General features: G+C 31.9%; 55 protein-coding genes and 1 pseudogene (2 of these 56 cut by a window edge). 37 read left to right on the top strand and 19 right to left on the bottom strand.

Features of this window, described 5'->3' with window-relative positions:
* On the bottom strand, positions 1 to 489 hold the 5' portion of the coding sequence (locus tag KA856_RS11375) for a DUF1129 family protein (RefSeq protein ID WP_210138746.1). Its footprint begins 195 nt before the window's first position; the window shows 489 of its 684 coding nt (coding positions 1-489); the start codon lies at positions 487 to 489; its stop codon lies off the left edge, out of view.
* Positions 490 to 587: 98 nt separating this feature from the next.
* On the opposite strand from KA856_RS11375, the gene KA856_RS11370 reads away from it, so the two are divergent.
* The 4 genes from KA856_RS11370 to KA856_RS11355 all read left to right on the top strand — a co-directional run bounded on the left by KA856_RS11370 (position 588) and on the right by KA856_RS11355 (position 2,512).
* Positions 588 to 1,049, top strand: coding sequence for a GNAT family N-acetyltransferase (locus tag KA856_RS11370; RefSeq protein WP_210138700.1), 462 nt, complete (start codon positions 588 to 590; stop codon positions 1,047 to 1,049).
* 53 nt (positions 1,050 to 1,102) lie between these two features.
* A complete protein-coding gene (locus KA856_RS11365) occupies positions 1,103 to 1,315 on the top strand; it encodes an SA0632 family lipoprotein (RefSeq protein ID WP_107505178.1) in 213 nt (70 codons plus the stop codon).
* Between the two features lie 251 nt (positions 1,316 to 1,566).
* Positions 1,567 to 1,863, top strand: coding sequence for a hypothetical protein (locus KA856_RS11360; RefSeq protein WP_046207354.1), 297 nt, complete (start codon positions 1,567 to 1,569; stop codon positions 1,861 to 1,863).
* Positions 1,864 to 1,957: 94 nt separating this feature from the next.
* Positions 1,958 to 2,512 carry a GNAT family N-acetyltransferase gene (locus KA856_RS11355; protein WP_019468188.1) on the top strand — a complete coding sequence of 185 codons (555 nt, stop codon included), beginning with the start codon at positions 1,958 to 1,960 and terminating at the stop codon, positions 2,510 to 2,512.
* 202 nt (positions 2,513 to 2,714) lie between these two features.
* Here KA856_RS11355 and KA856_RS11350 read toward each other — a convergent pair whose 3' ends face one another.
* A complete protein-coding gene (locus KA856_RS11350; protein WP_107386408.1) occupies positions 2,715 to 4,142 on the bottom strand; it encodes an aminotransferase-like domain-containing protein in 1,428 nt (475 codons plus the stop codon).
* A 311-nt stretch (positions 4,143 to 4,453) separates the two neighbouring features.
* On the opposite strand from KA856_RS11350, the gene KA856_RS11345 reads away from it, so the two are divergent.
* Complete coding sequence (locus KA856_RS11345; protein WP_107384437.1) at positions 4,454 to 5,071, top strand: LysE/ArgO family amino acid transporter; 618 nt, start codon at positions 4,454 to 4,456, stop codon at positions 5,069 to 5,071.
* 57 nt (positions 5,072 to 5,128) lie between these two features.
* On the opposite strand, the gene KA856_RS11340 is transcribed toward KA856_RS11345, so the two are convergent.
* From KA856_RS11340 to KA856_RS11325, 4 genes are all read right to left on the bottom strand, one after another.
* Positions 5,129 to 5,695, bottom strand: coding sequence for an LOG family protein (locus KA856_RS11340; RefSeq protein ID WP_107384438.1), 567 nt, complete (start codon positions 5,693 to 5,695; stop codon positions 5,129 to 5,131).
* Between the two features lie 3 nt (positions 5,696 to 5,698).
* A complete protein-coding gene (locus KA856_RS11335; RefSeq protein ID WP_210138699.1) occupies positions 5,699 to 6,163 on the bottom strand; it encodes a YaiI/YqxD family protein in 465 nt (154 codons plus the stop codon).
* Positions 6,164 to 6,168: 5 nt separating this feature from the next.
* Positions 6,169 to 6,870: a hypothetical protein gene (locus tag KA856_RS11330; protein WP_107386406.1), complete on the bottom strand. Its 702-nt coding sequence runs from the start codon at positions 6,868 to 6,870 to the stop codon at positions 6,169 to 6,171.
* A gap of 159 nt (positions 6,871 to 7,029) precedes the next feature.
* Positions 7,030 to 7,905, bottom strand: a complete 876-nt coding sequence (locus KA856_RS11325; RefSeq protein ID WP_107360223.1) for an undecaprenyl-diphosphate phosphatase — start codon at positions 7,903 to 7,905, stop codon at positions 7,030 to 7,032.
* 387 nt (positions 7,906 to 8,292) lie between these two features.
* Between KA856_RS11325 and KA856_RS11320 the strand changes: the two genes are divergently transcribed.
* Complete coding sequence (locus KA856_RS11320) at positions 8,293 to 9,918, top strand: ABC transporter ATP-binding protein/permease (protein ID WP_210138698.1); 1,626 nt, start codon at positions 8,293 to 8,295, stop codon at positions 9,916 to 9,918.
* On the top strand, positions 9,915 to 11,591 hold the full coding sequence (gene cydC, locus KA856_RS11315; protein ID WP_210138745.1) for a thiol reductant ABC exporter subunit CydC: 1,677 nt from the start codon (positions 9,915 to 9,917) through the stop codon (positions 11,589 to 11,591). The genes KA856_RS11320 and cydC overlap by 4 nt, the downstream gene beginning before the upstream one ends.
* 412 nt (positions 11,592 to 12,003) lie before the next feature.
* On the opposite strand, the gene mgrA is transcribed toward cydC, so the two are convergent.
* Entirely contained in the window at positions 12,004 to 12,447 is a 444-nt protein-coding gene (gene mgrA / locus KA856_RS11310) for a global transcriptional regulator MgrA (protein ID WP_046207364.1), read from the bottom strand.
* Positions 12,448 to 12,672: 225 nt separating this feature from the next.
* On the opposite strand from mgrA, the gene KA856_RS11305 reads away from it, so the two are divergent.
* The 5 genes from KA856_RS11305 to mdh all read left to right on the top strand — a co-directional run bounded on the left by KA856_RS11305 (position 12,673) and on the right by mdh (position 16,626).
* On the top strand, positions 12,673 to 13,599 hold the full coding sequence (locus KA856_RS11305) for a CobW family GTP-binding protein (RefSeq protein WP_210138697.1): 927 nt from the start codon (positions 12,673 to 12,675) through the stop codon (positions 13,597 to 13,599).
* Positions 13,600 to 13,637: 38 nt separating this feature from the next.
* The gene (locus KA856_RS11300) at positions 13,638 to 14,546 is read left to right on the top strand and encodes an aldo/keto reductase (protein WP_210138696.1); all 909 of its coding nucleotides are present in this window, start codon (positions 13,638 to 13,640) and stop codon (positions 14,544 to 14,546) included.
* Positions 14,547 to 14,572: 26 nt separating this feature from the next.
* Positions 14,573 to 14,872, top strand: a complete 300-nt coding sequence (locus KA856_RS11295) for a hypothetical protein (protein ID WP_210138695.1) — start codon at positions 14,573 to 14,575, stop codon at positions 14,870 to 14,872.
* Between the two features lie 40 nt (positions 14,873 to 14,912).
* Positions 14,913 to 15,524 carry a DedA family protein gene (locus KA856_RS11290; RefSeq protein ID WP_210138694.1) on the top strand — a complete coding sequence of 204 codons (612 nt, stop codon included), beginning with the start codon at positions 14,913 to 14,915 and terminating at the stop codon, positions 15,522 to 15,524.
* Positions 15,525 to 15,687: 163 nt separating this feature from the next.
* Positions 15,688 to 16,626, top strand: coding sequence for a malate dehydrogenase (mdh, locus tag KA856_RS11285; RefSeq protein ID WP_107384447.1), 939 nt, complete (start codon positions 15,688 to 15,690; stop codon positions 16,624 to 16,626).
* A gap of 72 nt (positions 16,627 to 16,698) precedes the next feature.
* Here the strand turns inward: mdh and KA856_RS13935 are convergent, their stop codons facing one another.
* The 3 genes from KA856_RS13935 to KA856_RS11275 form a co-directional block, all read right to left on the bottom strand.
* The gene (locus KA856_RS13935) at positions 16,699 to 16,974 is read right to left on the bottom strand and encodes a hypothetical protein (RefSeq protein WP_245336575.1); all 276 of its coding nucleotides are present in this window, start codon (positions 16,972 to 16,974) and stop codon (positions 16,699 to 16,701) included.
* Complete coding sequence (locus KA856_RS11280) at positions 16,971 to 17,546, bottom strand: DUF1361 domain-containing protein (RefSeq protein WP_046467659.1); 576 nt, start codon at positions 17,544 to 17,546, stop codon at positions 16,971 to 16,973. Before KA856_RS11280 ends, KA856_RS13935 begins: the two co-directional genes overlap by 4 nt.
* A gap of 817 nt (positions 17,547 to 18,363) precedes the next feature.
* Positions 18,364 to 18,783 (bottom strand): PPC domain-containing DNA-binding protein, encoded by a 420-nt coding sequence (locus KA856_RS11275; protein WP_210138693.1) that lies wholly within the window; start codon positions 18,781 to 18,783, stop codon positions 18,364 to 18,366.
* Positions 18,784 to 18,990: 207 nt separating this feature from the next.
* On the opposite strand from KA856_RS11275, the gene norA reads away from it, so the two are divergent.
* The 11 genes from norA to KA856_RS11220 all read left to right on the top strand — a co-directional run bounded on the left by norA (position 18,991) and on the right by KA856_RS11220 (position 33,037).
* The gene (gene norA, locus KA856_RS11270) at positions 18,991 to 20,151 is read left to right on the top strand and encodes a multidrug efflux MFS transporter NorA (RefSeq protein ID WP_107384469.1); all 1,161 of its coding nucleotides are present in this window, start codon (positions 18,991 to 18,993) and stop codon (positions 20,149 to 20,151) included.
* A 454-nt stretch (positions 20,152 to 20,605) separates the two neighbouring features.
* Positions 20,606 to 21,352, top strand: coding sequence for a hypothetical protein (locus tag KA856_RS11265; RefSeq protein ID WP_107386259.1), 747 nt, complete (start codon positions 20,606 to 20,608; stop codon positions 21,350 to 21,352).
* Positions 21,353 to 21,515: 163 nt separating this feature from the next.
* The gene (galU, locus tag KA856_RS11260; RefSeq protein WP_107384467.1) at positions 21,516 to 22,385 is read left to right on the top strand and encodes a UTP--glucose-1-phosphate uridylyltransferase GalU; all 870 of its coding nucleotides are present in this window, start codon (positions 21,516 to 21,518) and stop codon (positions 22,383 to 22,385) included.
* Positions 22,386 to 22,446: 61 nt separating this feature from the next.
* On the top strand, positions 22,447 to 22,926 hold the full coding sequence (ybaK, locus tag KA856_RS11255) for a Cys-tRNA(Pro) deacylase (protein ID WP_210138692.1): 480 nt from the start codon (positions 22,447 to 22,449) through the stop codon (positions 22,924 to 22,926).
* A 786-nt stretch (positions 22,927 to 23,712) separates the two neighbouring features.
* The gene (locus KA856_RS11250; protein ID WP_107384464.1) at positions 23,713 to 24,471 is read left to right on the top strand and encodes a DeoR/GlpR family DNA-binding transcription regulator; all 759 of its coding nucleotides are present in this window, start codon (positions 23,713 to 23,715) and stop codon (positions 24,469 to 24,471) included.
* Positions 24,468 to 25,391 (top strand): 1-phosphofructokinase, encoded by a 924-nt coding sequence (gene pfkB / locus KA856_RS11245; RefSeq protein WP_107521396.1) that lies wholly within the window; start codon positions 24,468 to 24,470, stop codon positions 25,389 to 25,391. The genes KA856_RS11250 and pfkB overlap by 4 nt, the downstream gene beginning before the upstream one ends.
* A 1-nt stretch (position 25,392) precedes the next feature.
* On the top strand, positions 25,393 to 27,330 hold the full coding sequence (locus KA856_RS11240; protein WP_210138691.1) for a PTS fructose transporter subunit IIABC: 1,938 nt from the start codon (positions 25,393 to 25,395) through the stop codon (positions 27,328 to 27,330).
* A gap of 168 nt (positions 27,331 to 27,498) precedes the next feature.
* Positions 27,499 to 28,659 (top strand): N-acetylglucosamine-6-phosphate deacetylase, encoded by a 1,161-nt coding sequence (nagA, locus tag KA856_RS11235; protein ID WP_107384461.1) that lies wholly within the window; start codon positions 27,499 to 27,501, stop codon positions 28,657 to 28,659.
* 298 nt (positions 28,660 to 28,957) lie between these two features.
* Positions 28,958 to 30,310 (top strand): hemolysin family protein, encoded by a 1,353-nt coding sequence (locus KA856_RS11230; protein WP_210138690.1) that lies wholly within the window; start codon positions 28,958 to 28,960, stop codon positions 30,308 to 30,310.
* 254 nt (positions 30,311 to 30,564) lie between these two features.
* Positions 30,565 to 31,404 (top strand): aldo/keto reductase, encoded by an 840-nt coding sequence (locus KA856_RS11225; protein WP_210138689.1) that lies wholly within the window; start codon positions 30,565 to 30,567, stop codon positions 31,402 to 31,404.
* Between the two features lie 532 nt (positions 31,405 to 31,936).
* The gene (locus KA856_RS11220) at positions 31,937 to 33,037 is read left to right on the top strand and encodes a glycosyltransferase family 2 protein (protein ID WP_210138688.1); all 1,101 of its coding nucleotides are present in this window, start codon (positions 31,937 to 31,939) and stop codon (positions 33,035 to 33,037) included.
* Between the two features lie 543 nt (positions 33,038 to 33,580).
* Here KA856_RS11220 and KA856_RS11215 read toward each other — a convergent pair.
* The 5 genes and pseudogenes from KA856_RS11215 to queC all read right to left on the bottom strand — a co-directional run bounded on the left by KA856_RS11215 (position 33,581) and on the right by queC (position 36,552).
* Positions 33,581 to 33,835, bottom strand: a complete 255-nt coding sequence (locus KA856_RS11215; protein WP_107384458.1) for a GlsB/YeaQ/YmgE family stress response membrane protein — start codon at positions 33,833 to 33,835, stop codon at positions 33,581 to 33,583.
* 63 nt (positions 33,836 to 33,898) lie between these two features.
* On the bottom strand, positions 33,899 to 34,492 hold the full coding sequence (locus KA856_RS11210) for a hypothetical protein (RefSeq protein ID WP_107504984.1): 594 nt from the start codon (positions 34,490 to 34,492) through the stop codon (positions 33,899 to 33,901).
* Between the two features lie 242 nt (positions 34,493 to 34,734).
* Entirely contained in the window at positions 34,735 to 35,451 is a 717-nt protein-coding gene (gene queE, locus KA856_RS11205) for a 7-carboxy-7-deazaguanine synthase QueE (RefSeq protein ID WP_107386256.1), read from the bottom strand.
* Positions 35,444 to 35,879 (bottom strand): annotated as a pseudogene (gene queD, locus KA856_RS11200) (6-carboxytetrahydropterin synthase QueD). Before queD ends, queE begins: the two are co-directional and overlap by 8 nt.
* A 1-nt stretch (position 35,880) precedes the next feature.
* Positions 35,881 to 36,552, bottom strand: a complete 672-nt coding sequence (gene queC / locus KA856_RS11195; protein WP_107384454.1) for a 7-cyano-7-deazaguanine synthase QueC — start codon at positions 36,550 to 36,552, stop codon at positions 35,881 to 35,883.
* A gap of 250 nt (positions 36,553 to 36,802) precedes the next feature.
* On the opposite strand from queC, the gene KA856_RS11190 reads away from it, so the two are divergent.
* From KA856_RS11190 to KA856_RS14065, 8 genes are all read left to right on the top strand, one after another.
* The gene (locus tag KA856_RS11190) at positions 36,803 to 37,396 is read left to right on the top strand and encodes an anthranilate synthase component II (RefSeq protein ID WP_210138687.1); all 594 of its coding nucleotides are present in this window, start codon (positions 36,803 to 36,805) and stop codon (positions 37,394 to 37,396) included.
* Positions 37,380 to 38,519: a chorismate-binding protein gene (locus KA856_RS11185; protein ID WP_210138686.1), complete on the top strand. Its 1,140-nt coding sequence runs from the start codon at positions 37,380 to 37,382 to the stop codon at positions 38,517 to 38,519. Before KA856_RS11190 ends, KA856_RS11185 begins: the two co-directional genes overlap by 17 nt.
* Complete coding sequence (locus tag KA856_RS11180; protein ID WP_210138685.1) at positions 38,519 to 39,127, top strand: aminotransferase class IV; 609 nt, start codon at positions 38,519 to 38,521, stop codon at positions 39,125 to 39,127. Before KA856_RS11185 ends, KA856_RS11180 begins: the two co-directional genes overlap by 1 nt.
* Before the next feature lie 198 nt (positions 39,128 to 39,325).
* Complete coding sequence (locus KA856_RS11175) at positions 39,326 to 39,529, top strand: hypothetical protein (protein ID WP_245336574.1); 204 nt, start codon at positions 39,326 to 39,328, stop codon at positions 39,527 to 39,529.
* Between the two features lie 32 nt (positions 39,530 to 39,561).
* Positions 39,562 to 40,269 carry a 5-oxoprolinase subunit PxpB gene (pxpB, locus tag KA856_RS11170; protein WP_119517615.1) on the top strand — a complete coding sequence of 236 codons (708 nt, stop codon included), beginning with the start codon at positions 39,562 to 39,564 and terminating at the stop codon, positions 40,267 to 40,269.
* A complete protein-coding gene (locus tag KA856_RS11165; RefSeq protein ID WP_210138684.1) occupies positions 40,257 to 41,261 on the top strand; it encodes a 5-oxoprolinase subunit C family protein in 1,005 nt (334 codons plus the stop codon). Before pxpB ends, KA856_RS11165 begins: the two co-directional genes overlap by 13 nt.
* Before the next feature lie 975 nt (positions 41,262 to 42,236).
* Positions 42,237 to 44,177 (top strand): polyglycerol-phosphate lipoteichoic acid synthase LtaS, encoded by a 1,941-nt coding sequence (gene ltaS / locus KA856_RS11160; RefSeq protein ID WP_107384927.1) that lies wholly within the window; start codon positions 42,237 to 42,239, stop codon positions 44,175 to 44,177.
* 181 nt (positions 44,178 to 44,358) lie between these two features.
* On the top strand, positions 44,359 to 44,541 hold the full coding sequence (locus tag KA856_RS14065) for a hypothetical protein (protein WP_348634522.1): 183 nt from the start codon (positions 44,359 to 44,361) through the stop codon (positions 44,539 to 44,541).
* A gap of 128 nt (positions 44,542 to 44,669) precedes the next feature.
* Here the strand turns inward: KA856_RS14065 and KA856_RS11155 are convergent, their stop codons facing one another.
* Entirely contained in the window at positions 44,670 to 45,488 is an 819-nt protein-coding gene (locus tag KA856_RS11155) for a ZIP family metal transporter (protein WP_107384929.1), read from the bottom strand.
* A gap of 112 nt (positions 45,489 to 45,600) precedes the next feature.
* Between KA856_RS11155 and KA856_RS11150 the strand changes: the two genes are divergently transcribed.
* The 6 genes from KA856_RS11150 (at position 45,601) to KA856_RS11125 (ending at position 54,059) form a co-directional block, all read left to right on the top strand.
* Entirely contained in the window at positions 45,601 to 47,481 is a 1,881-nt protein-coding gene (locus tag KA856_RS11150) for an ABC-F family ATP-binding cassette domain-containing protein (protein ID WP_210138683.1), read from the top strand.
* Positions 47,482 to 47,494: 13 nt separating this feature from the next.
* Entirely contained in the window at positions 47,495 to 49,273 is a 1,779-nt protein-coding gene (gene recQ / locus KA856_RS11145) for a DNA helicase RecQ (protein ID WP_107384931.1), read from the top strand.
* A 287-nt stretch (positions 49,274 to 49,560) separates the two neighbouring features.
* The gene (locus tag KA856_RS11140) at positions 49,561 to 50,523 is read left to right on the top strand and encodes an ABC transporter ATP-binding protein (protein ID WP_107384932.1); all 963 of its coding nucleotides are present in this window, start codon (positions 49,561 to 49,563) and stop codon (positions 50,521 to 50,523) included.
* A complete protein-coding gene (locus KA856_RS11135) occupies positions 50,520 to 52,034 on the top strand; it encodes an ABC transporter permease/substrate-binding protein (RefSeq protein ID WP_107384933.1) in 1,515 nt (504 codons plus the stop codon). Before KA856_RS11140 ends, KA856_RS11135 begins: the two co-directional genes overlap by 4 nt.
* A 190-nt stretch (positions 52,035 to 52,224) precedes the next feature.
* Entirely contained in the window at positions 52,225 to 53,280 is a 1,056-nt protein-coding gene (gene hisC, locus KA856_RS11130) for a histidinol-phosphate transaminase (RefSeq protein ID WP_107384934.1), read from the top strand.
* A gap of 230 nt (positions 53,281 to 53,510) precedes the next feature.
* A complete protein-coding gene (locus KA856_RS11125; protein WP_107505188.1) occupies positions 53,511 to 54,059 on the top strand; it encodes a 5' nucleotidase, NT5C type in 549 nt (182 codons plus the stop codon).
* A gap of 211 nt (positions 54,060 to 54,270) precedes the next feature.
* On the opposite strand, the gene KA856_RS11120 is transcribed toward KA856_RS11125, so the two are convergent.
* From KA856_RS11120 to KA856_RS11110, 3 genes are all read right to left on the bottom strand, one after another.
* Entirely contained in the window at positions 54,271 to 55,212 is a 942-nt protein-coding gene (locus KA856_RS11120) for a diacylglycerol/lipid kinase family protein (protein ID WP_107505189.1), read from the bottom strand.
* 216 nt (positions 55,213 to 55,428) lie between these two features.
* The gene (locus KA856_RS11115; protein WP_107505190.1) at positions 55,429 to 56,937 is read right to left on the bottom strand and encodes a peptide MFS transporter; all 1,509 of its coding nucleotides are present in this window, start codon (positions 56,935 to 56,937) and stop codon (positions 55,429 to 55,431) included.
* A gap of 261 nt (positions 56,938 to 57,198) precedes the next feature.
* A protein-coding gene (locus tag KA856_RS11110) for a peptide MFS transporter (RefSeq protein ID WP_107505191.1) crosses the window boundary here: on the bottom strand, positions 57,199 to 57,671 show its final stretch. The gene runs 1,042 nt beyond the window's last position; the window shows 473 of its 1,515 coding nt (coding positions 1,043-1,515); the start codon falls outside the window, past its right edge; its stop codon occupies positions 57,199 to 57,201.

Raw genomic sequence — 57,671 nt, 5'->3', positions numbered from 1 at the left:
AAGCCAAGATAAATGTGATGTACTAAAACAGCGTATTTGTACTGTTTTAAATAACATCCAAATAAAGAAAAAAATGATAGCAATACCTACGATTAATGTGAGCGGAAAAGTATATAGATATAGTCGTTTTGCACCAATAAAAAATCCTGCAAATCCTTTGAGAAAACAAAAAATACCCACAAACAGCAAAATATGACGCATAATATACTTGAAAATATTTCTTATTGTTTCATTTGGTAAACGTCTAAGTTCTCTTTTTGCATGAGCTTTTGGATCATGATCAAAGAATTCCATTGCTAATGCACCATCTTTGTCTGCTTCCAACAACTGATTTAAAACACGATTTAACATTTTTTCAGAATCATGCGGATTAACACTCAAATCTGCTCTAACGTAAGTCATATAATTTTCGAAAGTATCTCGATCTGTATTATTTAAACGTAATGCTTTTACATTGTTTTCACGCATTAATTTATCGGTAGATTTCATCGGCATTTGGCATTCCTTCTTACATATAAAATATATTGATAATGCTAATTATGACTAATATAGTATTATAAATCAATAACACTTTCAAAGGAGTAATAATGGAATATTTAAAACAAACGCAACAACAGTATTTAAATGAAATTGCAGAAATTCATGAACAACAACTTAATGAACAATATGAGCAATATCAAAACACTACTATCTCTGTTGCATTGCGCAAAGAAATGATTGAAAATGGATTAATGGCCAACACAGATGTTGTGATTATCGAAACACAACAACAACAAATGATTGCTTTTATCTGGGCAAGATATTTAAAACAATACCAAAAAGTCATTATTGAAATGATGTATGTTTCAGAAGATTATCGAAATCAAGGTATTGCGAAAGTATTAAAAAAAGAAGTGGAAATATGGGCGCATGCCAAAGGTGCTTTAGAAATCGAAAGCACAGTAGTCAACCACAATAACGCAATGAAAGATTTGAATTTTAAACTTGGATATCATATAAGTACAGTAACTATGAATAAAAGATTAATAATAAATAATGAAGATATTTAAAAATAATGATAAAATTATATTATTATTATGAAATTAACAAAAGGAGTTCTTACATGAAAAAATGTTTAGCACTCATACTTGCGTCCACTGTGTTACTTACAGCCTGTGGAAAAAATGATGAAAAAGCAACGTTAGAGAAAGATATTGATAAATTAGAAAAGCAAAATAAAGATTTGAAAAAACAAAAAGAAGATTTAGAAAAACAAAAAGATAAACTCCAAGATAAGTCAAAAAATTTAGAAAAAGATGTTAACGCTGAAACATAGGCTTCTAAATTTATTTCTTTACAAAATGATTTTATGCAATATTTCCCAGGAAATTATTGTACTATCGTTTTACAAATTGTTATAATGGGTATCATTAATGTAATGAACATAAAAAGTTTCAAAAAATAGATTTGAAATTATAAGTCAGTTGTCTAGCAATACTTTTATATCAAGCGTGACTTTATAATGAATCATTTATTATACACAGTTTTTAAATAATCATTTTTCATTAGGAGAAAGAGGGAATAACGATGCATGAAAAAGATTTTGTATTACTAGAAGGGCGTTCAATTACGCTTCCAGAGTTAGGTAGAGAAATTGAAAGTATAACTGGTAGAGAAATCAAAGATTCAACGGGTGAAATTAAACGTGTTATTGCACATTTACCAAACTTTGAATCCGATACTGATACATTTGTAGCTACTTACAAATTAAATCATAAAAATGATTTTATAGATGCAACATTTACCGCACCAAAAAGTGAACGTGGTCGGTTAAAAGAAGTGGCTGTAAATGTTGAATTGATTAGTTATATTTCAAGAGCATAAGCAAAGCTTAATCCATGTGATAGCGCGGTATGAGAATAATCATAACGCGTTATTTTCTATAGAAATTTAATTTCCAGTTTAGAGGTGTAACAGTATGACAGTTTATATAGAAACTGAGCGTTTAAGGTTACGGGACTGGCAAGCAGAAGATTTACTTCCATTTCAACAGATGAATGCGAATCATCAAGTCCGTAGATATTTCCCGAGTTTACTAAGCTATCGACGTTCAGAACATGATATGAAAAAGATGAATGACATTATTATAAATCATGGTATAGGACTTTTTGCTGTTGAATTAAAAGAAACAAATGGATGGCTTGGTTTTATTGGATTGAACTATGTACCTAAAGACAGCAAATATACGTTTGATGAGCTACCATTCTATGAAATTGGCTGGCGTTTAATCCCTGAAGTATGGGGGAATGGTTTCGCAACTGAAGGTGCAGAAGCGGTACTCCAATATGCAAAACAGCATGGTATTAATGACGTATATGCATTTACTTCAGAAAATAATGCACCTTCACGTAAGGTTATGGAAAAAATAGGTATGGAATTATATGATTTCTTTGAATATCCAGAATTAAGCAAATACCATCCGCTTAAAAGACATGTTAGGTATTATAAAGATCTGACAAAACAAGCAAAATAAAATATTAAATAATGTAGTGAGACATAAATCTCATTCTTATAAAAAAGACTAATCCATATGAAAATGGATTAGTCTTTTGTTTATTACGATTTTGACCGTGCATGCTTGCCTGGGGATATGGCTCGAGCCAGTAGTCTCTCACTCATATCATTTCCCTAGGCGTCCGCACGGTACAAATTCACAATGAATAACCATGTTTTAATTATATTTTCTTTTGTGTTTGATTTTTAATGAGGTGACTCAATTTTTGTAATGCAACATCAATATCTTCAATATTTATATAAGAATATGAAAACCTTATGTGATATTGAGCGTTTTTATCATAAATTTCACCGGGGTGAATTAAAATTTGATTTTGAATCGCTAAATCGAATAGTGTCTTCATGTTTACTGGCACATTCAATTTGAACCAAATATAATAAGAACCTTTAGGTATAGACCACGTACCTAATTCTTGAAAATGTTGATTTAAGGATTTTATAAATTTATTACGTCTCTCTAAAAGCGCTTGTTTTAAATATTTTAAATGTTGTTCATGGTATATGGGATTATTTAACCACTCAGTTGCGATAAATTGTGATAGTGAACTGGCACCATAATCATTTTGCATTTTTAAATCAGCTAAATGCATAACAACGGAAGGTTTACCTATAATCCATCCTACTCTTAAACCGGGGCTCACTGTTTTGGATAAACTACTCATATATAAAATATTATCGTTCTCTTCCAATGATTTTAAAGGTCGAGGGCGAAGACCTTCGAACCACAAGTCGCCGTATACATCATCTTCAACAATAGGGATACCTGCTTGTTGGCATTGTTGAATTAATTTATATTTTTCTGCTTGGGTATATGAATGTTGTGTGGGGTTATGTAAAGTCGGTATACAATAAAAGATACTATTTTTATATAACGTTTTTGCATTAAAAATAGTATTTATTTGTTGTTTTATTTTAGAAATCGGTAAAAAGTTAAGGTCTGCTCGAATATTATGCCATGTATGTACAGAATTTATATATGAAGGTGTTTCTATAATAATCTTTGAATTTGGTATGAGTAAACCGTCAGCGATTAGTTTTAATCCCTGCAATGCACCTGAAGTGATACAAATGTTTTCTTCATTACACGTAATCCCCAATTTTTTAACATGATTTACAATCGCTTTTCTTAAATTCAAATTACCTAAAGGGTGTTCATAATTGGTTTTTAGAGCAGTTGTCGTTTGTTTTGAAAATATATCTCGAAATTGCTTGTTTGGGATTAAATGTGGACTAAGTTCACCAGTACTTAACCGTATTATGTGCGCATCGAATTCTAATTCGTTAATTCGTTGTATAAAGTATTGGTTATTCTTTGAAGCGCTATTTTTAATATAGTCATGCCAATTCATATTATGGTTGATATATGTATTCCAATTGCTTTTTGAAACGTATAACCCTTTACGTGCTTTGCTTTCTAATACTCCATAACTTTGTAGTATTTCTAAAGACTGAATAATAGTTGAACGATTGACACGATATTGAGTAGCCAAATTCCTCTGAGAAGGTAATTTCATACCTGCTTCTAAATCACCAGTTTTAATCTTTGAAAGTATATCATCAATAATTTCTTTGTATTTTGGCGTGAACATGTTAAATCTCCTTTAAATGATTGGTTGGCTTTTTAATTTATAACTGGTTGGTAAAAATCAATTGAATATATTGTATCATGATTATATACAGAATCACGCTCCGTATTTATATTTGAATATTTAATGCGTATTATTTTGTAGAAGATTAATTCATTCAGTCGAAAGCATCAGTATAATGTGTGAATTAAAGCGAAATGATGGTTAGTAGTAATTGATTGTGAATGGCTAAATATACCTGCTAGTTAAGTTCGAGAGAAGGGGAAACTGGTATGGTTTAATGATGATTTTGTTATTCAGAAAGAGGAGATAATATGTTTCAACCAATGATTCATGGTTTGTTTTTAGCTTTAGGTTTAATTTTACCTTTAGGTGCACAAAATGTATTTGTATTTAATCAAGGAGCAAACCAAAAACAATTCATTAAGACAATTCCAGTGATCATAGCAGCAGGGCTATGTGATACATTATTAATTGTATTAGCTGTATTAGGTGTGTCAGTTATATTACTGTCACTACCAATGTTACAAATTGTAATTTATTGTATTGGTTTTATTTTTCTTATTTATATGGCTTGGTCATTATGGAAAGAGAAACCTCAAGCGCTTGATCGTTATCAATCAATGTCTGCGCGAAAGCAAATTGGTTTTGCTTTGTCTGTTTCATTACTGAACCCTCATGCAATTATGGATACCATTGGTGTTATAGGTACGAACGCAGCAATATATGAAGGTACAGATAAAATGTTTTTTACCATAACTACAATCATTGTTTCTTGGTTTTGGTTTATATTTTTGGCTATTGCTGGCAAAGTCGTAGGTAATATTGATAAAACTGGAAAATATATCTTAATATTAAATAAATTTTCAGCAATGATTATTGTGATAGTTGCATGTATCATATTAAAACAATTATTAGTAATACTATTTTAAACATAAGAAAAGCAGAGATAATTGCATCGTAATGCATACATATCTCTGCTTTTAAAGTTAATCGTAACTTCTAACACCTAAAGGCTTATAGTTATGAATCGTTTCGAACAGCTCTTCAGGATTGTTACATAGTGGTGCAAGTGATTGATATTTTTTATCGATAAATCCCTCATGAATCATATGATCAATCAATGTTTGTAAAGGCTCGAAAAAACTGTTGATATTATAGATAGCGATTGGCTTTTCATGAATACCAATTTGTGACCAACTATACATTTCAAAAAATTCTTCTAAAGAGCCAGCGCCTCCTGGGGCCATGACAAATGCATCTGCTAATTCTGCCATTTTGTTTTTTCTTTCATGCATAGAATCAACTAATATGAGTTCACTTAGTCTAGTACTAGTAATTTCTCGTTCGTTTAACATATTGGGCATAACACCAATGGCACTACCGCCATGATCTAATACACCATCTTGAATTGCTCCCATAATACCAACAGAACCAGCACCAAATACCAGTTCATAATTATGTTTAGCCATATAAGTGCCTAACTGATAAGCTTCTTTCATGTAGGATGCGTCTTTACCTTTACTTGCACCACAATAAACAGCAATTTTTTTCATACTCTATTCCTCCGTAAATAATGACAAATCATTAATTATAGACAAAAAATTTTGTTCAAATATCGCAATGTCATCTGCTGTAAAAGCAGAAGGACCTTTAGTACGCCCGCTACTTTTTCGGAATTGTGCACTAGCATGTCGTTGTTCTAACAAGGTGTTGATATTATTTTGATTGAACACAAACCCTTTATGGTGCATAACAACTTTAGCTTTATTTAATAATAAACTCGCAAGTCCATAATCTTGTGTTATTACAATATCTTCTGATTGAGTGATTTTAACTATTTTATAATCGACCGCATCTGGGCCGTCATCAACATAAATGATATTGACGTGATCAGGTTGTACTTTTGAAGAAAAATGACTAAAGCTTCGAACGACGGTAACAAAGATGCTTGTCCCTTTCGTCAATTCAACAACAGAATTGGTAACAGGACAAGCATCTCCATCAATGATGACTTGAGTCATAATAATTATTTACCTTTTTCTTCATTGTTTTGTTTAACAATGCTTTTAGCAACATAATTTTTGTACTTTTTGAATTCCGCTAAACGATCTTTTTTATTTTTATCGCGAGCTTTGTCTTCTTCTTTATGACGTTTATCTATATTTTTTTGTAATTTCTTATTGAATTTATTTATTTCTTTGCGATTTTCTTTTTCAAGTTTTTCGCCTTTTTGTTCTGTTTCTTTGTCTAGTTTTCCTGGAGTCATGCCAACTTTTTCCATGTGTTTGTTAGATTTTTTCATAGATTGAATACGTTGTTTTTCATTTTCTTGACGTTTCTTATCTTCTTCATTGTGGCGTTTGTCTATATTTTTCTGTAATTTCTTATTCATTTTCTCTGCTTCTTTACGATTTTCTTTTTCAAGTTTTTCGCCTTTTTTCTCAATATAAGCAGGATCGTGCTCTTTAGCAATACGTTTTAGTTCGCGTTTTTGATCTATATTATGTTTTTTATCAATAACATAATCTTTTGCGTTTGAAGATTTATCTACTACTGTATCTTTAATTTGAACAGATTTGTTTGCTACGGTTTTTGAAGCTTTAGCAGTTGCATCACTGGCTTTTTTAACATCTGGATGATCTTTAATACGTTTACGTTCAACGATTAACGGTACTAAAAACACAGGCGCTACTGTGATGATTGTTTTAATTAATTGCTTTTTGTCCATACTCGTTGCCTCCAATAATTTTATACTATCTACTTATTACCCCATAATACATCATAATAAACGGTAAATACACGTTCTTTCATGGATTTATTGCTGTAATTTTAGAAATGAAATTTAAGAAGAGGCTGGACAAATTATTTGTCTCAGCCTCTAACCATTTTACTGTCCACTGATTCCCTGGCCTATACCAAAGCCGAAGTAAAGGATTGCGATTATAATAACTAACACAATTCTATAAATGGCAAATGGAATCAATTTTATTTTACTAATTAAGAATAAGAATGTTTTAATGGCAATTAAACCAACGATAAATGCTGTGATAAACCCTAGGAAGTAAAAACCAATGTGGTTTAAATGAATATATTCAAAGTTTTTTACTAGTGATAAACCACTTGCTGCTAACATCACAGGAACTGCCATAATAAATGTGAAGTCAGAAGCAGATTTATGGTTCATTTTCATAAGTACACCTGTTGAAATTGTAGAACCAGATCTACTGAAACCAGGCCACATAGCGATAGCTTGAGATAAACCAATTACAAAAGCTTGGAAATAATTAATTTGATCTACTGTTTGTGGATTCGTAACTTTTTTACTGTATATATCTGCAATAATCATATATATTGCCCCGATAAATAATCCAATCATGACTGTTGGGACACTAAATAAATATTTTTCAATAACATCGTCAAACATTAAACCAAGGATACCGGCTGGAATCATACCCACAATGATGTGGAGTAAGTTTAAGCGTTTTGGTTTTTGACCGATACCATCGATGGGCTCAGATCTATATTTACCTATATGTAACATTTCAAAATAACGTTCACGGAATACCCAGGCTCCTGCGAACACAGAACCGAGCTGAATCACAATTTTAAAGGTGAATGCAGATTCAGAGCCTAAAAATTGAGTTGATTTTAACCACATATCATCTACAAGAATCATATGACCAGTAGAAGATACAGGTGCAAACTCAGTTAATCCTTCGACAATTCCTAGAATGATTCCTTTTATCAATTCAAGCAATATCATAATTAACCTACTTTCATAATATGGATTATAGTTTATTCATTTTCATTTTATAATAATAGCACATTAAAATTATAAAGTGCCATAGATAAATAAGATTTTGGACTAAAGACTGAGGAAAAAGGTACTTACTTCAGTTAATGGAGGCGAAAAGTACATCATTATAAATTTCCATTAGAACGGCAAAATATTTTTTGGGAAACTTTATTTATAATTTAATAAGTTTATAATGATGAAAAGTTTACTGTTTATGTTTAAAATTTAATAATTCAATCGTTTAATTATAATTATGGCAAAAATATGAATTAAGTAAATAAAAATGTATTAATTTTTGAGCCAATTCATTTCATTTTAATACAATCCATATATAATATGAACCAGGTGATATTTGTGAAAAGATTAACAAGTTTAGCGATGAAGTATAAAATTTATCCAATATTAATGTTTGTAATCAGTACAGTATTAGCGATTACTGTAGTCATTCAGAACGTTGCTATAGCAGAAATTTTAAATGCAATGTTACGCAATACACATCAAGATTTGTTAATTTTACTACTAGTGACATTAATTATTTTATTAGCAAGAGCGACATTTAATACAATAAATCAAATGATAGGTAATCGTATGTCTGCTCGCGTTAAATATGACTTACGACGTCAATTGATTTTGAATAAATCGTCAGAACCCATTGGTGTTCAAATAAATACACTAACTGAAAATATAGATGGCATAGTACCATTTTTTAATAGTTACTTTCCTCAGGTTTTTAAGTCAATGATGATACCGCTATTTATCATAATTGCAATGTGCTTCATACATTTGAACACTGCTTTAATTATGATTGTAACTGCACCATTTATACCAATGTTTTATATCATTTTTGGGTTGAAAACACGTGATGAGTCAAAAGATAAAATGACCTATTTAAATCAATTTAGTCAGCAGTTTTTAAACAAAATAAAAGGGCTGATTACGCTCAAATTATTTAATAAAACTGAGGCTACAGAACAGTCTTTATATGAAGAAAGTACAACATTTCGAAATTTAACGATGCGTATTTTAAGAAGCGCCTTTTTATCGGGATTGATGTTGGAGTTTATCAGTATGCTAGGTATTGGCCTTGTTGCTTTAGAAGCGGGTCTAGGATTGATATTGTTTGATAGTATAGATTTTAAAACGGCAGCTATAGCAATCATATTAGCCCCTGAATTTTATAATGCTATTAAAGATTTAGGTCAATCTTTTCATACTGGAAAGCAAAGTGAAGGATCAAGTGATGTTGTCTTCGATTTATTAGATCGACAAGATCGATATGTAAAATCACAAGTGCAAACGAATAGTTATCAAAAGCCATTAATACAACTTGAGCATGTGTATTATAAATATGACGACACACAACATCATGCTTTGGAAGATATCAATCTTAGTATTTATGATGGAGAACATATTGCATTAATTGGAAAAAGTGGGGCTGGAAAGTCTACTTTAGCCCAAGTTATAGCACAACATTTTAAACCGCAATATGGCTCTGTGATCTATAAACAACAATTAAAAATTGGTTTTTTAAGTCAGCATCCATATATTTTTAACGCATCTATTAGAGATAATATGACCATATTCCAAAAAATTGACGAAGATAAAATTTTAGAAGCGCTTGACGATGTTAACTTAAAACAGGTTGTCAATGCTTTAGAAAATGGTATTGATACTTGGATTGGTGAAGGTGGAGAGATGCTCTCTGGAGGACAGATGCGAAGAATTGAACTGTCACGTTTGTTATTATTACAACCTGATGTATTGATATTTGATGAACCTGCAACGGGATTGGATGTACAAACAGAACATGTCATTCAATCTGTGATAAACAAAAAGTTTAAAAATACGACTATCATCACCATCGCACATAGAGAAAATACCATAAAAAATGCAGATAGACGTATAAAGATTAATGAGGGTTCTGTTGAGTCTATAAAAGTAATCAAGCAAAATGCGTATAAAGGTGGTGACTTGTGTTGAGACCACATATTCAATTTAAGTTAGATAAAGATTTAATTTTATCTATCATTGTAGGTATATTAGGCAGTTTAACTGCATTAAGCATGTTTTTCTTAAGTGGTTATATGGTAACGCAAAGTGCTTTAGGTGCACCATTATTTGCTTTAATGGTTTTAATTGTTTCTGTTAAAATGTTTGGATTTATACGTGCTGTTGCAAGATATATCGAACGATTATTATCTCACAAAGCAACATTTACTATGTTGAGAAATGTGAGGGTGCAATTTTTCAAAAATATTATACCTGTCGTACCAGACGTGTATAGAAAATTTAAATCCAGTGATTTACTTGGCCGTATGGTTGGTAGTGTGGAAGCACTACAAAATATTTATTTAAGAGTTTATTATCCACCAGTAGTCATTGGCTTAACGGCGTTGATTGCAATGGTTGTGACTTTTTATTTCTCATTTGTTCATGCAATTATCATCTTTATTAGTATGTTGATAACATTGGTTTTAATTCCTTGGTTAAGCGCGAAAAAGGCACAATTATTAAAAAGGGATGTTAATCGTATACAAGACCAATTTTTAAATCAATTTTACGATTATAAAGAAGGGCATCAAGAACTTGCACGATTTGACCAAACAGAATATTATCAGCATCAGGTTTTAGAACAATTGAATGCGTATGAACAAGCACAAGCAAAAGAACAACGCTTTTTATCGTTGTATGAATATAGCTTAAATCTGGTTTCAATGATTGCTTTATTTGCAACTTTATATTTGGGTGTCACACAAGTGCAAAATCAACAGCTAGATGTTGTTTACTTAACAAGTATTGTTTTGATGATGTTAACATTATTTGAACAAGCAATTCCTATGAGTAATGTGGCTTATTATAAAGCGGATACGGATGAAGCTTTAAACAATATCAATGAAGTTATTGCACACCCAATTCAACAAGGCAATCAACCACTATCATTGGATAATGCTGTACATCAACCATTAGTAGAAGTTCAAAATGTTGATTTTAAATATTGGAATCAATCGAATTACACTTTAAAAAAAGTACAGCTGAGTGTGCAAGAAGGTGAACATGTTGCAATTATTGGTCCTTCTGGTTCAGGTAAGAGTACCTTATTACAATTAATGTTAGGTCTCTATCAAAGTGAAGATGGTATGGTTTTAATAAATAATCAAGATATTACAAGTATTTTAGATTTAGATAAATACAGTTCGATTAATGCTCTATTACAGTCACAACAATTATTTGATGGTACAGTACGTGATAATTTATTCACTGATCAAGAAGATGCAGTAATCGAAGATGTTTTTGATACACTAGGTTTATCACACATTGATTTAGATAGACACATCACACTTTCAGGTAATACACTATCTGGTGGTGAAATTCAAAGAATTGGTATTGCTAGATTATTATTAAAAGAGGCTCCGATTTGGGTGCTTGATGAACCTACTACAGCGTTAGATATTTATCATACGAATCTTGTGATGGATGAAATTCACAAACAATCTCAAACATTAATCGTTGCAACACATGATTTACGATTACTACCCAAATTTGATAAAATCATGGTTATGGTTGACGGGGAAATAATAGAATATGGAGATTACCAATCGTTACTATCAAACAAAGGCTATTTATATCAAATGGTCATGTTAAATCAAGCGTGATTTTTTAATAAAAGATAGCAATATAAGTACTTGATTTGTAAGTGGAAAATGTTAAAAATTTAATATGAAGCTCTTACAAATGAACGAATCACTGAAGTATTTGTGCAGAAATGTGTAATTACTTCAGTGATTTATTAATAGTATTTAAAAAAGGGGTGGGATAGAAATCTAATTTTATTAAAAGATTCCTCGTTCCACCCTCGTAAGAATGACTAGCATTGAAAAAAGTATAAAATGATTACCTGAGCAGTCGCTCATGCATAAGCCCCACTAACCCAACAAGTTGGGAAGTGGGGCTTTACAATAAGAAAGAGTCTAGGACAATTCAATGCTGTCCCAGACTCTAGCTTTAAATTAATATATTTAATTAATCAATTTCATATAGTTTTACTTTAACATTAGAAATTTAGCATTATTTTGCTTTTTCTTCAGTAAAGGCATTAATTACTTTTGAAAGTAATCGATTTAGTTCTTTGTTTTCTTCTGCGCTAAGTGAAGATGCAACTGCCACATCTTGGCATGCTGTATCCAATTCAGGTCGAATTGCTTCACTTTTATCTGTTAAGTGGATAAACACTTCACGTTGATCTACTTCAGAACGTTCACGTTTAATTAAATCAACTTGCTCCATTCTTTTTAGTAATGGAGATACAGTACCTGTATCAAGTGCTAATTCAGTTACGACTTTTTTCACGTTAACAGGTGAATCAGCCCATAAGATTGTTAAAACTAAAAACTGTGGATATGTTAATTTGTATTTTTTAAAGACATTGTTAGAGTAGTAGCGATTTACTTGTCTTTGAGCATTATACAAACTGAAACATAATTGATCCTTTAAATTAAGTGGTTCAGACATAAAGTTCTCCTCCAGACATTCTATCCGTTTTGTTCTTTCTGTTTCGGATTTGAATCCGTCTATTGTTGTGTTACACTTCCTCAAGCATACTTTCACACTGTGCCATGCTAAAATAAAGTATGTATAAAGTTTAGAAGAAAGTCAACATTTTATCAAGTGAAAGGTTAATTATAAGAATAATTAAGGTTTTACGCAAACATTTTTATTTATGAAATGAGTGAGTATATGAAAAATATTAACAATCAGAAAACCAAAATTACGATTATTACAGGATTTCTAGGAAGTGGTAAAACAACTTTCCTCAGTAAATATATAAAATATTTACAAAAAAGCAATGAAAATCCGGGCGTAATCGTAAATGAATACGGTAATTTAGATATAGATAGCTATGCTATTAGCAATGATATTGAGGTTGTGTCAATATTAAATGGTTGCATATGTTGTGATATGCAACTAGATTTAATAAAACAATTAAAACATTTTCTAAGCAAAAGTGCAATGCGCCATATAATAATTGAGGCGACAGGTTTAGCACATCCAATTGAAATTATTGCGGCATGTCAGGATCCTGAAATCATTGAACAAGTCGACCAACCTACAGTTATAGGATTGGTGGATGGGCCTCGCTTCTTAAATCGTTTTCAATATACCAACCATACAATTCAATTGATGGAAGAACAATTATCTGTGTGTCATGACATAGTGATGAACAAAATGGACCTCATTGATAATCATGCACATGATATTGATGAAGCAATTCACAAAATTAATCCAACAGCATCTAAATATTTTACTACATATGCAGATATGGATATGAATCAAATTAGTGCGGTTGCAAATGGAAATCAAATGAAAATAAATTCCCATGTACATCATCATGGTATAAATCGTATACATTATCATTTTTCTGGACCGATTAATAGACAATTATTTTATCAATTTATTTTACGGTTACCAGATAATGTTCTAAGATTAAAGGGATATGTGAAATTTAAAGATGTACCCGAAGATATTTATGAATTTCAATATGCTTTTGGGTTGCCAGATTATCAAACGATTGATAAAGAAGTGTCCTTGACGATAGTTATTATTGGTGAGCAATTAGATGTAAATAAACTACGAAATCAATTAGATATGCTACAATTTACCTAATTTAAATTAATGTAATGAAGAAGGGGGTTTGATTCACTATGGAAAGAGTGAAGATTAACCAACATGTATCCTTTTCAAATGTAATACAAGGATTTTGGAGAGCAAGAGATTGGAATTGGACACCACAACAGTTAAATCGCTATATTAATGAACTAGTTGAACGTGGTATTACTACGATGGATCACGCAGATATATACGGTGATTATAGTTGTGAAGGAATTTTTGGAGAAGCGCTTAAATTATCACCTAATCTACGTGAACATCTTGAAATTGTTTCTAAATGTGGCATCGTATTGCCATCAGACCATTTAGCGGCAGCAGATGGACATCGATACGATCATAGTAAAAAACATATCACAGAAACTGTGGAACGTTCTCTCAAACAATTACAAGTAGAACAACTAGATTCATTACTGATTCATAGGCCATCACCATTGATGGATCCACATGAAATCACAGAAGCTGTTAAATCTTTAGTTAAAGAAGGAAAAATCAAATCGTTTGGAGTATCAAATTTCAACAAATCGCAGTATGATTTATTAAGTAAATGTTTAGTTTGTGATAAATTACATATTACTTTAAATCAATTAGAAGTTTCTCCTTATACGTTAGATGCAATTGAAGATGGAACCATTAACTATATGTACAAAGATGATGTTAAAATAATGTCATGGAGTCCATTGGCTGGAGGAAAACTGTTTGATCTTGAAGATGAAAAAACAGCAAGAATTACTGCGATTATATCTCCATTGGCACAAAAGTATAATGTTACGACAACTGCAATTATTATGTCTTGGTTAAAGAAACATCCAGCTTCAATCATGCCAGTGTTAGGCACGCAAAAGATTAATCGTATTGATGAAGCATTACAAGGTATGGCAATAACGTTAACTGACCAAGAGTGGTTTGATATTTATACAGCTTCCTTAGGTCATGATATTCCTTAGATTTTAATTTAGAAGGAGCGTAGAACATGAGTAATCAAAGTGAACAATACCTTAGAAATCAGTTTAGATTTCAACGCAATTTTATTAATTTTCCTTTTTTGGGTTTTGCAATAGTAATTGCTTTATTAAACATAATATATCCTGATATTAATTTAATGATGACATTATTTGGCCTGTTCTTTTTTTACAATGGTGCGATATTGTTTGTTGCGTTTATTAAACATTATAAACGCGTTATGGTATTAGCAATCATCTTAACCTTATTATCATTAGCACTATTTGGAATGACGATGTATTTATATACTAAATCAAATAATTTACTATAATGTTCAATATTATTTGATTTAAATAATTAGGAGGGCATACATGGAGCAATGGATCACTCACTTTATGGAACAATATGGTTATTGGGGAATTGCTTTTCTAATATTTTTCGAGAATATCTTTCCACCTATACCATCTGAAATCATCTTAACCTTTGGTGGTTTTATGACTACACACTCTAACTTGAATTTTATTGGTGTAACACTAACATCAACTGTGGGATCTGTTGTTGGAGCGATTGTCCTTTATGGCATTGGTGCTTGGATAGGAGAGCGAAATTTATATAAAGTTGTAGATCGTTATGGAAAAATCATACGAGTAAAAAGAAGTGATTTAGATAAAACACTGCAATGGTTTGAACAATACGGTTATTGGACGATATTTTTCTGTCGATTTGTACCGCTTTTAAGAAGTTTAATTTCAATTCCAGCCGGTTTAACACGTATGAACATGCCTTTGTTTTTATTATTTACAACAATTGGTACATTGATTTGGAATATCGTTTTAATTTATTTAGGACAAACAGTTGGTAGCAATTGGCATGTTATCGTGAACTATATGGATATTTACTCTAAAATTATTTATATCGTACTTATTATTCTAGCTGTTTTTATTATTTGGAAGTGGTTGAAACGCCAACGAAAACATAAGTGAAAGTGATGATAGTTAAACGAACTAACTCAATAAATTGAGAAGTGATTTAAGGATTACCTGAGCTAAAGCTCATGCATTAGTCCCACTAACTCAATAAATTGAGAAGTGGGACTAAAAAATACTGAGACAATTCATTTGTCTAGCATTATAAGGGGATGACATTATGACAAAACAAAAGATTTCTATTATAGGTGCTGGTAATACAGGATCTACCTTAGCTTTTATTATCGCTAAACATGAATTAGCGGATGTTGTATTGATTGATCAACCTAAAAATGAAGGACAGGTTAAAGGTAAAGCACTGGATATATTACAAAGTAGTCCAATTTATGGATTCGATGTAAATGTTTCAGGATCAGTAGATTATTCTGATACAAAAAATTCAGATATTGTTGTAATTACTGCAGGGGTACCACGTAAGCCTGGAATGAGCAGAGACGATTTGGTTAAAATAAATGAACAAGTAATGGAAGAAGTTACAAAAGAAATTGTTAAATACTCCCCAGAATGTAAAATAGTAGTGCTTACCAATCCAGTTGATGCAATGACTTATACAGTCTTGAAAGCATCAGGTTTTTCTAAAAAACGTGTTATTGGACAGTCAGGTATATTAGATACTGCAAGATATCAAACATTTATAGCAGAAGCTTTAGGTATCTCTATTAAAGATGTTAAAGGGTTAGTTCTAGGTGGTCATGGAGATACGATGCTTCCATTAGTAAATGCTACAAATGTTAATGGTGTTCCATTGACTAAATTATTAGATGAAACTACTATTAGCCAAATTATTGAACGCACTCGAAAAGGTGGTGCTGAAATAGTGGAATTACTAGGTACAGGTTCTGCTTATTATGCGCCAGCTTCGGCAGTATATAGTATGTTGGAAGCAATTTTGAAAGATCAACAACGTTTATTACCTGCCATCGCATATTTAGAAGATGAATACGGTTTTTCTGATATTTGCTTAGGTGTGCCTACAATATTAGGCGGAAATGGTATAGAACGCATTTTAGAGCTTACACTTTCGGATGAAGAATTAAAGCAATTACAAATTTCAGCAAATGCTGTTCAACAAGTGAAACAATCACTTAAAAATAAATAATTTAATATTTTAAAAAATAAAACCCACAGTAGTGTGTACTGTGGGTTTTTTATTATTTATTTTAGTTTGTGATTACATTCTGAAAATACAGATATATACCGCAACGTATTCAAAAAAAGTTAAAATATACATATATTTTAATCTTATCTTTGTTTTAATAGAAACATACCAATTAGGATATTTTCGTTCATAATAAAATAATTGTAAATAAAATAAACCGATACCTAATGGTAAACACATAAGCAAGATGCTTTTTGTGTATGAAAATCCTACGTCATGAAGTAAATGTCCAATAATTAATTGAAATATGATGAGTACAATAAGTAAAATTAAGATATTAAAAGTCATTTTGTACGTTGTACTCCTTTCGCAAATGTATAAATTAAAATTTGAAGTAATACCAATAATATGACAAATAGGAAAGCATCAAAATCTAAATGATTGATAACTTCTCTATAAATTCGAAGTGGTTCATTGATAATATAAACAGAATGCAAACGTAAGAACCGTCCAATATAAATACCTAAGCCATTTAAAAACATCATAATGAGTATAATGGTTCTATTTAACCAACGGTGAGTTGTAAAGTTTTCCATTTCTACAAACATCAAAATTAATAAATATAAAGCTAATAAGACGCCAGCAACTAAAAATGTAAAATACACCCATTCAACGATGATTAAACCTTGATAAAAATTAAAAGTAAATTGATTTAAATGTATTAAATCCGTAACCATATATAGCGTATTGGGCACCATGCATAAAAATATAAGCACAAAAACGATAAATAATGGCCATTCATATTTATATTTCGGTTTAAATAAATTTAATAGTAAGCATAATTCGAATGGAACATATGCTAGAAAGAGATTAAGCGTCATAAATTGATAAAATTGATTAAAGAAAATTGATATGATCATTAAAATTAAAAATATTGTTCTAGCAATGTAACGAGGGGCGATACTTACACCTACTTTCTTTTTGGATTTATATTTGTGTTAAGCACACAAGCTCATATAATTATTTTTATAGAGTATAACTATAGCTGAAGTTTAAAAAACAACTTTACCTGAAATGGAATTTTTATATAATCTTGTCTATGAAGTATTAGATATTGTTTTGTACATGATAATAAGTATTAATTTTAAACAACAAATAAAAATCCCCTTAAAAAGCTTATTGCCAAGGGAACATAAACGTAAAATTACGAACGTGATTTTTTATAATACAATTTATAGACAGAAATTTCAATTATAAACACTAGTCAAAATGAATGAAAACGTTTTATAGACAAAAACAAGTTAAACATAAATATTTATTTTCAAATAAGGGATAATCCATAAAATTTGGATTATCGTGTAAGACTTTTGCCAGTTGTCAATTAGTATAGTTCGATTCAATAGTTATTTACATAATCAATCCTTGAGCGTCAACACGTTTCAAAATTGTAAAAAAGATACATGTTAATACAAAAAACAAATGGAGCATGGTAGTCGGCGATATTACAAAAATTTCATAAACGTATAAAAACGTTAATTTCTATATAATTTCAATAGAAATTAACGTTTATCCTTTAGGCAGAGATATTAATATACATGATGGTTGATTAGTATAGATTACTGTTTTTAATCCTTACTTATAAAAAATCATATTTAAATTGATATATTTTTATAAGTTAAATACAGTTAAAGTATTATTCGAATAATGTTAAAACCTTGTTGGGTGGGCGCCAATGAATTACAAATCTAATAGATTTAGGCCAATATCGGCATTGTGTTTACGATTTATATCTAAGTTTGTCATTGTAATGACGATTTCTGCAGTAGCTGAAACAACTGCTTTTGTTAAATGACCACTTAATGTTTCATATTGATTAGTACCAAAAGTTGCATGTAAATGTGCAAATGGCTTTTCATCAATATGAGAAATATTACCTAAAAGGCTAATTAATTCTAAAGGTTCTTTAATTTCTTTTTTTTCATAGGTTTTAGTATCTAAATTATAGAAATTTAATTCTACGTTATCACAAGCGCCGATACCACTGACTGTTCCAAATTTACCATTTTGCTCAAGAGCAAGATCCGTTACAGCTTCAACAATGTCTTCACCTTGTTCTAAAACTAATACGATTGTATTGCCATCTACTTGATATACCATTTGAAAACCTCCATTCAAATTAATGCATTTAATATCATTATACAATTAATTATTTATGAGATGTATAATAGTGTTTGAAAATGTAAGTTTTTCTATTGTTTTTCTGTAGGAAAATGTTATAGAATGTTCTAATATTGTGCATTCCTCTTAATTAAAGATACAAAACAAGATGATGAAAAAAGTGTATAAAAGAATGGAGTGAGAAACGTGAATAAACAATTTTATATTTTATATTTTAATATCTTTTTAGTCTTTTTAGGTATAGGTCTAGTTGTACCAGTACTACCAGTATATTTAAAAGATTTAGGTTTAAAAGGTAGTGATTTAGGAATTCTTGTTGCGGTCTTTGCACTCGCACAAATGATTATTTCACCATTTGGTGGTACGCTTGCAGATAAATTAGGTAAAAAATTAATTATTTGTATTGGACTTGCTCTTTTTGCAATTTCAGAATTCTTGTTTGCCGCAAGTCACACGTTTTCTCTACTAATCATTTCTAGAATATTAGGTGGTTTTAGTGCTGGAATGGTCATGCCTGGTGTTACTGGGATGATTGCGGATATTTCTATAGGAAAAGATAAAGCAAAGAATTTTGGTTACATGTCGGCGATCATTAATTCAGGCTTTATTTTAGGACCTGGTTTAGGAGGTTTGCTGGCGGAAGTATCGCATAGATTGCCGTTCTATGTGGCTGGTACAAGTGGTGTCGTGGCACTTATATTATCTATTACATTAATTAAGAATCCGAAAAATGAAACGCAAGATGGTTTTACACAATATCAACCTGAATTATTGGCTAAAATAAATTGGAAAGTGTTCCTCACTCCAGTCATTTTAACGCTAGTGCTTGCATTTGGTTTGTCTGCGTTCGAAACATTATTCCCTTTATATACAGCCGATAAAGCACATTATTCACCTATAGATATCTCCTTTGCAATTACCGGTGGCGGTATTTTTGGTGCGATATTCCAAGTGTTTTTCTTTGATAAGTTTATGAAATACTTTGAAGAGCTTACTTTTATTACGTATGCATTACTTTATTCAGCGATTATTTTACTTGCATTGACGTTTATGCATAGTTACTGGTCAATTATGATTATTAGTTTTATAGTATTTATTGGTTTTGATATGATTCGTCCAGCAATTACCAATTATTTTTCTAATATAGCTGGAAATCGTCAAGGATTTGCTGGTGGGTTAAATTCGACTTTTACCAGCATGGGGAATTTCATAGGCCCATTAGTAGCGGGTACATTATACGATATTAATTTTGAATTTCCACTGTATATGGCGATATTAGTGATGTTTATTGGTATGATCGTAATATTTTTTGAAAAAACAATTAGAAATCGTCTAAAAAAATCATAAATTTAATAAAAGACGCAGCCATTTTGCTATGGTTATTACTAAATGTTTATGAATGGCATGTAAAAATGAAAATGAATAATTATTTTATAAAAGACAAATTAGCTAATGTTATAGGAGTAAGAGATGAAATTAGAACTACCATTTTAATTTCGTCTCTTACTTTTTTATTAAGCAAATTAAACATGGCAATTTTTAAACATACGTTCATTAGCAAGATTGCTAAATATGTATGAAGTAACAGGATGTAATGGTTAATGAATTAAGTGATATAAGAATTGTCAGAATTTGTACATTAGAATTTCAAATATGACACGAATGTTAAATAAAGTTGCACACATAATATTCATGTTACAGAAATTACAATTGTTTTAAATTGTGGTCTATATAAATTTTTTGTTAAATATTTGTGATAATATGTTGTTATTATTAAAGAGAGATGATTAAGGGGATAAAGTTGAAGAATTTACTATTATCAATATTGGCTTTCCTATTAACATGTTGTTTCATATTTTTATTAGTGTTAGTTACGAACCAACAAGTGCTTGCAAAAGTACATGAAACAATATCGAGTTATTCCGATACAAATAATGTTGCCCAATCCAAAGCAGGGGAAGAAAAAGCAGATTTTGATTCAAATGTGCCGGATGACACAAGACATGACGTGCCAAAAGAAAAGCCATATAATGCAAAAAACCACGAACCTATAGCAAAATTAGCAACACATGATTTGAATGATAAAGAGGCTGGCGAAATCAATTTGCCTCAATTTTCAGAAGCGCTAAATAAAGCGCAAAAAATGGTTGATAGTGATAACCATTCTGAAAATGAATATAATGACTATGGTATTGATAGTACATGTGAGGGGACATATTACTATATTTTCACTTTCAAGAATAAGCAACATCCCGAAACATATTATAGAGTAACTGTAGATCAAAATAATAAAGCAAGGATATTTGATGATGCTTATAAAGTGCAAAATCACCAAGACCAAGACAAACCGAGAATATCACCACATGAGTCAGAAGTAATAGCTCAAAAATATGCAAAAGATGCACTAGGAAACAATGCAACCTTGAAGCAAGTACATGCTTCAAAGCAAGGTATGTTTTATACATTTTATGATGCGACCGCTAAAAAAGAATATAAAGTTATTGTGAATAAACTGGGTGATGTCATACGTCAACCTGCACTAAAATAGGAAAATGAAAACATTCAACTTTTAGATTCTATTGAAGTTGGATGTTTTTTATTGTCATAAAAAGTATAAAGTTAAATGTATCGATGTTATTATTATATTAAGTTTAAACTGATTTATACTTTGATGAATATTTAATTAATAAAAATTGAAAAGGATGAATGTTTTGAAAAAAATAAAAAAAGCAATTATACCTGCAGCAGGATTAGGTACAAGATTTCTTCCGGCAACAAAAGCTATGCCAAAAGAAATGTTGCCGATTTTAGATAAGCCAACGATTCAATACATTGTAGAGGAAGCAGCTCGTGCTGGTATTGAGGATATTATAATTGTAACCGGTAAACACAAGCGAGCAATTGAAGATCATTTTGATAATCAAAAAGAATTAGAAATGATTTTAGAAGAAAAAGGAAAAACGGATCTATTAGAAAAAGTGAATTATTCTACAGAACTTGCTAATATTTTTTATGTAAGACAAAAAGAACAAAAAGGGTTAGGACATGCGATTTATTCAGCACGTCAATTTATTGGCAATGAACCTTTTGCGGTACTATTGGGTGATGATATTGTGGAGTCAACACAACCAGCCATTAAACAATTGATAGATACATATGAAGAAACTGGTAAATCTGTAATCGGTGTCCAAGAAGTAAATGAAAATGATACACATCGTTACGGCATCATTGATCCGTTAGGTAAAAGTGGGCGTCAATATGAAGTGAATCAATTTGTGGAAAAACCGAAACAAGGAACGGCACCTTCAAATTTAGCGATTATGGGGCGTTATGTGTTAACACCTGATATCTTTGAATATTTAGCAAACCAAGGTAAAGGCGCCGGTGGAGAGATTCAACTGACAGATGCTATTGAAAGAATGAATAAAGAAAGTCAAGTCTATGCCTACGACTTTGAAGGTGAGCGTTATGATGTCGGTGAAAAATTAGGTTTTGTAAAAACTACAATAGAATTCGCTTTAAAAGATCAAGAAATGAATGAAGCATTAACGAAATTCATTAAACAACTCAAGCTAGATTGATGATTTGGGATAAAATTATTTTGATATGCATAAAACATTTTTAATCATATGAGGTATCGAAATGAAACAAAAGAAAACAAATGCTATGCGCATGTTAGATCGTCAAAAGATAAAATACAATGTCAATACGTATGAAATCTCGGATGAACATATGGACGGCACTGAAGTAGCACACAAAGTTGGCATAGAAGATAAATACGTATATAAAACACTTGTTTTAGAAAATAGTCATCACCATCATTTTGTGTTTATTATTCCAGTAAGTGATACATTAGATATGAAAGCGGCAGCTAACGCCATAAATGAAAAGAAACTACAATTAATGCCTTTAGATGAACTTAAAAACGTAACAGGTTATATTAGGGGCGGTTGTTCACCGATTGGAATGAAAAAACAATTTCAAACTATTGTCGATCAGCAAGCAACTTGTATAGATTCTCTTTATATTAGTGGCGGAGAACGTGGGGTACAGATTGAAATGACAGTTGATGACTTGATTAAAATAACTAATGCAAAAGTGTTGAACGTCACTCATCAATAACAATATAATAAGATAATTAAAATCACGAAGTGGTCATGATACCATTTCGTGATTATTTAATGAGCAGTAAGCAATCATATACTTTTATGAAATCGCGAGCGTTAATGATTTGAAATTTTATTCGAATTTTTCGCTCTTTTTTTTATGCGTTTTTTAAATTGATGTTCTACGATTGTTAAAAACATAACGCTCAATGTAAAAAATGTGAGAACCATAGTTAAAACAAGCATAGAATCTATTGGAGATATAAGTAAAATTAACAACACGATAAAGTTACTAATATAAGCATATGTATAGAGTAAAATCATGGTCATTTGTATATATTTGTTCGTCGTTTGACTAAGAAATTGTAACAGGTTAACCCCCATTTGAAAAAACAAAAGGATATACATAATCAACGTTTGAAAAAATACAAAGTCAGTTTTGAATTTTTCGCTTATATATATGTTGAGTATCATTAAAATAGCAAAGATCATTGCGATACTGATTCTTTTTTCCCATTTTACTATAGATGATGGTTGCATAACTTCAAGACACACTCCTTGTAAGAAATAAGTGTAATGAAAAAAGGTTGTATATTACATGATTATTGTAACGTAATGAGATGTATTATCAAGATGTTCAAATGTGGTTATTAATACATAAATAAAAATCATAAATAATTGAGAAAAAGGAGGAATAACAAATTTTATTGGCTTAATATGATTGTTTTTGATTGTTTTTGACAAAAAATGATTGAAATAAGAAAGCGTAACCATTATAATGAAAATGAAATGAGGTGGAGGGATGATTACTGAAAAACGGCAGGAACTCATATTGACTGAATTGTCAAAAAAAGATTTTTTGACGTTACAGGAATTGATAGATCGAACAGGATGTAGTGCATCTACAATTCGCCGAGATTTATCCAAATTACAAAAAGTTGGGAAATTGAAAAGAGTGCATGGCGGCGCAATGTTAAACGACTCATCTATCTTAGAACCTAATTTAGCAGATAAACGCGGTACAAATTTAAAAGAAAAGCAAGAAATCGCACGGTTAGCAGCGCTGGAAATAGAAGATAATGAATGTGTTTTTATAGATGCTGGCTCGACTACACTTGAGATGATCCCTTACATCAGTGCACAAAATATTGTTGTTGTAACGAGTGGTTTGACTCATGTCGAAGAGCTAATTAAACAGGGTATTCGAACATTTATTTTAGGTGGAGAAATCAAATCGACAACATATGCGACAGTAGGTGCTAGCGCGCTTGAAACGTTGAAAAGCTATCGTTTTGATAAGGTATTCCTTGGTATGAATGGTATAGACATAAAATATGGTTTAACTACACCTGATGAGCAAGAAGCGATTATTAAAAAATACGCTATACATTTAGGGACAAACGCTTATATTTTAGCTGATCATGATAAATACGACAAGGTATATTTTGCACATGTGCCTGTAGAAACACAAGTTAGCATTGTTACTTCTAAAAAAGTAAAAGAGAGTGACATATTTAAGAAATATACTGAACATTATACATTTATTGGAGGTACACGATGATTTATACGGTAACTTTTAATCCCTCTATTGATTACATCATGTTTGCTGATGATTTTGAATTAAATGGATTAAACAGAGCGACAGAAACTTTTAAATTTGCTGGAGGTAAGGGTATCAATGTTTCAAGAGTGTTGCAAACATTGAACGTACCTTCAACAGCCTTAGGATTTGCAGGTGGATTTCCGGGTCAATTTATAGATGATACTTTAAAAAAAGCAGGTATTCAAACTGATTTTATAGAGATAGATGAAGATACACGGATTAATGTAAAACTAAAAACTGGTGATGAAACAGAAATAAATGCACCAGGTCCAAATATTTCTCAAACACAATTTGAAAATCTACTCAGACAACTTAAACAAACTTCAAAAAAAGATATAGTAGTCGTGGCAGGAAGTATACCGAAAAGCGTCCCTAAAGATGCGTATGAGCAAATTGCAAAAATCACAAACCAAACAGGAGCTCGATTAGTCGTAGATGCTGAAAAAGATTTAGTGGAATCCGTATTAAAATACAATCCACTATTTATTAAACCGAACAAACATGAATTAGAAGTTATGTTTGATACAGCAATCAATTCGGATGAAGATGTTATCCATTACGCACAAGAAATTATGAAACAAGGAGCATCATCTGTGATTGTGTCACTTGGTGGCGAGGGTGCAGTTTATGTTGATCATAAACATAGTTTGAAGGCGTCAGTACCTCTTGGTCAAGTTGTCAATACAGTTGGTTCAGGTGATAGCACTGTTGCAGGCATGATAGCTGGACTTGAAACAGGTTTGACGATTGAAAACGCGTTTAAACAAGCAGTTTCTGCGGGAACAGCAACTGCTTTTAACGATGATTTAGCTTCATACAAAGCAATTGAAGATATTAAAGAACAAGTGACAATTACGACTCTAAAGGGGAGTGAATGAGATGAGAATTACAGAGTTATTAACTCAAGAGACAATAGCTATGGATCTTTCATCAACTGATAAGAATGGTGTCATAGACGAATTAGTGAATCAACTGGATAAAGCAAAGAAATTAAACGATGTATCAGTTTTTAAAGAAGCTATTTATAACCGTGAAGCGCAAAGTACGACTGGTATTGGAGAAGGTATTGCGATACCACATGCTAAAGTAGCAGCGGTAGATACGCCTGCCATCGCTTTTGGTAAATCTAAAGCGGGCGTAGATTATCAAAGTTTAGATATGCAACCGGCACATTTGTTCTTTATGATTGCGGCTCCAGAAGGTGGCGCACAAACACATTTAGATGCATTAGCAAAACTATCAGGTATTTTAATGGATGATAAAGTACGAGAAGATTTACTAAATGCAACGTCTCCTCAATCTGTGTTACAAATCATTGATAAAGCTGATGATGAAGCTACAGAAGAAGTAGAAGAAGATACTGAAAGCTCTGTTGCACCAGCTGACACAAATGAACCCTATATATTAGCAGTTACAGCTTGTCCAACGGGTATAGCACATACTTATATGGCTCGAGATGCTTTGAAAAAACAAGCTGAAAAAATGGGCGTTAAAATAAAAGTAGAAACAAATGGATCTGGCGGTATAAAAAATCATCTCACGAATGAAGATATCGAACGTGCTACTGGTGTTATTGTAGCGGCAGATGTACATGTTGAAACAGCGCGTTTTAATGGCAAGAATGTTGTTGAAGTACCGGTAGCTGATGGTATTAAACGCCCAGAAGAATTAATTAATATTGCTCAAGATACTTCTCGTAAACCGTTTGTAGCGAGTGCTGATTCAAGTAAAGTACAATCAGAAAGTAATGAAAAACAAGGTGTGGGCAAGACAATTTATAAACATTTGATGAACGGTGTTTCTAATATGCTACCACTTGTTATAGCTGGTGGTATTTTAATGGCTATCGTGTTCTTATTTGGTGCAAACTCGTTTGATCCAAAAAATTCAGATTACAACGCATTCGCAGAACAATTGTGGAATATAGGTAACAAGAGTGCCTTTATGTTAATTATTCCTATACTTGCTGGTTATATAGCACGTAGTATAGCGGATAAACCAGGTTTCGCAGCTGGTTTAGTTGGTGGTTTGTTAGCTAGTACAGGTGATTCAGGCTTTATCGGCGGCATACTTGCAGGTTTCTTAGCAGGTTATTTAACATTAGGCATCAAGAAATTAACAAATGGTATGCCACAATCTCTAGAAGGTTTAAAACCAACTTTAATTTTCCCAGTATTCTCTGTATCTATAACAGGTTTACTGATGATTTATGTTTTAAATCCTCCAGCATCTTGGTTAAATAATTTATTGCTGAATGGATTACAAAGTTTATCAGGTACTAACATTATGCTATTGGGTCTTGTTATTGGTGCGATGATGGCTATTGATATGGGAGGTCCATTTAATAAAGCAGCTTATGTATTCGCTGTAGCTGCATTGACAGAAGGTAATGCAGCACCAATTACAGCAGCGATGATTGGCGGTATGGTGCCACCGATTGCTATTGCAACAGCAATGTTACTGTTCCGTAAAAAATTCACTAAAGAACAAAAAGGTTCTATTGTTCCAAACTATGTGATGGGGCTATCCTTTATTACTGAAGGAGCAATTCCATTTGCCGCAGCTGACCCTATTCGTGTAATCCCGTCTATGATGGTGGGTTCAGGTGTAGCAGGTGCAATTGCATTAGGTTTAGGATCATCCATTCAAGCACCACATGGTGGTATTATTGTTATATTAGGAACAGACTTTAGTCACGTATTGCAATCATTGATAGCAATCATTATTGGAGCTATCATAGCAGCAGTTATTTATGGTATGTTAAAACCAAAATTAACTAAAGAAGAGATACAAAATTCAGAAGCGATGAATGATTAAAATTACAGAGATTCATAAAGAAAAGCCAGAAGAAACTCATGATTGAGTGAAACTTCTGGTTTTTTTTATTTGCTTTTGAATATAATATAAGCGTTGAATTTGGTAAAATAAATTACAAGTGATGCAAGAAAATTTTAACCTAAAATAATTGAAAAGAAGGTAATATAAATGGTTGAATATGTAATTGAAAATGGACGAATATATACTGAAACTGAAACCATTGATTGCGGTTATATCATCATTAAATCTGGTAAAATTGCTGGTTTAGGTGTAGGAAAGTATGAAGGTGATTTACAAACGATAGATGCACAAGGGCATCATATTCTACCTGGTTTTATTGATATTCATATGCATGGTGGTTACGGGGAAGATGCAATGGATGCATCGATGACGGGCTTAAAACATTTGTCAGAGTCATTGTTATCTGAAGGTACAACGAGTTATTTAGCAACTACAATGACACAATCAGATGAGAATATTACAAATGCGCTCAAAAATATAGCTGCATATCAAACACAACAAGATACGTTAAATACAGCTGAAATTGTGGGTATCCATTTAGAAGGTCCGTTTATTTCTGAACATAAAGTAGGCGCGCAAAATCCTGGTTATGTCCAACGGCCTTCAGTGGAAAAATTAAAATACTTCCAAAATATAGCGAACAATCACATCAAAGTTATCACATTTGCACCTGAAGTCGATGGCGCTAAAGAAACATTGGCAGCTTTTAAAGATCAAATTATATTTTCAATTGGACATACAGTTGCGACATTTGATGAGAGCAATGAAGCGGTGGAAAACGGCGCCAAACACGTAACGCATTTATATAATGCTGGTACACCTTTTGAACATAGAGAACCAGGACTATTCGGTGCGGCATGGGTTAATGATAAATTGAACACTGAAGTTATTGTCGATGGGATTCACTCACATCCTGCTGCTGTAAATATCGCATATAAACAAAAAGGAAATGAACATTTCTATTTAATTACAGATGCTATGCGAGCAAAAGGCATGCCAGATGGAGAATATGATTTAGGTGGCCAAAATGTCATCGTAAAAGACTCAGAAGCACGTTTAGTTTCAGGAGCATTAGCAGGAAGTATTTTAAAAATGAATACTGGTTTGCATAATCTTCTTAAATTTACAGGTGATTCATTGGATAATCTATGGCGTGTCACTAGTTTGAATCAGGCAATTGCTTTAAACATTGACGATAAAAAAGGTAGCTTAAAAGCGGGTAAAGATGCAGATATTGTCATCGTGAACGATGATATTGAAGTTCAAACAACTATCAAAAATGGTGAAATACATCAATTTCTTAAGTAATCATTATTTTAGAATAAATAAATATTATTTAGGACAAATGATGTAAAATTTAGAAAGTTGACGCGAAGGTAATTTTGCGTTTAAATGGTACATTAGGTGAATATAAATTTTAATATGTATAAATTACTTTCGAAACAACTATTATGATAAAATAAAAGAAATGCGTATTTTTAGGGAGGTGTTACAATGGGAAGGATTTAGCATATAATACAAACTTTAACAATTATATAATATTTTATAAGCAGTCACCTATTGTGACACAAAATTTGGAGGTGAATCCCTAGAAATAGGGAACTAATTGGAAACAGTGACCATAATAAATTTAGTAATATTCTTTTTTTTAATAGCATTAACTACAGTCTTCGTAGGATCAGAATTCGCATTAGTTAAAGTGCGTACTACTAGGATTGAACAACTTGCAACAGAAGGCAACGGTAGTGCACGTGTTGTTAAAAAGATGATTAAAAACTTAGACTATTACTTATCAGCATGTCAATTGGGTATTACCGTGACATCTTTAGGATTAGGTTGGTTAGGTGAACCAACATTTAACAAGTTGCTACACCCATTATTTGAATTAATCCATTTACCTGAAACACTAACGACAACTTTTTCATTTATAGTAGCGTTTATCATTGTGACATATTTGCATGTTGTCTTGGGTGAATTAGCACCGAAAACGCTTGCTATCCAATATACCGAAAAATTGGCACTAGTTTATGCTAGACCGCTATATTATTTCGGATTTATAATGAAGCCATTAATTTGGTTAATGAATGGTTCAGCAAGAATGATTATTCGTATGTTTGGTGTGGATCCTGATGCAAATAATGATGCTATGTCAGAAGAAGAAATAAAAATTATAATAAATAATAGTTATAATGGCGGAGAAATCAATCAAACAGAATTAGCATATATGCAAAATATCTTTTCTTTTGATGAAAGACATGCTAAGGATATCATGGTACCGCGTACACAAATGGTTACACTAAATGAGCCATTTAATGTAGATGAATTATTAGAAACAATTAAAGAACATCAATTCACACGTTATCCAATTACAGAAGATGGCGATAAAGACCATGTAAAAGGGTTTATTAACGTAAAAGAATTTTTAACAGAGTATGCTTCTGGTAAACCGATGAAAGCAAGTAACTACATCCATGATTTGCCAATGATTTCCGAAACTACTAGAATCAGTGATGCGCTTATCAGAATGCAGCGCGAACATGTTCACATTAGTTTAATTATTGATGAGTATGGTGGTACTGCAGGTATTTTAACCATGGAAGATATATTAGAAGAAATTGTCGGTGAAATTCGTGATGAGTTTGACGATGATGAAGTCAATGATGTTCTCAGACTAAGCGATAATAAATACCAAATTAACGGTAGGGTGTTATTAGATGATTTAAACGATCAATTTGGTATTGAATTTGAGGATTCTGAAGATATAGATACAATTGGTGGTTGGTTACAAGCACATAATACCAACTTACAACCAAATGATTATGTAGATACACAATATGATCGTTGGGTAATATCGGAAGTGGATAATCATCAAATTATCAATGTTATCTTAGAGTTTGAATATCATGAAACACGTCCAACTCCAGAAGAAGATGAAGACGAAGAAAGTAATGATAATTAAGCTGCGAGTGATGATAATTCAGTGTTGTTTGAGGTTTTACATAGTAGTTATCATTTGTTAGCAAAATATCAACATATATTTTGCACCATACGCATACAACATGTATCATAAAAATAAGTAGGTATTGCAAAAACTGGGACATCAATCAATGTCCCAGTTTTTTTATAATCATCTTAATAGCAAAATTATGTGAATAGGTTTTTTATTTAAAGGATGAAAATATATATTATACTAATAAAGAGGAGGATAAATTTATGATAGAAGATACATATTATTTAAATAATGGTTATCCTATGCCGAAAATTGGTTTGGGTGTTTACAAAATCACTGATGAGGAAATGGAAAAAGCTATATTTAGCGCTTTAGATATCGGTTACCGTGCTTTTGATACAGCTTACTTTTATAAAAATGAAATTGCATTAGGCAATGCTTTGAAAAAATCTGATGTGCCTCGTTCTGAATTGTTTATTACTTCAAAGATATGGAATGATTATCAAGGATATAATAAAACAATTGAATTTTTCACAAAATCTATAGAGAATTTAGGTACTGATTATTTAGATTTATTTTTAATACATTGGCCATGTGAAGAAGATGGACTTTTTATTGAAACATATAGAGCGATGGAAAAATTATACAAAGAAGGTCGAATACGTGCAATTGGTGTATGTAACTTTAAGCAACATCATTTAGAAAAATTGATGGCTGAGACAGAAATTACGCCTGCAGTAAATCAGGTGGAGGTACATCCTTATTTCAATCAGCATGAATTACAAGATTTTTGTGATAAGCATGATATCGCCGTGACAGCTTGGATGCCACTCATGCGAAACCAAGGTTTACTTGAACATCCTATCATTGTTGATATTGCCGAACGTTATAGTAAAACACCTGCGCAAATCGTGTTGCGTTGGCATTTAGCACATAACCGTTTGATTATACCTAAATCTAAAACGCCAAAACGTATTAAAGAAAATTATGAAATTTTTGATTTTAATTTAGAATTAACAGACATTGCTGAAATCGATAATCTAAATCGAGATGCACGTCAAGGTAAAGATCCTGATCAAGTGCGTATAGGTGATTTGAAATAATTTATTTAAAGTAGCAAGTTTAAATCGTTTTATCAGCATGTGTTGCTGAATAATAATTACAAAATTAATAAGTGGCAATTATAATCAATGGTCTATTTTCTGTAACATATTCCTAAAAGGTTGTAAGCCGATTATTTTATATCGTGTAAGATAGAGAATCGTTTTAATGACACTTAATTCTCTATCTTATTTTTTTAATTTTACTAATATTAGGTTTTGTTTCCATTTCTGACAAATAGTTGATAAACTAGATGGACAAAGTTACAACTTTTTACAAAAAAGATATAGAGCAATATTTATGTATATATATAATCTGTTTTATTAGAAAAATTTGAAAATTGTATTTTAGATTTTATTTATTATACAAATCATTGATGTTCTCTGTTTTAGCAATTTTTTTAAAAGCGTGTAAGTTTTATAATTGAATATTAAGGAAATATAAAAATTATGTAAATCTAAATGAAAAGAATGGCGAAATAACTGTAAATATTGGTAAAGTGAAATTGAAGTAATTGAAATGAAGGTGTTTATTATGCAGATAAGAGTTATAGTGCCATGTTATAACGAAGGTGAAGTAATATTAAAAACATACCATAGGTTAACTGAAATACTAGAAAAAGATAGTCTTAACCGTCACTATAACTATGATTTACTATTTGTAGATGATGGTAGCCATGATAAAACGATTAATTATATTCAAGAAATGGCAGCTCATGATGAACATGTGAAATATATTTCGTTCAGTAGGAATTTCGGTAAAGAATCAGCGATGATAGCCGGTTTCCAACACAGTGTGGAATGTGATGCTGTTGTGATGATTGATGCTGATTTACAGCACCCGCCAGAGCTTATACCACAGATGATTGATAGTTATTTGGATGGCTATGATCAAGTCGTCGCAAAACGTGATAGAACAGGTGAAAAACGTTCGAGAAAATTTTTAACTAAATGTTATTATAAAATGATTAATCACTTTGTTGAGGATATTAAATTAGAAGATGGCGTTGGAGATTTTAGGTTGCTTAGTCAACGCGCACTACAATCACTAACATCGTTAAATGAATATAATCGTTTTTCAAAAGGATTGTATGAATGGATAGGTTATAATACTAAGGTTTTCACTTATGAAAACGTTGAAAGAGAAGAAGGTACATCTAAATGGTCATTTGGTAAATTATTAAACTATGGAATAGATGGCTTGATTTCATTTAATAATAAGCCGTTACGGGCTATGATTTATTTAGGACTTATCGTATTTTTTGTGAGTCTACTTTATATTGTATTTAGTTTTGGTAATATTATGATTAATGGTGTGAAAACACCAGGGTACTTTTCAACAATTGCAGCTATTTTATTACTTGGAGGTATCCAACTTATTTCAATAGGTATTGTAGGCGAATATATCGGTAGGATATATTATGAAGTAAAACAGCGCCCAAAATATATTGTTCAAGTATCTAATTTGAAACCAATACACAAAACAACAGGACTGGGCTCTGAAATAGAAATGTCTGAATATCCAGAAGAAACAGAAGAAAATAATGAAAACAGAATAAATAGAGAAGAGCATTTTTATGTACCGTCACATAAGGTGGAAACTGAAAAAAATAAGACGCTCGTTAAACACAGGTAATTCTAGCTCTCAGTCTATGCTAAAAGCGTAGGTTGAGGGCTTTGTGTATAAACAGAATGATTATCACGATTTTGACCTTACATGCTTGGAGATATGATTTGAGGCTGTAGTCTTTCACGCATATCAATCTCAATTAGCACATTACAAAATTGTATAAGAACCAAATTAGTTAAATACTCTTAAAAGCAAAAATAAAAATGTTATAGTCAAAGAAATTTTGATACAGAAGTAATGTTTAGTTTTATAAAGGTTGTTTTAGATTTTAGGTTATTGTTGAGCCCGTACACACAAAGTTAAAATAACAACTAAAGATTATACGAATGACATTTTGCGAAAGATAGATCATAAACCCTCAAGATAATAACACTTTAAAAAACAAAAAACGCCAATTTCTATAGTATGTTAATAGAAATTGACGTTTATTTTTGTTTTAGATTTTAGTATTCCTGAGTGCTTTCACTATATAGTCATCTTCTGTCGATATAGAAACTATGACATTAAGTTTCAGGAATTTCTTTTAAAACTAAAAATTTAACAAACCAATTATTTTTTACGTAATTTACCCAAAATAAATGATAAAAGGGCAACAAGAATAATTGTTCCAAGTAGTGCAGGGAAGATAGCGATACCGCCTAAGTGCCAACCCCAATCACCTAATATCCATGAACCTAGTGCAGAACCTACGATACCAGCAATAATATTACCTAAAATACCTCCTGGGATATCTTTACCGACGATACCACCAGCAATCCAGCCAATCAAACCGCCGACAATTAACATAATAATAAATCCAAACATAAGTATACCTCCTTTTTAAATATCATCATCAATTACTACATACCACAAAATATAATTTGCTAATCATTTTTTTGAAAAAAATATATTCTGCCATAATAAAAAAAGTAAGAATAATAAATGTACAATAATAAAGGCATACCAATAAGGTGTTAATAAAGGCATGATTGTAAAAGATAATACAATAATAATTTGCCCAATCACTACTGGTTTTCGAATACGATTCAAGATTTTAATTTGTTCTTTTTCATGTGTTTGGAATGTACTATAGAACAATAAAGTTGCACCTATGAGAAAAATAGCTGGAGCTAAATACGGAATGGACATATAGTAAGAATCTTTACTTGTATCGAATGAAAGGATTAAAGACGTACTCATGATAATCGTTAAAATAAAACCAATAAATTTTTGATCAGTTATCACATATGTTTTTGTTTTTTTATTGAGATACAATTGCAATAATGTCCAAATAATCAATTGGGTGCAAGTGTAGAATGTTATGTAATCGTATTTACCAACAAAGACTAAATTGATGATACTGTTAATAGTTATTGATAAAAGTATAGAGCTAAACTTAAGTTGTTTGAAATTCTGACGATATAAATCAATACCGAGTATGATTACTACCGCAGCTATATTTATGATTATATTTATTAGCATGTTGCTCTCCTAACCTAGATACTTCACTGCAACATTATATCAATTAAGTTAGATTTAATCATTTAATAACAGTTGATGTTTTAAAAAATTATAAGTCATTATCCGACATATTGTAAAAATGTTATTATTTTTAATAATTATATTTACAGTGACAATCATTGCTATATTTAATGTACAAAAGAAAAACCGGTTTATTGTATAGACAAAGAGCATTATACAACGAACCGGTTGATTTACTCAATTTAAACACCTTTTTTATTACTCCAAAGTAAAGTGTGTAATTGAGGTAATACATATACATTATTCATGTCACTACTATCCATAACACGATTAACAAGGGCTTCATATAGTGAAAGTAACTTTTCTGTATGAGATTCGACATATTCTCCATCTAGATATGGATTCCCAACTTGTAAATAAAATGGCACATTAGGATATCTATGATGAATCATTTTTGCGAATTCAAAGTCATCGTCATCAAAAATAACTACTTTGAGATTGAGTGTTTCTGGCTTACATTTAGCAATGACATCATCTAATATAGGTAAATTTGGTTTCATCATTGAACTAGGTGGTTTTGGACTAATTGTTAAATCATCAATTTGTGTCATCCATGGCTGGAATTTGCTTCCTTGGGTTTCTAAAGCGCTTTGTATACCTTTTTCTTCGAATAAATCGACTAAGGCTTGAATACCTTTTATTAAAGCTGGATTACCTCCTGAAATTGTTACGTGGTTAAATGATTCACCTGCAATGTCATATAATTTCTCATAAATCTCTGTTGCATCCATCATGCGTATTTCTTCTTTAGCACTGCCATCCCATGTAAAACTGGAGTCACACCAACTACAACGGTAATCACATCCGGCTGTACGTACAAACATGGTTTTACGACCGATTACACGGCCTTCACCTTGTATCGTTGGACCAAAAATTTCAAGCACAGGTATTTTACTCATCATTTAGCTCCTTTGGTCGATATATGACATAACTTGTTGGCGTTTCTCTAACATAAACTTGTAAGCATTGTGGTTTGTTTGGTCTTTGATCTAATGAGGATTGGACCATCTCATATATCGTTTGTGCAACAATTTCAGTCGATGGACTTTTACCTTCAAATTGAGGTAACTCATTCAATAATTGGTGGTCGAATTGTCCGTGAACGAGTTGCTTCAATTCACTAAAATTCACTAAAATTCACTAAAAATCCATTATGGTCTACGGTATCTCCACCGATTGTTAAGTTGACAAAATAAGTATGTCCATGCGTACGCATGCATTTTCCAGCGTCTTCACTTGGGATATAATGCGCAGCTGAAAAATTAAAATCCTTATTAAGTTCAAATTGGTAATTGTGGTTCACACTCGGATAATTTTGTTGGAACATATTAATTCGCTCCTTTTTCTTTTAAATAAGCATTAAGACCACGTGCGCGTAATTTACAGGCAGGGCATTCGCCGCAACCTTCACCAATAATACCGTTATAACAAGTTAACGTTCGATTTCTAACATAGTCTAATACACCGAGCTCATCACTCAATGCCCATGTTTGTTTCTTATCAAGCCACATTAACGGTGTATGAATAACGAAATCTTTATCCATAGAGAGCGAAAGTGTAACGTTCATTGACTTTATAAAGTTATCTCGACAATCAGGGTAACCAGAAAAGTCTGTTTCACATACGCCTGTGATAATATGTTTTGTATTTGTTTGATAAGCTAGGGCGCCAGCAAATGATAAGAACAACAAGTTACGTGCAGGTACAAAAGTGTTTGGCATGCCGTCTTCATCTTCATCTATATCGATGTCATGTTGTGTGAGTGCATTAGGAGTGAGTTGAGATAATAGTGACATATCAAGTACATGGTGTTCGACTGCTTGCTCCTTGGCGATTTGTTTTGCAACTTGAATTTCTGTATCGTGCCTTTGTCCATATTCAAAAGTTACTAAGACTACTTCATCAAAATGTTTTTTTGCCCAAAATAAACAGGTTGTACTGTCTTGGCCCCCGCTAAAAACGACGATGGCTTTATTATTGTTTAATGGCTGTTGTGTCATTATAGTTTACACTCCTTAAAATATCGTGCTAGCTTTGCCATATAAAACTTATGACGCCATAAAAAAACGCCTATCTCTATAAAAAGATAGACGTCGTTCAAGTGTCTAGTTTTTTATAGAGGGTGTCAGCTAGAAACCTCTGTTATATTTATACCGTGACTAGAATAATACATTTAAGCTGTAAAATCAAGTTGAGATTTGGGATAATGACTATATTAGAACAATATATAATTATAATTGAGGTGATTCAATGCTACTTGTAATCGATAATAAAGACTCATTTACCTATAATATCGTGGACTATCTCAAACAATGTTATTCAGAGGCAATCACAGTGATTGATGTGGACGAAATTAATATAGAAAAGCTGATCAATATGAAACCGTCAGCAATTGTAATATCGCCAGGACCGGGAACGCCGTCAGATTATCCGATTTTAAATGAAGTCATAACACAATTTATGAACCATGTACCGATTTTGGGTGTATGTTTAGGATTTCAACAAATTATTACTTATTTTGGTGGGCACATCGTAAAGAACTATAAGCCTGTCCATGGCCATACAACTTTAATTACGCATACAGGCAAAGGTATTTTTAAAAATTTACCAAAATCATTTAATGTAATGCGTTATCATTCATTAATGGCTGATATACATACATTTCCTGGAGAGCTAACCGTGACAGCAACCAATGATAAAGGGATTATTATGGCTTGTGAACATCGAGTATTTGCTGTTTATGGTGTCCAATACCATCCCGAATCATTTTTGAGTGAATACGGTATCGACCAAATTAAATTATTTATTGAAAGTGTGGAGGCACATCATGCAAGTAAAATTTAATTATCAATATTACATAAATGAAACACAAACCGAAACTTATCAATACCTATTTAAACAATGTGTATGTAAAAAAATAGCATATCAAAAGCAGGACATTGGAGCAGTCATTCAATTTGCTGAATTACATCAAGGCAAAGGGGAGTATGTAGCTTTATATTTACCATATGAAGCGGCAAGTTTTTTTTACGATCAGTTAGCAACAGTAACTCCCGATGGGGTATTCGTTTATGCTGCTGCATATGTATTTGAAGCAGTAGACGATGGCATAAATGAGCAAAATGTTACATATCAGCGTAAATATAACTTTGAATTTCAATATGAACATGCGCAAATGATTGAACATATAAAACAAGTACAAAAAGCGATTGTTGAAGGCAATACATATCAAGTTAATTATACAACGAGATTGAGTGATGATATACAAGGTCCGATTTCTGAACTTTACCATGTACTACAGGGTGGGAATCATGGCCATTATTCAGCACTGATTGATACAGAAGAAGTTCAAATTGCATCATTATCACCAGAGTTATTTTTTCAATATGGGCCCTTTAAAAATCAATCAAATATTGTATTAAGCAAACCCATGAAAGGGACAATAGCTAGGGGAGAAACAGAATTAGAAGATAAGGAACATTTTGAAAAATTAAAAAACTCTACCAAGGATAGAGCGGAAAATGTAATGATTGTTGATTTGTTGCGTAATGATATAAGTAGAGTAGCCAATACTGGAACAGTTAAAGTATATAAACCGTTTCATATTGAAAGATATCAAACAGTTTATCAAATGACATCCATGGTAACTGGACAATTACCAAATCATATGCGTTTATTGCGTGTTCTAGAAGCCATTTTCCCCTGTGGTTCAATTACCGGTGCACCGAAACTGAATACAATGAAATATATTAAACAATTAGAGCAAACACCAAGAAATGGTTATTGTGGAACTATAGGCTTATTGCTACCTGATGGGAAATCTATTTTCAATGTACCTATTCGAACAATTCAATATATTAATGGGAAAGCTGTTTACGGCGTTGGAGCAGGTATTACCATTGATTCTAATCCAGAATCTGAAGTGCAAGAATTTATAGATAAGACAAAAATATTGGAGAGATTATAATGCAGTTATTTGAAACATTACGATTAGATTCTGGCAATTTTTCAAGGCTGACATATCATTATGACAGAATAAAACATTCGGCAAATCAATTCCAAATGACTTTCGAAGATGAGCAATGGAACAAAACGATTTCGGAAATTAAAGGCTTATATTTTACAGGAACTTATAGAGTGAAAATTATATTACATCCTAATGGTGTTTTTAAATATGAAGTTGCTGAATTACCTCAAAAAGATAGCTTTACGGCAAAAATTGTACCATTAACCCCAATTCAAGATAAACGAGTACTTACGAATAAAACAACAAATAGGGATCATTTAGCGCATAATCATGAAACTGATCTCATCTTACTCTATGACAAATCAGGAAAAATATTAGAATTTGATATTGGAAATATTATGATCAAAGAAGGAAATTATTATTATACACCAGTATATAATGAAGACTTTTTAAAAGGATGTAAGAGACAAGAGTTAATAGAAGAAGGTAAATTAATTGAAAAAGATTATAGTTTGACAGATTTTAAGCACAAGTTAAGACAAAATCAAATTCAAGTTTTTCTGATAAATAGTTTGAGAGAGGTTGCCGATGTTGCAATAAATCTATAGAATATAGAAAGTATAAGAAAAATATTAATTTTAATTCTAATAATTGTGATAAAACGTTGTTGCGAGTGTGTTTGATATCAATAGTTGGAAATATCAAATATGCCACACATAGATATGGTTTAACTGTATGAGGTGAATTAAGATAAACAAAGTTATACGAGTCTTAAAAAATCTAATGTCAGCAAGCGAGGCAAAATAATGATATTGATTTGGATCTTATTAATTATTACGCTAATCGGCCTTACAAAATGGTATGTAACCTATTTAATGAATCAACATAAATATTTTGCTACTAAGTTAATCATCACTATTTCATGTGCTATTCAGTTGATATTTATCTATGGTTTAGTTAAAGAATTAATACGCTACTTAACACAAATATTAAATGTATTTTATCGATAGTCACAAATAGACACAATAGATGAGGTGAATTTATGAAGATATACAGTCAAGGTGACCAAGCAATTGTGGTTTCTATAGAAAAAGAAGTCTCCAAAGATTTAACTGACGATCTACTCGCGTTAAAAACATATCTTGTTAACAAAAATTATCCTTTTATTACAGAAATTGTGCCAACAGAGTCAGATATGATGATTTGTTATGACGCTAGAGATATGATTAAACATCACAACATAAAATCACCATTTTTATATATGAAAGCATTGTTGCAATCTGTGCAATTAGAAATAAAACATGTAGAAGAGGCGTCTGAACCAATTCAAATACCTGTAGTATATGGTGGTGAATTTGGTCCAGATTTAGCGTCTTTGCTAAAATATTATAAAATGGATTTCGACAAATTTGTAAAATTACATACAAATTCGAACTTTTTCGTATCAATGATGGGCTATTCTCCAGGATTTCCATATTTAACAGGGATGGATAAGCGTTTATTTGTAAATCACACAGGTGGTAAAAAAGCATTTATTCCTGCGGGATCAGTAATCATTGAAGGTAAGAAAACAGGTATTACTACGATTGATACTTATGGCGATTGGCTAGTGATAGGTTATACGCCAGTTGAATTATTTAATCCACATCAAACAGATTTTACGACTTTAAAATTAGGTGATAATGTGCAATTTCAAGCTATGACAGCAGAAGCATTGGATTTAGGAGGATTTAAACCATGTCAATCATAATAGAAAATGAAGGATTGTTCTCAAGTTTTCAAGATTTTGGTCGTATCGGTTTTGAACACAATGGTGTAATCCCAAGTGGTGCTTTAGATCCATTATCACATGAAATTGCTAATCGGCTAGTAGCCAACGATAAACATGAAGCAACATTAGAAATGACCAATAGAATGGCTAGTATTCGTTTTACTGAACCAACTTTAATCGCATTAAGTGGCGGCAGTTTTAAAGCTAAAACCTCTAATTTAAAAGTCTTACCTAATAAACTTTATTTAATGGAAAAAGGTGATGTACTTGAGTTTACAGAGACTTCACGTACCTCAAGAGTTTACTTAGCTGTTGGTGGAGGGTTTGAGTTAGACGAATGGTTGGGTTCTACTTCTACTGATTTTATGTCTAAACTAGGTGGATTTCATGGTCGCAAACTAGAAATAGGCGATGAAATCAATATGAAACGTGATTATACAGAACGTCACCACAAACTTTTTGAGAATCTTGAACATACACATCAAACAGATTGGGGTATAGATGGCTATGCACTTTCTTTTAATTATATGTCCGATGTATTTCATGTCATTAAAAACAAAGGAACAGAAGATTTTAACCAAGATGCTTTAAATCGTTTTACTTATGGGGAATATAAAGTGACAAGTAAAGCGAATAGGGTGGGCATGTATGTTGAAGGTCAACCTGTTAAAGCATTTTATGAAGATATGCCTGCACATCAATCTGTACAAATAGGAACGATTCAAGTTAAGAGGGATGGTACACCTATTATATTGTTAAATGACCATTACACATTGGGAAGCTACCCGCAAATAGGGACAATCGCCAGTTATCACTTAACGAAGTTAGGCCAAAAACATCCTGGTACTAAGTTGAAGTTTCAATTCATAGATGTTGAAACTTCAGAAAAGAATTTAATAAAATATACCAATTGGTTAAATCAACTGTTTCATGGCATTGAGTATAGAATGCAATTAGAAATGTTAAAATAGTATACGCAATCAAAAAATAAAACGTATTAGTGTATAGCAATACGTTTCGAAAGTGTTCATTTAAAATTAAAAATCTTTTAGCCATAAAATAATTATTATATCAATATGTCTTTTGGTTAATGAATTTTAGAATGTATCCAAACCTTAGGTGATAAATTACCTGAGGTTTTTTACATTAGATGATTTACTCAATATGCATAAATCTTAGACAAATGTTTGACTAAAATATAGTTCTGAAATTTATTTAGTGATACATATTCAGTGATTATTCGATATACACTCAGATATAGTGATCAATTCTTAAATATTTGAACTCATTTATCTAGTATAATAAACGGTAATCGTGTTGAATATGATAAGATTAAGTAATTACATAAGTCATTCAGTATAAATTAACCATTATCTAAATAGGTCCAAGGCCTGATTAATTTATTAAATAGAGCAAGTATAATTATAATGGAAATTTAAATTTTAATCTTCTTTTAATCATGTATTCACAATAGGTTAATGATACCTTCATAAAACGGTTAGATCAGCGTTTTTAATTAAAAAAAGTGTGTTTTTACTTGATATTAGACAAGAATTGCTTTATATTTATTAATTGAACTATAATCGTTTTATTACAAGGATGTTACAGAGTGAATGCAGTGTAAAAACGATGTAAAACATAATAAAATGCATTAACATAATTTACATTACAACAAATATAATTTTTCAAAAAGAATCAATAAATTTCATTAAAAATAAAAATTGCTACTTTATAAAAATAAATTAGTGACAAAAGACAAAAAGATGTGTTTTAGAGGAAAGATACAGGATGTCACCCTATTTTTCTTACTTAAATTTTAACTTTCGCAAATAACGATAAAGACATTGTTAGATAATCTAAGCTACGCATTAACAATGATTACAAAGCATTTTAATTGGGCTAGGTATTAGCACCAACTTTTATTAATTTATATCGGGGGAACAGACATGAGTCTACACAAAAAGAAACTAACTCTTTTTGCGTTTTTTATTTTAACTGTATTAACAGTTACTGCTAAAACGTATTTTTCATACTATGTTGACTTTTCTTTAGGTGTTAAAGGGTTAGTTCAAAATTTAATCTTATTAATGAATCCATATAGTTTAATTGCATTAGTATTGAGTATTTTCTTATTCTTCAAAGGTAAGAAAGCATTTTGGTTTATCTTTATAGGCGGTTTTATTTTAACCTTCTTATTATACGCAAATGTTGTATATTTCAGATTCTTCTCTGACTTCTTGACTTTTAGTACGTTAAATCAAGTAGGTAATGTTGAATCAATGGGTGGTGCGGTATCAGCTTCATTTAAATGGTATGACTTTGTTTACTTTATCGATACAATCATTTATTTATTTGTATTAATATTTAGACAAAAATGGTTAGACAAGCGTGTGTTTAGCAAAAAATTTGTTCCAGTGATTATGGCAGCATCTGTTGCATTATTTTTCTTAAACCTAGCTTTTGCTGAATCTGATCGTCCGGAATTATTAACACGTACATTCGACCATAAATATTTAGTTAAATACTTAGGTCCATATAACTTCACAGTTTATGATGGTGTAAAAACGATACAAAATAATCAACAAAAAGCATTAGCAAATGAAGATGATTTAACTAAAGTCTTAAATTATACGAAACAAAAGCAAACACAGCCGAATCCAGAATACTTCGGCGCGGCTAAGAAAAAAAATGTGATTAAAATACACTTAGAAAGTTTCCAAACTTTCTTGATTAACAAAAAAGTAAATGGTGAAGAAGTTACACCTTTCTTAAATAAACTTTCTACTGGTAATGAAGATTTTAGATACTATCCAAACTTCTTCCATCAGACAGGACAAGGTAAAACTTCAGACTCAGAGTTTACAATGGATAATAGTTTATATGGTTTACCACAAGGTTCGGCATTCTCACTTAAAGGTGATAATACGTTCCAATCATTACCAGCGATTTTGCATCAACAACAAGGTTACACATCTAGCGTGATGCACGGTGATTATAAAACTTTCTGGAACCGTGACCAAGTTTATAAACACTTTGGCGTAGATAAATTCTATGATGCAACGTACTATGATATGTCAGAGGAAAATCAAGAGAATTTAGGTCTGAAAGATAAAGAGTTCTTTGATGAATCAGCAGATTATTTAGCGAAGGAAAAAGAACCTTTCTATAGTCATTTGATTACACTAACGAACCATTATCCGTTCACTTTATCTCCAGAAGATGCATCAATTGATAAACCAAATACTGGTGATTCAACAGTTGACGGTTATGTACAGACAGCGAGATATTTAGACGAATCGCTAGAACAATTTGTAAATGAATTGAAGAAAAAAGGCGTCTATGATGATTCAGTTATCATGATTTACGGTGACCATTACGGTATTTCAGAAAATCATAACAAAGCAATGGAAAAATTATTAGGTGAAGACATTACACCAGCTAAGTTTACAGATTTAAATCGTACAGGTTTCTGGTTGAAAATCCCTGGTAAAGAAGGTACTGTTGATAAAACTTATGCTGGACAAGCAGATGTAATGCCTACATTACTACATTTAATGGGTATTGATACTAAGAATTATCTCATGATGGGTACAGACTTATTATCAAAAGATCATAATGATACTGTGCCGTTTAGAAATGGTGACTTTGTAACGAAAGATTACAAATATGTAAATGGCAGAATATATGATAATAAAAATAATGAGCCAGTAACAGAAAAACCTAGTGATTTTGATAAACGTAAACAACAAGCTGAAAAAGACTTACAAATGAGCGATGATGTCCTAAACGGTGACTTAATGAGATTTTATGATAATCCTGATTTTGATAAAGTGAAACCATCAGATTATAAATATGAAGTAGGTCCAAAAGGACAAGAGAAAAAATAATAACTAAATTAAGCCCTAATCCATTTTAAATAATGGATTAGGGCTTTTATATATGTAAGCGTATTGAATGGTGTTTTATAGTGAAGTTTAAGAAGGACAGGATAACGGATTAATCCATATCCGAACAAGCACTTACGTTTAAAATAGAAAAAAATGAATGCTAAAAAGGGCTGAGGTATAAATCTCCATTCTCAAAATAAGATTGCCTGAGATATATAGTTCTTGGATAAATATGACGTATTCTGGCGAGACGCTTGTGGGAAGAGGACAAGCTGAAGACTATAGCCTCAAGCTGTCTCCTAGGAAAGCGAGCCAACAATACGAAATATTGAATAAAAAAAGGCACTCAGATGAATTGAATTAAATCATCTGAGTGCTATTTTTCTGGGATTTATGTCCTAACCTCTTTATTTTGAGCTTGAGATGGTTGTCCCAGACTCATCATTTTTATTTGAAGAAATGGATCCAAGTTATTTCTTTTTCTTTTACCTTTTATCCAAGTGCAACGTCTAAAATCATCATAATAGTAAAACCTAGCATTAAACTTAATGTTGCTAAATCAGTGTTATTACTAGCTTGAGAATCTGGTATAAGCTCTTCTACAACTACAAATATCATTGCTCCAGCGGCAAAAGCGAGTGCATAAGGTAACATAGGCGTAATGAAAAGCACTGCAGCAGCGCCTATTGTAGCAAAAATGGGCTCAACAATTGCAGATGCTTGTCCGTAGTTAAATGCTTTCCATCGTGATGCGCCAGCAGCTCTGATAGGCATTGAAAGTGCAGCACCTTCGGGGATGTTTTGAATCCCGATACCAATTGCTAAACCGAGTGCGCCTAAAAAAGTTGCTTGGCCATTACCAGCTACTACGCCACCAAATGCTACACCAATAGAAAGACCTTCTGGTATGTTATGCAATGTAATAGCTAATACAAGTAATGTATTTTTATTGAGTTTTTTCGTTCCTACACCTTCTTGGTATTGGTTAGAGTCTTGGGTGTTTGGGTGAATGTGTGGAATAATTAAATCTAACGCGCGTATAAAAAAACCGCCCAATAAAAAACCTATTGCTGCTGGTAACCATGCAAAAGATGATCCAGAACCGTAATCGATTGATGGTTGTAATAGAGACCAGAAACTTGCAGCAATCATAATGCCTGCAGCAAATCCTTGCATTGAATTCAGTATTTTATCATTTACTCTTTTAAATATAAAGACTGCTGCAGCACCTAATGCAGTCAATAACCATGTGATGATACCTGCGATTAGTGCTTGGATAAAAGGAGGTAAGTCTTGGAAAAAATCTGACATAAGCTACGCTCCCTTGTATCATTTGAGTTCAAAAAGGTGTATAATATATAGAACTGAAATTAAGTTTAACAGAATTAATTATAATTTTCGATATTAAAAAGGATGTTGGACGATGGAAGCCTACAAAATTGAACATTTACATAAATCTTACGCTGATAAAATTATTTTCGATGATTTACATCTGTCTATTTCTGAAGGAGAAAAAATAGGTCTTGTAGGTATTAATGGTACAGGCAAAAGTACTTTGTTAAAAGTAATCGCTGGTTTGGATGAAGACTTCGAGGCAGAGGTCTCACATCCTAATGCATATCGCATACGTTATTCTTCTCAAAAACAAGAGTTTGAAGGAGATTTAACTGTTTTTGAAGCGGTATTAACATCAGAGACAAAGACACTTCAGGTGATTCGCTCATATGAAGCTGCTGTAACAAAATATAGTGAGACGCAGAATGAGACAGATTTTCAACAAATGATGCAAGCACAAGAAGCAATGGATACATATCAAGCTTGGGATTATAGTGCTGAAATTAAGACTATTTTATCAAAGCTAGGCATCAATGATACGACTAAAAAAGTGAGAGAACTTTCAGGTGGGCAACAAAAACGTGTTGGTCTTGCTAAAACACTTATAGAGCAACCAGATTTATTACTTCTGGATGAACCTACGAACCATCTAGATTTTGAGTCAATCAACTGGTTAATTAATTATGTTAAACAGTATCCGCATACAGTGCTGTTTGTAACACATGATCGTTACTTTTTAAATGAAGTATCATCTCGCATTATTGAATTAGATCGTGGTAAATTAACTACTTATCCAGGTAATTATGAAGATTACATTGCACAACGTGCTGAAAATGAAGTTGTTGAGCAAAAACAACAAGCGAAACAGCGCGCATTATATAAACAAGAATTAGCTTGGATGCGTGCAGGAGTAAAAGCACGTTCTACAAAACAACAAGCACGAAAAAATAGATTTAAAGATTTAGAACACGATGTGAAAAATCAACAACAACAAGATAAAGCATCTTTAAATCTTGCGTATTCACGTTTAGGTAAACAAGTTTTTGAACTTGATAACGTGTCAAAACGTATCGGCGATAAAATATTGTTTGAACATGTTACTGAAATTATTCAAAATGGACAACAAATTGGTATCGTCGGACCAAATGGTGCTGGTAAAACAACATTGTTGAATATTTTGAATGGTGATGACCAAGCGTTCGAAGGGGAATTGAAAGTTGGTCAAACTGTTAAAGTTGCTTATTTCAGACAGACTGAAGCACGTTTAGACCGGGACATCAGAATGATTGATTATTTGCGTGAAGAAAGTGAAGTAGCGAAAGAAAAAGATGGAACTGCTGTGTCAGTTACGCAATTATTAGAACGCTTTTTATTCCCAAGTGCAACACATGGTAAAAAAGTTTACAAATTATCAGGTGGAGAACAAAAAAGATTGTATTTATTAAAATTATTAGTGCATCAACCTAATGTTTTATTATTAGATGAACCGACAAATGATTTAGATACAGAAACGTTAACTATTTTAGAAGATTATATCGATACGTTTGGCGGCACAGTTATCACGGTGAGTCATGATCGCTACTTTTTAAATAAAGTTGCTCAAGAATTTTGGTATATTCATGATGGAAAAATAGAACGTATCATAGGAAATTTTGATGACTATGAAGCATATAAAAAAGAGATAGATAAATTACAAACGCAAGAAAAACAACAAGCTAAAGTGAAACCAACGTATGAAAAGAAAAAGAAAAAAGGTTTATCGTATAAAGAAAAACAAGAATATGAAACAATTATTGCGCGTATTGAAACAACCGAGCACAGATTAGAAGAAATCGAGCAAGAAATGGTTGAAGCAAGTTCTGATTATGCTAAAGTAAAAGAATTAAATGAAGAGCAACAAAATCTTAATATGTTGTATGAAGAAGATATAACAAGATGGAGCGAACTTGAAGAATTAAAAGAACAATGAGGGATTATATAACATGGAAGCAACATTATCACATTATTTTGGCTATGACACATTCCGTCCAGGTCAAAAAGAAATAATAACTAAAGTAATGGATCATCGTAATGTGCTTGGCGTTTTACCAACTGGTGGGGGAAAATCAATTTGTTACCAAGTGCCAGGATTAATGTTGGGTGGTACGACAATCGTAATCAGCCCATTAATTTCACTTATGAAAGATCAAGTTGATCAATTAAAGGCCATGGGGATTCGCGCAGCATATTTAAATAGTAGTTTGACTCAAAAGCAACAAAAAGAGATTCAAGCACAACTAAAAAGTGGAGAAATCCAATTTTTATATGTTGCACCGGAACGTTTTGACAATGCTAATTTTATGCGCTTATTACAGCAGTTAGATATACACTTAGTTGCCTTTGATGAAGCCCATTGTATTTCAAAATGGGGACATGATTTTAGACCAAGTTATCAGGAAGTCATCCATAAGGTTTTTGCCTTGCCACAAGATTTTTCAATTGTAGCATTAACAGCAACGGCAACAATTGAAGTACAAAAAGATATTATGGATCGTTTAAATATCGATAAGCATGACGAAATTAAAACAAGTACAAAACGACGTAATTTAATATTTCAAGTTAATCCAACGTACCAACGTCAAAAGTTCGTATTAGAATATGTTAAAGATCATCAAAAAGAAGCAGGCATTATTTATTGCTCGACACGTAAACAAGTAGAAGAACTACATGAAGCACTTGAAAACAATAAAATTAGTAGCACAATATACCACGCTGGTTTATCCAATAAAGAGCGTGAAGCAGCACAAAATGATTTTGTATATGATCGCGTGCGTGTCGTTGTAGCAACAAACGCATTTGGTATGGGTATTGATAAATCTAATGTGCGATTTGTGATTCACTATAATATGCCTGGTGATTTAGAGTCTTATTATCAAGAAGCGGGACGTGCTGGTCGTGATGGATTGAAGAGTGATTGTATTCTTTTATTCAGCGATAGAGACATTGGATTACACCAATATTTCATTTCATCTTCAAAAGCAGACGATGATTACAAAGAAAAAATGGGTGAAAAATTGAATAAAATGTTGCTATATACAAAAACTAAAAAGTGTCTAGAAGCAACACTTGTACATTATTTTGAACCTAATGAAAAACTAGAAGAATGTGAACAATGTAGTAATTGTGTTAGAGAAAATAAAACATATGACATGACGAACGAAGCGAAGATGATAGTGAGTTGTATTGCACGTATGAAACAGCAAGAAAGTTATAGTGTCATTATTCAAGTTTTAAGGGGCGAAGACTCTGATTACATTCGTTATTGTGATTATAATCAATTGACAACGCATGGTATTATGAAAAACTATACGACTTCTGAACTCAGTCATCTTATTGATGAATTGCGATTTAAAGGATTTTTGAATGAACACGATGAAATATTAACCTGTGATGTTTCTGTAAAGGAACTGCTTAATAACCAAATTTCGATATATACAACACCATTTAAACGCAAATCAAAAGAAAAGGTTAATATCAACACTGTAGAAGGTGTGGACCGTGCTTTATTCGATGAATTAGTTGCTGTACGTAAACAATTAAGTGAAAAATTAACTATTCCACCAGTAAGCATTTTCTCAGATTTCACTTTGGAAGAATTTGCAAAGAGAAAACCAGAATCAAAACAAGATATGATATTAATTGATGGTGTTGGAAGTTATAAATTAAAACACTACTGTCCAATATTTTTAGAAACAATACAATCTTATAAAGCTCAAATTTAGTTGAGCAAATAATTGTTTTTAGAATATATAATCCCATATACTTAATTTTAACGGTATTGGTATTTTACATTGAAATGATTGCAAAAAATACGAAGTTAATTTGACAACGATTAATATACTATACAGGCACAAATGTAATAGTAATATTGATGAGTTTGAATTAACTTCGTATTTGTTTTATTTAACTGTGATTAAAAAGGTTAAATTGTTAGTAAATCGGTTATGTGTTAACTATGTGAATTTTTTTAAGTGATAGTAAAGGCAATGAGAAGAGTGAGGGTGACAAATTGATAGAATTTAAAAATGTTATGAAACGTTATGGGGATAAGAAAGCTGTAGATGATCTTAGCTTTAATATAAAAGAAGGTGAATTTTTTGTTTTAATCGGACCTTCAGGTTGTGGTAAAACAACGACATTAAAAATGATTAATCGTTTAATTTCATTAACAGAGGGATTCATTTATTTTAAAGGGAAACCAATTAGTGACTATCCAGTATATGAAATGCGCTGGGATATTGGTTATGTTTTACAACAAATTGCATTATTTCCGCATTTAACGATAAAAGAGAATATTGCACAAGTGCCACAAATGAAAAAATGGAAAGAAGCAGATATTGATAAACGTATAGATGAGTTATTAAATATGGTTGGTTTAGAGCCAGAACTATTTAAAGATAGAAAACCAGATGAATTATCAGGTGGACAACAACAACGTGTTGGTGTGGTACGTGCATTAGCTGCAGATCCACCAGTTATTCTGATGGACGAACCTTTCAGTGCATTAGATCCAATTAGCAGAGAAAAGCTGCAGGATGATTTAATAGCATTACAGCAAAAAATTAAAAAAACAATCGTTTTTGTAACACATGATATACAAGAAGCGATGAAGCTAGCTGATAGAATTTGTCTATTAAACAAAGGACATGTAGAGCAAATAGATACACCTGACAATATGGTTAATCATCCTAAAAGTGATTTTGTAAGACAATTTGTTGGGGATAAATCACTGAAAATAGAAAAAGACGTAAAACTATCAGAACTTATCGGTGAATTAACGATTAATGAACAGGAAGCTACCAAAGGTTATCCTATTGTTAATAGTAACGCGTCTATTAAAAGCATTTATAGTGATTTAGCTAACCACGATGCAATCATTATTAATGATGATTCGACTGCTACACAGCATGTGCTTAAACGCGAAGATATGTTTAAATATCTATCGGAGCATACAGGGGGTAGTCAAAGATGAATGAATTAATAAATACACTTTCAGATCGGAAAGGACAATTGTTAACTACCATATTTGAACATATCCAAATATCGTTTATTGCATTGCTCATTGCTGCAGTAATTGGGGTACCGCTAGGCATTTTACTCACAAAGACACGCAAGGTTTCTGAGGTTGTGATGAATATCGCAGCCGTGTTACAGACAATTCCATCATTAGCTTTGCTTGGTTTGATGATACCGCTGTTTGGTATAGGTAAGGTACCAGCAGTGATCGCATTAGTAGTTTATGCATTGTTGCCGATATTAAGAAATACATACACAGGTATCAATGAGGTAGATAGCTCGTTAATTGAAGCAGCTAAGGGTATCGGTATGAAACCAGGTCGAAGATTAACGAAAGTGGAATTGCCAATAGCCATGCCAGTAATTATGGCGGGTATTAGAACAGCAATGGTATTGATTATAGGTACTGCTACATTAGCAGCGTTAATTGGTGCAGGTGGTCTTGGTGATTTGATTCTTTTAGGTATAGATCGAAATGACACATCATTGATTATTATTGGTGCGATTCCTGCAGCTTTATTAGCAATTCTATTTGATTTAGTTTTACGTTATATGCAAAAACTATCCTATAAAAAATTGCTTATTTCTCTTGGTGCAATTATTATAATACTGTTATTAGTGATTATTGGACCAATGTTTGCTCAAAAAGGAGATAAAATTACATTAGCAGGTAAACTTGGGTCAGAACCATCTGTAATTACTAATATGTATAAAATTTTAATTGAAGAAGAAACAGATGATACAGTAGAAGTGAAAGATGGCATGGGGAAAACTTCATTCCTATTTAATGCCTTGAAATCTGACGATATAGATGGCTACCTTGAGTTTACGGGTACTGTACTTGGAGAGTTAACAAAAGAAGATTTGAAGTCTAAACAAGAAAATAAAGTATATCAACAAGCAAAATCAAGTTTAGAAGATAAATACGATATGACTATGTTAAAGCCAATGCAATATAATAATACTTATTCATTAGCGGTGAAAAAAGATTTTGCGAAAAAGCATAATATTAAAACGATAGGTGACTTAAACAAAGTGAGCGATCAAATTAAACCAGGTTTCACATTAGAGTTTAATGATCGTGAGGATGGTTACCCAGCTGTTAAAAAAGCATATGATTTAGATTTCGGTGACGTGAAGACGATGGAGCCGAAATTAAGATATCAAGCAGTTGAAAGCGGAGATATTAATTTAATCGACGCATATTCAACAGATGCTGAATTAAAACAATATGATATGGTTGTATTAGAAGATGATAAAAAAGTATTCCCTCCATATCAAGGCGCTCCTATGTTTAAAACATCGTATTTAAAAGATCATCCTGAAATTAAAGCACCGCTTAATAAATTAGCAGGTAAGATTTCTGATGAAGATATGCAAGAAATGAATTATGAAGTTACAGTAAAAAAAGAAGATCCATATGAGGTAGCAAAAAACTATCTAGAGAAACATCATTTAATTGATTAATTCATAAGACAATACGAGTTTAACAATGCATTTTACTACGGACAAAAATGCATTAAGTTGAACTCGTATTTATATTTGATTAAATTCTAGCTTTAAAAATTTAAGTTACATTGATTTTCAATGGAAATAAGGTATATAATGGTTACTAAGTTTTGAAATTTCTGTAAATTTAAGGAGGCCCGAATCAACAATGAAAAAACAAATAGAGCAATTATCAGCATATCAACCAGGTTTATCACCAAGAGCACTAAAAGAACAATACGGGATTGAGGGTGAACTTTATAAATTAGCTTCTAATGAAAATTTATATGGACCGTCACCTAAAGTGAAAGACGCAATCACACAGCATTTAGATGAATTGCAATTTTATCCTGAAACGGGTTCTCCGTTAATTAAAGAAGCGATAAGTAAACATTTGAATGTTGACCCAGCACGTATTTTATTTGGTGCAGGATTAGATGAAGTGATATTAATGATTTCACGTGCTGTTTTAACCAAAGGAGATAAAATTGTTACAAGTGAAATGACTTTTGGTCAGTATTATCATAATGCCATAGTTGAAGCAGCAGATGTTGTACAAGTACCACTAAAAGATGGTGGATTTGATTTAGAAGGCATACTTTCTGAAGTTGATGACTACACTAAACTTGTATGGTTGTGTAACCCTAATAATCCTACCGGCACATACTTTACTCATGAAGACTTGCAACGATTCTTATCACGTGTACCTCAAGATATACCGGTAATTATAGATGAAGCTTATGTTGAATTCGCGACAGCTGAAGACTTTCCGAATTCATTAGCTTTACAAGAACAATTTCCAAATGCTTTCTTACTGAGAACATTTTCTAAAGCATATGGATTAGCCGGCATGCGTATTGGATATGTGATTGCTGCTCAAGAAGCGATTGAAAAATGGAATATTATACGACCACCATTTAATGTAGGGCGATTATCAGAACACGCTGCACTTGCTGCGTTAGAAGATCAAGATTATTTAGATTCTATTCGTGAAAAAAATGCACAAGAAAGAGCAAAATTCTTTGATTCAGTTAGTAGTCATAAATTAAATCCAAGCCAAACGAACTTTATTTTTGTGAACACGTCGCGACCTCACGAATTATATGAAGCATTGTTAAAACAAGGGTGCATTACAAGAGAATTTCCGAATGGTGTCAGAATTACGATTGGTTTCCCTGAGCAAAATGATAAAATGATCGAAGTATTAAATAACTTTGATTTATAAAAAGCAGTATTTATAACGTTCAATAAATTAAAATGTATAAAGCTTAAACTATATAATGAAAATAATTAATTTATATAGTATATTATGATATGCTCATATACAATTTTGGTTTCATTGAACGTTTTTTGCTATACTAATAGTGATAAACAAGATCATGTTCTAAGATGACCAATGTAATAATGCGTTATCATTGTTAATGAACAAGAACTTAAAAGGGAGTAGAGTACGAGATGACTAGAAAATCAATTGCTATTGATATGGATGAAGTACTTGCTGATACAGTAGGTGCATTGATTGAAGATGTGAATAAACGTACAGATTTAGGAATAACATATGATATGTTGGATGGTAAAAAATTACGTCATGCTATGCCTGAACATGATGGGTTATTGCATGAAATTTTACGCGAACCAGGTTTTTTCAAAAAATTAAAAGTGATGGCACATTCACAAGAAGTTGTGAAAAAACTAACTGAGTATTATGATGTCTATATTGCTACTGCTGCAATGGACGTTCCTACATCGTTTCATGATAAATATGCATGGTTAAGAGAGTATTTTCCGTTTTTAGACCCACAGCATTTTGTTTTTTGTGGTCGTAAAGATATCGTAAACGCGGACTATCTCATAGATGACAACCCTCGTCAGTTAGCTATATTTACTGGTAAACCAATTATGTATACAGCATCACATAATGTTAACGATGATCGTTTTACACGTGTGAATGATTGGTATGATGTTGAAAAATATTTCTTAGGTGATCGTGATTACGATATATAATACAAATGACATGAATATGTTTTCGGTGTTTAAATATGAAATTTAATGATGTTTTACTTAAAATGTGTGGACATTTGAATATGTCATGAGGGAAAGATTATGGGCTATCTATATTTCAAGTAAGTAAACACGTCCTAACACTATATCAAAAGGACTAATCCATATTTGCGTGGATTAGTCCTTTTTATTCATCATTTTATATATAGTGTATTTATTCATATTCAGTATCGGGTGTGTCTTCAGGTAACGTTAAAATTTGAATTGCTTTTGGTATAACTTCGATATGGATGGGTGTTTTTAATGCAATTTCACCATCGATATCTACTTTCATTTCAGGCTTAGTCTCTATTTTGATATCTTTGGCTAATAAATGCTGAATACCTTCTGTCATGTGGTTCCAGTTCATGCTGTCTCTTTGTTTAAATATATCACTCAGTACACTTGAACTGTGTTCTTTGAAGATAAATAAATTCAGATAACCATCACTAGGCGAAAGGTCTGTTAAAGGTATGCGACTGCCTCCTATAAATGACCCATTAGCAACAACAAGCATGGCAGTATTACCATCAATGACTTTACCATCAACGGTTAATTGATAATCAAAGTGCTCTGGATTAAGTAAAGTTTTAACAGTAGACCCTACGTAGCTCAATTTCCCAAAAATGTCTTTATTGCCATTTTGAACATTTTCTGCATTTTGAACAATGAGACCCAATCCAGCAAAGTTTAGTGCATACTGATCATTTATTTTCATAACATCATAAGATTGTAACTCTGATTGAATAAGTTGTTGACTGGCTATTTTATGACGTGGACTTAGGTTTAATGTTTTAACGAAATCATTAAACGTACCACCTGGAATAATACCAATAGGGATATTCAATTCATGTTGCATCATGCCATTGATTAATTCGTTGACAGTACCATCTCCACCAAGGAGAAAAATGATATCTACATCGTCACTGTAACTTTGATCTTTAATCTTCTGGCAAAATCTTATGATATCACCTTCATCTTCACTTAGTTGGATTGACAGATGTTTACAAAACGTAGTTAAAGAAGCTGCTACATCTCCCAGTCCTCGATATATATCTTTAATACCACTATATTCATGATAAAATAAGACACCGTGTTTGAATTTAGTATTTTCCAATTTTCTTCACCATATTCTTTTAAATTTTGTTGCTTATTCACTTTACCCATATTTCTATAGTTATAAATATATTTTGGCGGGCGAAACATCTATTTCATTTCAAATGATTTCTTCATACTATTATACAAGGATAATTAGGTCGATGTTTACCTAAGCTTTAGCACATGGAAAAAGCCCACTAACTCAATAAATTGAGAAGAGGGCCTTTTGCATGCGCTATTTAATGCCACGCATACCTTTGATGATTTTTGGTACAAATGCTAAAACAATTAAACTAACTACAACTGCAATACTACCTAAAAATAGGAAGTAGTTTTTGTGTCCAAGAGGTTCGATTAGTTTTACTAATGTACCATTTATAGCCTGTGCACAGGCATTAGTTAACAGCCATAAACTCATCATTTGTGTATTGAAAGCTTTTGGAGCAAGTTTAACTGCTGCACTGTTACCTGTAGGCGATAAACAAAGTTCACCGATTACACAGATGATATAAGATAAAATAACCCAGTTGACACTAATATCAGTACCACCAGCTGAATGACCGATAAAACCAATCATTATGTAAGAAGCACCTGCTAATATTGCCCCTAGAACAAATTTTGTGGCTATACTTGGTTGGCGTCGAGCCATTTTTGCCCAAATCAGTGAAACTACTGGTGCTAGTAATACAATAAATAATGGATTGATCGACTGGAAGAGCGTAGGACCGAAATCTGCTTTCCATCCAAATAGATTTAATTTCATATCACTGCTTTCAAACGCAAAGAGGTTAAGTACATTGGCACCCTGTTCTTGAATAGACCAGAATATTACACCGAGTATAAATAGTGGTATAAACGCTATTACTCTTGAGCGTTCATCGTCTGTGATTTCTTTACTTCGAATCATAATTGTGAAATATATGATAGGTAATGCCACACCTAGTATGAGTACCGTTGTACTAACTAAGTTAAATGATAATGTACCTGTTAAGCCGGTAATTAATAATACCGCTGCAATGATTACGATGATTGCAGCAAATAAAATGCTATATTTCTTTTTCTCGCTTTTATTTAATGGGTTTGTTGGTTTTGAACCAATTTGCCCTAAATTTCTTTTATTGAAAAATATATACCATACGAGTCCAAGTGCCATACCAATCGCAGCGATTAAGAAACCACCGTGGAAGTTACCTGTATGTACAAAGCGATCTAAAATAATTGGTGAAATTAATCCACCTAAGTTAACAGACATATAGAATATAACAAAACCAGCATCTATACGTGTATCTCTATCAGGGTATAATCTACCGACAATATTTGAAATGCTTGGCTTCATTAAACCAGAACCTACTATAATAAAGAACATAGAAATAAATAGTCCTATAATATCTAAAGGTAAACTTAAGAAGATATGTCCAATAATGATCAACACGCCACCGTAAAATGTTGCTGCGCGTGTCCCTGTAATTCTATCGGAAATCCATCCACCCAGTACAGATGTCATGTATATCAGTGCACCGTATACTGCCATAATAGACTGTGCAGTGCCTTTATCCATGCCGAGTCCGCCATCTTTAATAGCGAAATACATGTAGAAAATCAGCAGGGCACGCATACCGTAGTAGCTGAACCTCTCCCAAAATTCAACAAAGAATAATACGCCTAGCCCCTTAGGATGTCCAAAAAATCCTTTTTGTGGAATAGATTGAACCGCTTGTTCATGGGCTTTATCTTGATTTTGCATAAAAACATTTCCCATCCTTTCATACTCCCTATAAGAATGTATAAAAATGATTTTACGCTTAATTAAATTAAATTTCAATAATATTCTCAAAACAACAATATTCAAAATATTCTGATTTATTACCACTGTATATAAACATAAATTTTTATTTAGTTATATTTAAATTGTCGACGGTGTATTTTTACAAAAAAATAAACAATATAGAAATCTTTGAAATCCGATCTCTATATTGCTTATTAAAAAATATTATTGTTTAAGTGATTAATATATACCTTTCATTGCACGTTTTACTTTTGGTGAAATAATCAATAATATAACTCCGATAACAACTGCAACTAATCCTGAATACATAAAGTAATCACTTTGATCCATTTTTGTGTATACAACAACAAGTTGAGCATTAAGTCCCTGTGCTGTTGCGTTACTTAACATCCACAAGCTCATCATACGCGCCGTGAATGTGACTGGTGCTAGTTTTGTAGTAGTAGATAAACCGACTGGAGAAATACAAAGTTCACCGATAGTAATTAATAAGAAACTGAGTACAAGCCATAATGGGTTTATTAAGTCATTGCCTGTAGCCAATGGAATAATCATGACTAGATAAGAGAACCCAGCGATAATAGCACCATAAGCAAATTTATGCACCGTAGGCGGATTCTTTTTACCTAATTTAACCCATAGCGTTGCAAAGACTGGCGCTAAGAGAATGATAAACAATGGATTTAAAGATT

This window comes from Staphylococcus sp. GDB9P120P, assembly GCF_017893435.1.
Lineage (GTDB): Bacteria > Bacillota > Bacilli > Staphylococcales > Staphylococcaceae > Staphylococcus > Staphylococcus cohnii.
This window is presented reverse-complemented; position numbering and strand designations above follow the sequence as displayed.

Coding starts and splice junctions, on each gene's coding strand:
- KA856_RS11370 (WP_210138700.1), top strand. CDS start 588: ATGGAATATTTAAAACAAACGCAACAACAGTATTTAAATGAAATTGCA.
- KA856_RS11365 (WP_107505178.1), top strand. CDS start 1,103: ATGAAAAAATGTTTAGCACTCATACTTGCGTCCACTGTGTTACTTACA.
- KA856_RS11360 (WP_046207354.1), top strand. CDS start 1,567: ATGCATGAAAAAGATTTTGTATTACTAGAAGGGCGTTCAATTACGCTT.
- KA856_RS11355 (WP_019468188.1), top strand. CDS start 1,958: ATGACAGTTTATATAGAAACTGAGCGTTTAAGGTTACGGGACTGGCAA.
- KA856_RS11350 (WP_107386408.1), bottom strand. CDS start 4,142: ATGTTCACGCCAAAATACAAAGAAATTATTGATGATATACTTTCAAAG.
- KA856_RS11345 (WP_107384437.1), top strand. CDS start 4,454: ATGTTTCAACCAATGATTCATGGTTTGTTTTTAGCTTTAGGTTTAATT.
- KA856_RS11340 (WP_107384438.1), bottom strand. CDS start 5,695: ATGAAAAAAATTGCTGTTTATTGTGGTGCAAGTAAAGGTAAAGACGCA.
- KA856_RS11335 (WP_210138699.1), bottom strand. CDS start 6,163: ATGACTCAAGTCATCATTGATGGAGATGCTTGTCCTGTTACCAATTCT.
- KA856_RS11330 (WP_107386406.1), bottom strand. CDS start 6,870: ATGGACAAAAAGCAATTAATTAAAACAATCATCACAGTAGCGCCTGTG.
- KA856_RS11325 (WP_107360223.1), bottom strand. CDS start 7,905: ATGATATTGCTTGAATTGATAAAAGGAATCATTCTAGGAATTGTCGAA.
- mgrA (WP_046207364.1), bottom strand. CDS start 12,447: ATGTCTGAACCACTTAATTTAAAGGATCAATTATGTTTCAGTTTGTAT.
- KA856_RS11305 (WP_210138697.1), top strand. CDS start 12,673: ATGAAAAATATTAACAATCAGAAAACCAAAATTACGATTATTACAGGA.
- KA856_RS11300 (WP_210138696.1), top strand. CDS start 13,638: ATGGAAAGAGTGAAGATTAACCAACATGTATCCTTTTCAAATGTAATA.
- KA856_RS11295 (WP_210138695.1), top strand. CDS start 14,573: ATGAGTAATCAAAGTGAACAATACCTTAGAAATCAGTTTAGATTTCAA.
- KA856_RS11290 (WP_210138694.1), top strand. CDS start 14,913: ATGGAGCAATGGATCACTCACTTTATGGAACAATATGGTTATTGGGGA.
- mdh (WP_107384447.1), top strand. CDS start 15,688: ATGACAAAACAAAAGATTTCTATTATAGGTGCTGGTAATACAGGATCT.
- KA856_RS13935 (WP_245336575.1), bottom strand. CDS start 16,974: ATGACTTTTAATATCTTAATTTTACTTATTGTACTCATCATATTTCAA.
- KA856_RS11280 (WP_046467659.1), bottom strand. CDS start 17,546: ATGATCATATCAATTTTCTTTAATCAATTTTATCAATTTATGACGCTT.
- KA856_RS11275 (WP_210138693.1), bottom strand. CDS start 18,783: ATGGTATATCAAGTAGATGGCAATACAATCGTATTAGTTTTAGAACAA.
- ybaK (WP_210138692.1), top strand. CDS start 22,447: ATGAAACAAAAGAAAACAAATGCTATGCGCATGTTAGATCGTCAAAAG.
- KA856_RS11250 (WP_107384464.1), top strand. CDS start 23,713: ATGATTACTGAAAAACGGCAGGAACTCATATTGACTGAATTGTCAAAA.
- pfkB (WP_107521396.1), top strand. CDS start 24,468: ATGATTTATACGGTAACTTTTAATCCCTCTATTGATTACATCATGTTT.
- KA856_RS11240 (WP_210138691.1), top strand. CDS start 25,393: ATGAGAATTACAGAGTTATTAACTCAAGAGACAATAGCTATGGATCTT.
- nagA (WP_107384461.1), top strand. CDS start 27,499: ATGGTTGAATATGTAATTGAAAATGGACGAATATATACTGAAACTGAA.
- KA856_RS11225 (WP_210138689.1), top strand. CDS start 30,565: ATGATAGAAGATACATATTATTTAAATAATGGTTATCCTATGCCGAAA.
- KA856_RS11220 (WP_210138688.1), top strand. CDS start 31,937: ATGCAGATAAGAGTTATAGTGCCATGTTATAACGAAGGTGAAGTAATA.
- KA856_RS11215 (WP_107384458.1), bottom strand. CDS start 33,835: ATGTTTGGATTTATTATTATGTTAATTGTCGGCGGTTTGATTGGCTGG.
- KA856_RS11210 (WP_107504984.1), bottom strand. CDS start 34,492: ATGCTAATAAATATAATCATAAATATAGCTGCGGTAGTAATCATACTC.
- queE (WP_107386256.1), bottom strand. CDS start 35,451: ATGAGTAAAATACCTGTGCTTGAAATTTTTGGTCCAACGATACAAGGT.
- queC (WP_107384454.1), bottom strand. CDS start 36,552: ATGACACAACAGCCATTAAACAATAATAAAGCCATCGTCGTTTTTAGC.
- KA856_RS11190 (WP_210138687.1), top strand. CDS start 36,803: ATGCTACTTGTAATCGATAATAAAGACTCATTTACCTATAATATCGTG.
- KA856_RS11185 (WP_210138686.1), top strand. CDS start 37,380: ATGCAAGTAAAATTTAATTATCAATATTACATAAATGAAACACAAACC.
- KA856_RS11180 (WP_210138685.1), top strand. CDS start 38,519: ATGCAGTTATTTGAAACATTACGATTAGATTCTGGCAATTTTTCAAGG.
- KA856_RS11175 (WP_245336574.1), top strand. CDS start 39,326: ATGATATTGATTTGGATCTTATTAATTATTACGCTAATCGGCCTTACA.
- pxpB (WP_119517615.1), top strand. CDS start 39,562: ATGAAGATATACAGTCAAGGTGACCAAGCAATTGTGGTTTCTATAGAA.
- KA856_RS11165 (WP_210138684.1), top strand. CDS start 40,257: ATGTCAATCATAATAGAAAATGAAGGATTGTTCTCAAGTTTTCAAGAT.
- ltaS (WP_107384927.1), top strand. CDS start 42,237: ATGAGTCTACACAAAAAGAAACTAACTCTTTTTGCGTTTTTTATTTTA.
- KA856_RS11155 (WP_107384929.1), bottom strand. CDS start 45,488: ATGTCAGATTTTTTCCAAGACTTACCTCCTTTTATCCAAGCACTAATC.
- KA856_RS11150 (WP_210138683.1), top strand. CDS start 45,601: ATGGAAGCCTACAAAATTGAACATTTACATAAATCTTACGCTGATAAA.
- recQ (WP_107384931.1), top strand. CDS start 47,495: ATGGAAGCAACATTATCACATTATTTTGGCTATGACACATTCCGTCCA.
- KA856_RS11135 (WP_107384933.1), top strand. CDS start 50,520: ATGAATGAATTAATAAATACACTTTCAGATCGGAAAGGACAATTGTTA.
- hisC (WP_107384934.1), top strand. CDS start 52,225: ATGAAAAAACAAATAGAGCAATTATCAGCATATCAACCAGGTTTATCA.
- KA856_RS11125 (WP_107505188.1), top strand. CDS start 53,511: ATGACTAGAAAATCAATTGCTATTGATATGGATGAAGTACTTGCTGAT.
- KA856_RS11115 (WP_107505190.1), bottom strand. CDS start 56,937: ATGCAAAATCAAGATAAAGCCCATGAACAAGCGGTTCAATCTATTCCA.